Origin of the sequence: Pseudotamlana haliotis (assembly GCF_008806375.1) — a bacterium.
Taxonomy (GTDB): domain Bacteria; phylum Bacteroidota; class Bacteroidia; order Flavobacteriales; family Flavobacteriaceae; genus Pseudotamlana; species Pseudotamlana haliotis.
In genome coordinates this window covers 634-42,907 of record NZ_WAAT01000015.1, presented here as the reverse complement: position 1 = coordinate 42,907, position 42,274 = coordinate 634, and the positions used below count along the sequence as shown (strand labels likewise).

Annotated in this window: 34 protein-coding genes; 16 read left to right on the top strand and 18 right to left on the bottom strand. The window is 34.5% G+C overall.

Going from position 1 to position 42,274, the window contains the following annotated elements; genetic code table 11:
- The 4 genes from F6U93_RS02050 to F6U93_RS02035 form a co-directional block, all read left to right on the top strand.
- Positions 1-515 (top strand): hypothetical protein (locus F6U93_RS02050; RefSeq protein ID WP_225312505.1); only part of this gene is annotated, 515 nt, incomplete at its 5' end.
- Positions 516-680: 165 nt separating this feature from the next.
- Positions 681-1,388, top strand: coding sequence for a hypothetical protein (locus F6U93_RS02045; RefSeq protein WP_150936338.1), 708 nt, complete (start codon positions 681-683; stop codon positions 1,386-1,388).
- A 144-nt stretch (positions 1,389-1,532) separates the two neighbouring features.
- On the top strand, positions 1,533-3,122 hold the full coding sequence (locus tag F6U93_RS02040; protein WP_150936336.1) for a hypothetical protein: 1,590 nt from the start codon (positions 1,533-1,535) through the stop codon (positions 3,120-3,122).
- 21 nt (positions 3,123-3,143) lie between these two features.
- Entirely contained in the window at positions 3,144-3,818 is a 675-nt protein-coding gene (locus tag F6U93_RS02035) for a peroxiredoxin family protein (protein ID WP_150936334.1), read from the top strand.
- Between the two features lie 145 nt (positions 3,819-3,963).
- On the opposite strand, the gene F6U93_RS02030 is transcribed toward F6U93_RS02035, so the two are convergent.
- The 8 genes from F6U93_RS02030 to uvrA form a co-directional block, all read right to left on the bottom strand.
- Complete coding sequence (locus tag F6U93_RS02030; RefSeq protein WP_150936331.1) at positions 3,964-4,926, bottom strand: D-2-hydroxyacid dehydrogenase; 963 nt, start codon at positions 4,924-4,926, stop codon at positions 3,964-3,966.
- Positions 4,927-5,014: 88 nt separating this feature from the next.
- Entirely contained in the window at positions 5,015-5,617 is a 603-nt protein-coding gene (locus tag F6U93_RS02025) for an outer membrane beta-barrel protein (RefSeq protein WP_150936329.1), read from the bottom strand.
- A gap of 218 nt (positions 5,618-5,835) precedes the next feature.
- Positions 5,836-6,510, bottom strand: a complete 675-nt coding sequence (locus tag F6U93_RS02020; protein ID WP_150936327.1) for a hypothetical protein — start codon at positions 6,508-6,510, stop codon at positions 5,836-5,838.
- A 174-nt stretch (positions 6,511-6,684) separates the two neighbouring features.
- Positions 6,685-7,155, bottom strand: coding sequence for a hypothetical protein (locus F6U93_RS02015; protein WP_150936325.1), 471 nt, complete (start codon positions 7,153-7,155; stop codon positions 6,685-6,687).
- A 510-nt stretch (positions 7,156-7,665) separates the two neighbouring features.
- Entirely contained in the window at positions 7,666-10,077 is a 2,412-nt protein-coding gene (locus F6U93_RS02010) for an alpha-ketoacid dehydrogenase subunit alpha/beta (protein WP_150936343.1), read from the bottom strand.
- Between the two features lie 173 nt (positions 10,078-10,250).
- On the bottom strand, positions 10,251-13,010 hold the full coding sequence (locus F6U93_RS02005; RefSeq protein ID WP_225312504.1) for a gluzincin family metallopeptidase: 2,760 nt from the start codon (positions 13,008-13,010) through the stop codon (positions 10,251-10,253).
- A 203-nt stretch (positions 13,011-13,213) separates the two neighbouring features.
- The gene (locus F6U93_RS02000; protein ID WP_150936322.1) at positions 13,214-13,903 is read right to left on the bottom strand and encodes an LOG family protein; all 690 of its coding nucleotides are present in this window, start codon (positions 13,901-13,903) and stop codon (positions 13,214-13,216) included.
- Positions 13,904-13,988: 85 nt separating this feature from the next.
- On the bottom strand, positions 13,989-16,820 hold the full coding sequence (gene uvrA, locus F6U93_RS01995; RefSeq protein WP_150936320.1) for an excinuclease ABC subunit UvrA: 2,832 nt from the start codon (positions 16,818-16,820) through the stop codon (positions 13,989-13,991).
- Between the two features lie 176 nt (positions 16,821-16,996).
- Between uvrA and F6U93_RS01990 the strand changes: the two genes are divergently transcribed.
- Positions 16,997-17,521 carry a hypothetical protein gene (locus F6U93_RS01990; RefSeq protein ID WP_067149040.1) on the top strand — a complete coding sequence of 175 codons (525 nt, stop codon included), beginning with the start codon at positions 16,997-16,999 and terminating at the stop codon, positions 17,519-17,521.
- A 113-nt stretch (positions 17,522-17,634) separates the two neighbouring features.
- Here the strand turns inward: F6U93_RS01990 and F6U93_RS01985 are convergent, their stop codons facing one another.
- From F6U93_RS01985 to F6U93_RS01970, 4 genes are all read right to left on the bottom strand, one after another.
- Positions 17,635-17,994 carry a hypothetical protein gene (locus F6U93_RS01985; protein ID WP_068605165.1) on the bottom strand — a complete coding sequence of 120 codons (360 nt, stop codon included), beginning with the start codon at positions 17,992-17,994 and terminating at the stop codon, positions 17,635-17,637.
- A gap of 387 nt (positions 17,995-18,381) precedes the next feature.
- Positions 18,382-19,101 carry a hypothetical protein gene (locus F6U93_RS01980; RefSeq protein WP_068605170.1) on the bottom strand — a complete coding sequence of 240 codons (720 nt, stop codon included), beginning with the start codon at positions 19,099-19,101 and terminating at the stop codon, positions 18,382-18,384.
- 68 nt (positions 19,102-19,169) lie between these two features.
- Positions 19,170-20,852 carry a gamma-glutamyltransferase gene (ggt, locus tag F6U93_RS01975; RefSeq protein WP_068605172.1) on the bottom strand — a complete coding sequence of 561 codons (1,683 nt, stop codon included), beginning with the start codon at positions 20,850-20,852 and terminating at the stop codon, positions 19,170-19,172.
- Positions 20,853-21,446, bottom strand: coding sequence for an acyl carrier protein phosphodiesterase (locus tag F6U93_RS01970; RefSeq protein ID WP_068605174.1), 594 nt, complete (start codon positions 21,444-21,446; stop codon positions 20,853-20,855). It lies immediately after the preceding gene.
- Between the two features lie 191 nt (positions 21,447-21,637).
- Here F6U93_RS01970 and glmM point away from each other — a divergent pair, with 191 nt between their 5' ends.
- A complete protein-coding gene (gene glmM / locus F6U93_RS01965) occupies positions 21,638-23,029 on the top strand; it encodes a phosphoglucosamine mutase (protein WP_068605176.1) in 1,392 nt (463 codons plus the stop codon).
- Positions 23,030-23,102: 73 nt separating this feature from the next.
- On the opposite strand, the gene F6U93_RS01960 is transcribed toward glmM, so the two are convergent.
- Positions 23,103-23,987, bottom strand: coding sequence for a lysophospholipid acyltransferase family protein (locus tag F6U93_RS01960; RefSeq protein ID WP_068605178.1), 885 nt, complete (start codon positions 23,985-23,987; stop codon positions 23,103-23,105).
- Between the two features lie 63 nt (positions 23,988-24,050).
- Here F6U93_RS01960 and F6U93_RS01955 point away from each other — a divergent pair, with 63 nt between their 5' ends.
- The 4 genes from F6U93_RS01955 to cmk all read left to right on the top strand — a co-directional run bounded on the left by F6U93_RS01955 (position 24,051) and on the right by cmk (position 29,349).
- Positions 24,051-24,701 (top strand): rhomboid family intramembrane serine protease, encoded by a 651-nt coding sequence (locus tag F6U93_RS01955; RefSeq protein WP_068605181.1) that lies wholly within the window; start codon positions 24,051-24,053, stop codon positions 24,699-24,701.
- A 208-nt stretch (positions 24,702-24,909) separates the two neighbouring features.
- A complete protein-coding gene (gene lon / locus F6U93_RS01950) occupies positions 24,910-27,360 on the top strand; it encodes an endopeptidase La (protein WP_068605183.1) in 2,451 nt (816 codons plus the stop codon).
- Positions 27,361-27,482: 122 nt separating this feature from the next.
- Entirely contained in the window at positions 27,483-28,502 is a 1,020-nt protein-coding gene (porQ, locus tag F6U93_RS01945; RefSeq protein WP_068605185.1) for a type IX secretion system protein PorQ, read from the top strand.
- A gap of 163 nt (positions 28,503-28,665) precedes the next feature.
- Positions 28,666-29,349: a (d)CMP kinase gene (cmk, locus tag F6U93_RS01940; protein WP_068605187.1), complete on the top strand. Its 684-nt coding sequence runs from the start codon at positions 28,666-28,668 to the stop codon at positions 29,347-29,349.
- 149 nt (positions 29,350-29,498) lie between these two features.
- Here the strand turns inward: cmk and F6U93_RS01935 are convergent, their stop codons facing one another.
- Complete coding sequence (locus F6U93_RS01935; protein WP_067149070.1) at positions 29,499-29,879, bottom strand: LysM peptidoglycan-binding domain-containing protein; 381 nt, start codon at positions 29,877-29,879, stop codon at positions 29,499-29,501.
- Between the two features lie 464 nt (positions 29,880-30,343).
- On the opposite strand from F6U93_RS01935, the gene rpsA reads away from it, so the two are divergent.
- The 5 genes from rpsA to F6U93_RS01910 all read left to right on the top strand — a co-directional run bounded on the left by rpsA (position 30,344) and on the right by F6U93_RS01910 (position 35,516).
- Complete coding sequence (gene rpsA / locus F6U93_RS01930; protein WP_068605190.1) at positions 30,344-32,176, top strand: 30S ribosomal protein S1; 1,833 nt, start codon at positions 30,344-30,346, stop codon at positions 32,174-32,176.
- 459 nt (positions 32,177-32,635) lie between these two features.
- Positions 32,636-33,181: a bifunctional pyr operon transcriptional regulator/uracil phosphoribosyltransferase PyrR gene (pyrR, locus tag F6U93_RS01925; RefSeq protein ID WP_067149074.1), complete on the top strand. Its 546-nt coding sequence runs from the start codon at positions 32,636-32,638 to the stop codon at positions 33,179-33,181.
- Between the two features lie 80 nt (positions 33,182-33,261).
- Positions 33,262-34,191, top strand: coding sequence for an aspartate carbamoyltransferase catalytic subunit (locus F6U93_RS01920; protein ID WP_068605191.1), 930 nt, complete (start codon positions 33,262-33,264; stop codon positions 34,189-34,191).
- Between the two features lie 3 nt (positions 34,192-34,194).
- Entirely contained in the window at positions 34,195-34,527 is a 333-nt protein-coding gene (locus F6U93_RS01915) for a ribonuclease Z (RefSeq protein ID WP_068605193.1), read from the top strand.
- An 83-nt stretch (positions 34,528-34,610) separates the two neighbouring features.
- On the top strand, positions 34,611-35,516 hold the full coding sequence (locus F6U93_RS01910; protein ID WP_068605195.1) for a ribonuclease Z: 906 nt from the start codon (positions 34,611-34,613) through the stop codon (positions 35,514-35,516).
- Here the strand turns inward: F6U93_RS01910 and F6U93_RS01905 are convergent.
- Positions 35,513-35,926 (bottom strand): hypothetical protein, encoded by a 414-nt coding sequence (locus F6U93_RS01905; protein WP_068605197.1) that lies wholly within the window; start codon positions 35,924-35,926, stop codon positions 35,513-35,515. The two genes, F6U93_RS01910 and F6U93_RS01905, sit on opposite strands and share 4 nt — an antisense overlap.
- A gap of 85 nt (positions 35,927-36,011) precedes the next feature.
- On the opposite strand from F6U93_RS01905, the gene pdxH reads away from it, so the two are divergent.
- Entirely contained in the window at positions 36,012-36,659 is a 648-nt protein-coding gene (pdxH, locus tag F6U93_RS01900) for a pyridoxamine 5'-phosphate oxidase (protein ID WP_150936316.1), read from the top strand.
- Positions 36,660-36,739: 80 nt separating this feature from the next.
- Here pdxH and F6U93_RS01895 read toward each other — a convergent pair whose 3' ends face one another.
- From F6U93_RS01895 to F6U93_RS01885, 3 genes are all read right to left on the bottom strand, one after another.
- Positions 36,740-38,659 carry an OmpA family protein gene (locus F6U93_RS01895; RefSeq protein ID WP_225312503.1) on the bottom strand — a complete coding sequence of 640 codons (1,920 nt, stop codon included), beginning with the start codon at positions 38,657-38,659 and terminating at the stop codon, positions 36,740-36,742.
- 11 nt (positions 38,660-38,670) lie between these two features.
- Positions 38,671-39,597: a PorP/SprF family type IX secretion system membrane protein gene (locus F6U93_RS01890; protein ID WP_150936314.1), complete on the bottom strand. Its 927-nt coding sequence runs from the start codon at positions 39,595-39,597 to the stop codon at positions 38,671-38,673.
- 10 nt (positions 39,598-39,607) lie between these two features.
- The coding region (locus F6U93_RS01885; RefSeq protein WP_191963438.1) for a gliding motility-associated C-terminal domain-containing protein at positions 39,608-42,274 on the bottom strand (2,667 nt) is incomplete at its 5' end.

Genomic DNA, 42,274 nt, shown 5'->3' with positions numbered 1-42,274 from the left:
AAATCGAAACTATGAAAATATATTTAGCTATAATTCTACTTCTAATTTCATTGAAAAGTTTTGCTTGTACTTGTAAGACAAAATCACTTTCAACTTGGCAGAAATATGAATTGGAAAATTCCGAATGTATTTTCATTGGAGAAATTATCGAAGTAAATAAATCTGATTTGACATTTAAAATAAGAGTAACAGAGTCTTTAGATGGCGGAGATGAAATTGGAAATGTTTATGTCGGAAAAAATTGGAAATATTGCTCACCGTATGTTTCAGAAACTGGAAAATGGATTATTTACGGACATATGGAAAGCGGGTTTCTTCGACTGAATATGTGCGGGATAAGCAGGCCTTTTGATAATCCATCTACCTTAACTTCTGACCACACTCCTCCTTCTCCTCCAAAATCAACGAATGAGCAAAATAATTATGAACAAATTAGGAAGGAGTATTTGGTTAAGGTTAAAAAAGATTTAGAATTAGAAATTGTTGGATTACGAAAGGAACGTGATAAAAAATAAAGTGGCCAGCAGGTAACACCAAATATAATTTATTACTAGTTCTAGCTTACTTACGAAAATCCTGCAGATTTTTTAGTTGGTTTTTTATTTACTAAATTGGTTGTTTAAAAACGCCACAAATCAGATACATCACCTTTGTAACACATTATCCCCACAAGAAAAACCTTGAAACTAGTTGAAAAAGATATAGAAGATTGGATTAAACCTTATGCAACTATTGTTGGAGAACAAAAGGAGTATGATTTAAAATTGCGTGAACAAAATTCTTCTAAATTTTTCCTTCAATTAACCTTGCCGAATAATTTTCAAGAATATGCAATTGCTTTGCACTCATTTTGGATAAATAATAAAATTCCAAATGATAAAATTGTAGTTAGAGAGTTGTCGGACGAAGTATTTCCTGAAGATGATCTTTCTCGTGTAACTTGGAAAGATTTTCACGATAAAAAATATCGAAAATTTGATTTGAATAAAGCTATTATGGATAGTATTAAATATACTCATTCTTATGATAAGCAACTTAATAACGAATTGTATCCTGTCGAAGGCTTAATGGATAGAGAACATCTAATAAGTTTAGTAGAAGTAGTATTAGAGTTATATGGAAATCAAGAGATTGAACTGTTCTATACTTTTCTTGCCACGAATAACTGGGAAAAAGATTTGATTTACAGCGGTAAAATAAATGAACTTCCGAAATTATTTGAAATAGATAATTTGAGACTAACACCAAGTCTAATTTACCCAAAAGAAAAAAATTGGGTTGTGAATACAGATTATGATTTAGCATTCACTACAATCGGAGGAGAAACGAAGTTTATTTCAGAACTTGCTGAAAGAAATCGTGACGGAATAGTAAAAGTTGCTCGATAAAAACATGCTACAACAATGTAAGGTATTGTGGGCTTTGTTCTAAAAATAAACTTTACTACTTTTTATCTGGTATAATTTCAAAAGCGGAAAAGTCTGCTGACATTTTCCACAACGAAATCATAACCTTAACCATTAGCAGTCATAATGAAGAACCTAACATTCTTAACAATACTTTTAATTTCACTTGGATGTTCACCAAAAATAAGTGAACATTTTGAGCAAAATAGATACGTTAGAAATTATAGTATTCACATAATAAATGACTCACTACAATTATATTTTAAAAGCCCAGCAGATATAACCTATACAACCAACAAAAAGGAATTAAAGAAGATTATCCACAATGCAAAATTTAAGCTGTTAGATAGTGTTTTGGTTTATGGAAGAACTAATGAACCTCCGTATGAATATTTTGTGACAGTTTCTAAAAATAAAACCCAAAATTACCCGAAAGAACTTGTTGTATACGACACAATTATTAATAATCAGTCGATTAGGTTTATAGGTAATTCTTTGGGTGAAATTTCAAAAAGTACTTTAGAAATCGATTTGAACAATATTTTCAATAGTTTAGAATTAGGTTCTACTTATAGAAAACAAATCAGTACAGTTTTCGATATTGTGAAAAAGCATCAACTGTCCAATAAATTCTATGGTGCATTAAATGAGATAAGTGAATTTCCAACTTATGACAAGCATGAGGAATGGTCTAAACTACAAATGCAGCTTACGTTTTCTTCGTTTCTTGGAAAGAATGAATTTTATGAATCCTATTTGAACAAACTTGAATCAAGATTTGAACCAAATGATACCATTTCTAAAATCATAAGAGAAAATACAGTTTTTAATTCACAGGCTATTGATACAATTATTAAAGAAGCTGAAAAACATAAAATTTTAATGATAAATGAAAATCACTTTTATCCTAATCAGAGATTGCTTGTTTTTGATTTGTTACAATCTTTAAAAGAGGTAGGCTACAAATATTTGGCTTTGGAAGCTCTTTACGCCAAACAAGACAGTATTTTGAATTTAGCCAATTCTTATCCTACGCTTGAAACGGGGTTTTATACGAGTGAACAGAATTACTCGAACCTTATTAGAAAAGCTAAAGAATTAGGATATGTATTCATAGCCTATGAAAATACAGACAGAAACAAAAATAGAGAGCTTGGACAAGCAGAAAACATATACAGCAAAACGTTTAAAGTTAACCCTAACCATAAGGTTGTGGTTCTTGCAGGAGTTGACCATATACTTGAAAAACCAACAAGCAGAGGAAAAGAATGGATGGCTACAATATTTAAAAATAAATACAATATAGACCCACTTACAATAAGTCAAACTCACTTGAATTCTTACAGAAACCAAATTAAATCAGACTATGGAATCATTAACAGCAACAAATTTAATGAGGAGAGGCTAAACTCCTTAGACTATTTTGTTTTTAATAACAAACAAAACAGTTCACTTAAAGAGCTATCAACATTCTCATTTAAAAATAAGGCAAAATATGATGTTCAAGTATCCTTATTTTACGGGAATGAAATAAAAAATGATTACGATTATATAAAGAAGGTTCCCTATTTTACAACTATATTAAAATCTGATGAAGCATATAAATTGCCCATAGATAGAAAGCAAAAAACGTATTTATACACATTTGACAAATACGGAAAACGAATTGATAAACTAATAATTACGCCTGAAAACACGCTGTCCTCCAAATATTAAGGGTAATTAACAATATAATTCATGGAAAAAGAGAGTTCCTATAACTATAAGCATTTTAACCCTAAAGATTATAATTTCAAAAACTTTAAAGGACCCAAAGGAGGGGAAGAGTATATTGATTTTGAAGCCACAACGTTAGACGGGAAAACAGTTAAATTATCTGATTTTTTAGATAAAACCATAGTTTTAGATACAGGTAGTATTACTTGTCCGATGTATGCTAATACAACAGGGCCCATGAATCTGCTTCAAAAAGAATTTCCAGATTTCCATTTTATATTATTATATGTTAGAGAAGCTCATCCAGGAGGCAGAACAAAAGAAATAACAACTTTTTCAGAAAAGATTGATAATGCAAAAGCTACAAGTAAGCTATACAATGAAAAAAGAAAAGTGTTAGTAGATTCAGTCGATGGATTTGCGCATAAACTATATGGAAGCATGCCAAATATGACTTATGTAATTGGTAAAGATGGGATCATCAAGTTTAGGGCAAATTGGACCAATATAAATGCTTTAAAAAAGGTGTTACTCAGCCCTGACAAGATTGAGTCTAAGGATTATTATAGCGTGGTTAAACCGCCCTTCAATATCGCCTTGAGAACACTGCTTATTGGTGGGGTACGAGCATTATACGAATTTCTAAAAGGCTTACCTCAATTAATGAAACAACATAAAGAAGTTGATTCAAAATAGTACTGTTACGAAAGCACTACTGGATTGGAGGGTATTTCAATGGAGAAATCATAGTTCTAAACTCTGATACTAATTTTCCTAAAAATGGAAACACCGGGTTTACCCATAAATGCTCTTTGCGAGTCTCTATGTTACTTAACAAAAACTAATTCACAACGTTCAGCGGTTCACCTGAAATAAAAGCTTTCAAATTTTCAACAGCAATTTGCATTAAACGTCTTCTGGCTTCTATTGGTGCCCAAGCAATATGAGGTGTTATAATACAGTTTTTAGCGGTTAACAACGGATTATTTGGATCTATAGGTTCCACTGAAACCACATCAATCGCCGCACCATATACTTTGCCACTATCTAGCGCGTTTTTAAGGTCTTCTTCATTAATTAATGGTCCACGAGAGGTATTTATAAGCATCACGCCATCTTTCATTTTGGCAATACTATCTTTGTTGATGATGTGTTTGGTTTCTTCAAACAGCGGACAATGTAAACTGATGATATCTGATTGTTCTAGAAGTTCATCTAATGAAACAAACTTACAGGTTTCAGACTCTAATTCTGGATACATCGTACGGTTGTAAGTTATAACGTTTAAACCAAATGCCTGAGCTAATTTTGCTGTAGCCTGACCAATGCTTCCAAAGCCAATGATACCTAGCGTTTTTCCTCTTAATTCTATTAAAGGATGATTCCAAAAAGAGAAATCTGGACTTTTACTCCAGTCACCAGCTTGAACGGCATGATTATGGTTACCTACATGATGGCACATTTCTAGCAACAAAGCCATTGTAAATTGTGCAACAGAAGCCGTACTGTATGATGGTACATTGCTAACTGTAATATTATGTTTTTTAGCAACTTCAATATCAATAATATTATAACCGGTGGCCAGTACACCAATAAATTTTAAATTTGGAGCTTGCTCAATAACTTCTTTAGAGATGGGTGTTTTGTTGGTGTAAACAATTTCGGCGTCACCAATATGTTTTAAAACTGTTTCAGTTTCAAAAGCAGTACGGTCGTATACTTTTAAGTTTCCTAATGCTTTTAAGCCTTCCCAGCTTAAATCACCTGGATTGAGCGTATATCCATCTAAAACTACAATTTCCATAAGTTATCATTTTGAAATAAAAAACCTTTAAACAAACATATCTAAATATGCTCGTTTAAAGGTAAGTAAAATTTAAGATTTACTTTAATTATGCGCCTAATTTGAACACAATTCCAGCGCTAATTCCGGCTAATGCAATAGTGCTTTGTGTACTCACGCCGCTTCCTCCAGTACCAATATAAAATCCTTCGTATTGAATTGGTAAAAATAAATTTCCTTGAACATTTAATCCAAATCTATCGGTTAACATGAAGTTCGCTCCGCCTTTAAAAAAGAATGTAAAACGTGTTGAATTCTCATCATATTCAGGAGAAACAAAAACAACTCCCAAACCACCTCCTAAAAAGGGTTTAATGATCTGACTTTTTCCAAAGTAATGATTAGCGCCTAGTAGTAACCAGTCCATGTTAAGGTCTGATGATGTGTTTAAGTTAGGCCTATTGTAATAAACGTCTCTTAATTCTGATTCATGACGGAAATAACTAATCTCTCCTACAACATTAGGTCTAATTTCCATACCAAGAGAAACTCCAAGTTGGCCACTATTTTCTACTTTTAAATACCCATCAGGAAAGTTCAATTTCGCACCAAATTGTGCTCCATAAGATGCCGTAATTTCAAAGTTTTGTGCTAATGCCTTTTGCATTGGTATCAAGGCTAAAAAAAGAATAAGTAAAGTAATTTTTTTCATAATGTTAAAAATAATAAGGGTTGAATAAATTAATTAAAGTTTGTATGTGTTTGCAATATAATTAAAGTTGATAAAATTAGAGATTTAAACAGCATGATATCTTGATTAAAACAAGGGTTTCATTAAAAGTAAACTGTTTGTTTTACTATAAAAGCTGAATAAAAACAGATTAATGTGTTTCTATTCAGCTTCTATATTTATATCTAAATATGTTATGCTTACTTCTTTTTTACACCGTTTACAATGGTTTTAGCGTAGTTCTTGGCTAAATTATGACCAGTTTCAACATTGTCTATTTTAGAGGTTACAGAGGCTACCATTTGCTTTTTAGGCTCTAGATCTAAGTTATAAACCGATGTTTCTAAAACATAGATATTAGCCGTTTGTGTTTGTACTTCTAAAGGTTCGTAAACGCCTTCAAAACTAGGTTCTGGAAGTGTATTTGAATAAAATCCGTAAAAGCCCATATCGTACAGTAACGGGTAATCCCCTAAAGTTGCACCAGCTTCATAACCACCAGAGGTTGTAGTATTTGTTAGTTTTTCAACACCAATGACACGGCTATAAACCACGCCGTTAAATTTATTTGATTTAAGGATCTTTTTTACGTTTTGAAGCTCTGCCTTAGATAAAGAGTCATTCGGGTTCAACTCTGGGAATTGCACATAACTAGATGTGGCGTTTAAACCTTCGGCTTTAAGCTGCTTTGTAATTTGTTTTTCGAAAGATTCTCGTGTACTTGGCTTTTTAGCTTTTACAATAACTAATATGTTTTTAGACTTGATGGATGCAACATCGTCAGAAGTCCAGTGGCTTAATTCTTTTACACTTGAACAGCTTGAGATCAATACAAATAAACCTAGAGTTAGAAATTTAGAGATAGATAGCTTCATTTTTTAATAATGATATTTTATAATGGATTAACTAATTGTGATTCGTTTTTTAATCAAAAAAAGATTAAAAAAAAGCAAATATAAACTTTGCAAAGCATTTTGGTATAAACCTCTTTGATTAATTCTTTAAAATTTATAACAACCAAGTTTGTTCCAGACAGTCGTTTTTTTTTGTTACAAATCTTCAATCATTAAGTTGTAATCGTATTGTAGGTCTTCGTGCAGGTTGCCAATAATTTTTTTGGCTAAATCTAACTGACGGTTGTATAAATTTTGTAGTTGCGTACTTCTGGAAATGGACGGTCTAAAGGCCTTGAGTTGCTCGCAAAAATAGAGGAGGAGCTCTACTTCAGTTTCTTTCTTTTGAGAATAGCGAATAAATTTCTTGACGTTTCTTAAAATCTTCCTGACGCTTTTCCTGATGTAAAAAATGCTATTACGGTTTATAGCTTCAAATTCTTCGTCCATATAACTTTTTACACTAGCGATATAATCGTCTTCATGGTGCGATTCAAAAAGTAGATAGGTGAGTAGCTCCTTGTTTTCTTTTTTAAAACGCGATAGTCGTAAGCAGAGTTCTTCTAATTCTTCCGAAGACAAACTTTTTAACTCTTTTCTTATTTCTCTTACCGAAACGGCTTTCATAAAGGTCTTTTTTAAAATCTAATTGTAAAAGTACGTTGTTAGAAATGAAAAGTGAATAATTAAAAATGAAATTTTAGTCACAGTAACTCAGTACACGATTCAAGAAATAAACGCATAAACAGCATTCAAAGTAAATGCAATAATCAATAGTAAATAAACAATATTCAATACACTAGCCAATGACACGTTTAAATAATTAAAAGTGAAAAATTAATAATTAAAAACAGTCAACTCTAAATGGTGATACCTTCTCAACTCTGCTCGAAGACCGTCTATGAAGTTGTTTGATCATGGTGTTCGATCAGAGTCGAGAACCTGTAATCTTTATAATAAAATCTGAACATTTATTTCAAAATCATTTGGTTACTTCATAGAAATCGAAGATCGTTAAGTAGCATTTTTTTTAGTTGGTGTTCGAGCGGAGTCGAGAACAATTTTTAAATGACATGGTTAAACGATTCAACAAATAGACGCATAAACAATCCTTACAACTAATAATCAATTTCTAGCCTAGCGTAACTTCGGATATTTTGTTGGATTGCTTTCATGCATTAGTGCATAAATAGCTTCGTAAATATCTTCTGCTGATGGTTTAGAAAAATAATCACCATCGTTACCATAAGCAGGGCGGTGCGCTTTAGCTGTTAGGGTTTTTGGCGCGCTGTCTAAATATTGAAAAGCATTCTGACGGTTTAAAATTTCATCTAAAATATATGCTGAAGCGCCTCCAGGAACATCTTCATCGATAATCATAACACGATTGGTCTTTGCGATACTTTTTACAATATCATGATTGATATCAAACGGAATTAAGGATTGCACATCAATAATTTCAGCGTCAATACCAGCTGCAAGCAATTCTTTAGCTACTTCTTGAACAATTCTTAAAGTAGAACCGTAAGACACTAATGTAATATCGGAGCCTTCTTTTAGAGTTTCTACCACACCAATTGGCGTCTTTATTGAACTTAAATTGTTTGGCATTTTTTCTTTTAGACGGTATCCATTTAAACATTCTACTACAATAGCTGGATCGTCACCAAGTAATAAGGTGTTGTAGAACCCTGCTGCTTTAGTCATATTTCGTGGTACTAATAAATTGACCCCTTTAACTAAATTTAAAATACCGCCCATTTGTGAGCCTGAATGCCAAATACCTTCTAAACGATGACCACGGGTTCTAATAATTAGTGGCGCTTTTTGCTTGCCTTTTGTTCTGTAATGTGTTGTTGCTAAATCGTCACTTATAATTTGTATAGCGTATAAAATATAGTCTAAATACTGGATTTCAGCGATTGGTCTTATGCCGCGTAAGGCCATACCAATACCTTGCCCTAAAATAGTAGCTTCACGTATACCAACATCAGCCACACGTAATTCACCATATTTAGCTTGTAAACCTTCTAAACCTTGATTTACATCACCAATATTTCCGGTGTCTTCACCAAAAATTAGAGATTCAGGGTAGTTTTCAAAAATGGCATCAAAATTATCACGTAAAATGATACGGGCATCAACCATTTCAGCGTTTTCTTCAAAGCTTGGTTTCACCTCTTCAATTCTAGTGTTTGAACCCTGGGTTTCTGAATATAGATGAGAGCTAAATCGTGGTTGCGTCTGTTCAAAAATAGTATCAATCCAAACCTGAAGTTTTCTTTTTTCTTCAAAAGTTTCAGAGACTAAATATCGTAATACACGTCGTGCATTAGAAAGTAAATCTTTTCGAGTAGGTTCGTCAATATGCGTTAAGGTTTCAATAATTTTAGAAATAAAAACACCGTTAACACTTTGTTTTGCAATCGGTTTTAATAAAGCGATTAACTCTTGTTGTTCCTTTGAAATTGGTCGTAAAAAGGTATTCCAAGCATTTTTCTTGGCCTCACGCACATCGCGCTTTGCAGCACGTTCAATTTCAATTAAGGTTTCGTTTGTGGCAATGCTGCTCTCAATAATCCAATTACGGAATTTTAAGTTACAATCATTATCGGCTTCCCACTCTAAACGGTTAGCGTCTTTGTAACGCTCATGAGACCCTGAAGTGGAGTGGCCTTGTGGTTGTGTTAGTTCTGAAACATGAATCAATACAGGCACGTGTTCTTCACGAGCAATTTTACTAGCTTCTTGATACGTTTCTACCAAATTGGCATAATCCCAACCTTTAACACGTAAAACTTCAAGGCCTTTAGTATCGTTATCGCGTTGAAATCCTTTTAGAACTTCAGAGATGTTTTCTTTGGTGGTTTGATGTCTAGCATGTACTGAAATACCGTACTCATCATCCCAAACACTTATCACCATAGGGACTTGAAGTACCCCTGCGGCGTTTATCGTTTCAAAAAATAAACCTTCACTAGTACTAGCATTTCCAATGGTTCCCCATGCCACTTCATTTCCGTTTTCTGAAAAATTGGTGGTATTAATACCTTTTACGTTTCTAAATATTTTTGAAGCTTGTGCTAAACCTAATAAACGTGGCATTTGCCCAGCTGTAGGTGAAATATCTGCACTGGAGTTGTATTGTGCTTTTAAGTTTTTCCAACTACCATTTTCGTTTAAACTATGCGTTACAAAGTGACCGCCCATTTGGCGCCCTGCAGACATAGGTTCTAATTCTAAATTGGTGTTGGCATAGAGTCCTGAAAAAAATTGTTCTGGCGTTAGTGCGCCTATAGCCATCATAAAGGTTTGGTCACGGTAATAGCCCGAACGCCAATCGCCTTTTTGAAATGCTTTGGCCATGGCTAATTGTGGCACCTCTTTTCCGTCTCCAAAAATTCCGAATTTAGCCTTTCCGGTTAAAACTTCACGTCGACCTAAAAGGCTACATTCACGACTTATTACAGCCGTTCGATAATCATTTAGTACTTCAGTTTTAAAATCTTCGAATGATAAATTAGTATTCAAATCGGATAAGGTTTGCATAGAAGCCATGAATTTTTCAGTTAGCGCAAAAGTAGTTAATTTTTGGCTTTTTTGCAATTTTAAAAGCGCCTAAGTTGTTGTGGATAATTTAATGAAGTGATCTATTGTGGTGGTTTTGTTGAAATTAATTAATCAAAAAAAGGCTTTCACTGATAATATTTAAATTTCAAAGGCTAAAACCAACGCCTTCTAAACAATCCGAGTAGGGATTGCGGGTCTATGGTAAATATGAATCTAATGTGCTCACTGTAATTAGGTTGCGAGACTTCCCAACCTAAATTTGAATAAATTGGGAAATACAATTCGAAATAGTCTGTCACCAAATTAACTCGAATACCAGTGCCGTAAACAAACTCTGGATCTTGATATTTATTTTTTACCAACCCCACATCACCGTAGAGTAAAATATAGCGCCACAAAGTAGTACTGGCGTTTAAAGTGGTAATCCATTGATTGGCAAAAGCAGGTTGAAGCTTCGATTTAAAACCACCTTCCGCTGGAATGTACTGCTGACTAAAAATACCGGTGTCTTCTGATCGTCCTAAGTAATTGTAATCGAATAGGTAATCGGTTGGGCGGTCTAAAGCAAAACTAAAATAATCAGAATTGGGGTCATTATCATTTCTTAAAAAGGCTCCAGCAAAGGCTCTTAAGTTGATTTGATGGTTGTTTTCAAATAAATGACGGTATTCATAATTTAGTGAGACTTTACTAAATTCCTTACTAAATTGTAAATCTACAGACCATTTGTAAAAATCAATTAAGTTGTCGTTGGAATATATAAACCTTGTATTGAATAAGGAGTAATTAGGTTCGTCATTAGGTGATTGAATATTGTGAGGGTCTTCATCTCTATGAATATCAACAAATCTAAAATAGAGTGCACCTCTTTTGTTTGAGCGAAAATCTTCATTATCTCTATAAAGTAAAGAAAAGGATGGTGTTATGCGTCTAACAAATAAATCTTCAGCATAAGATTTGTATGATCCAGAGATACCATAATTCAGAAAAAACAAATTACGATCGTGAATATTGTGTGTTTTAGAAATGGTTGCTGAGCCCGTTACAGTTTGTGAACCAAATGAATATTGCGGTGAAATCTTGTAGTAAAACATACGACGCAATAAGGTTTTGTTGTAAGCTTTTAAACCTAAGTTGATACCATCATAAATGTTGTTAAACTCTAAAATAGGCATGATAAACACTTGGCTATAATTGGGGTCTTCTAAGTCTTTAAATAATCTTATTTGTAGGGGTTTGTTATTAGAAAACGGCCCTTTTATAGATTTCCAGTTATCTCTCAAGTTGAATTCTGGAATGGTATTATTGTAATTTAAAACCAGTTTATCACCGTCGTTTCGTGGTATGGTAATGGTTTTGTATTCAGGAATGTCTTCAACCCATTGCTTAGCAACAACGCTGTCGTTTTTAAGAGTGTACAATGACACAGGCATTTGGTTTTTGCCTTTATTCTTAATGGTTAGGGTTATGGAGTCTTCGGTTTTGCTAACCTTTTGAATTTTATAATCAATGAATTTTCTAGTATCGAGGTAATCACTAAAAAACCAATCAATATTTTTATCGGTTTGGGACTTTAAATGGGCTTCAAATTCAGTTACCGAGGTGTTTTTTAGTTTAGATTCTTTTACAAAGGACTCAATACTATTTTCAACCATAGTATGGTCTGTAAAGTCATCTAAATACTTAAAGCCAACTCCAGCCTTGTATTTGTTTGCAATGTTGACGTTGTACTTTAAAAGCGAGTCTTTGGCCATAGTCAGTGGCTGGTCTCTATTGGTTCTAGCCATAACCATGTAAGCCAAAATGTATTTGTCGTTATACATCATGTCTGAAGCATGAAATGGTCTAGCGGCCCAGAAATCGGCAATGGACCCTAAAAATTTCATATCAGGATAGTATTTGTCTACATATTCCATCATGTAGAAAATTTGTATTCCATCAATAAGCCATTGTTCATCTCTTGGGTTAATGAGTAAAGTGTTTTCTAAATAATTGTACAAGGCGATTTTTAGAATCTTAAGCTCATAATCAAAACTTGCAGGGTGTGTTTTAATGAAATTCGGTAAGATGTTTAAACCATAAATAGGATCTTTGTCGTAATCAATCTGACTTAATAAAAGTCTTTTGTGAGGGTATTTCCCAAAGTGTTCTAGGATGAATTCTGTAACACGTTCTGTGATCATCACCTTGTCTAAAATCTCAATGTTTTTGCCTTCAATATTTGAAACTATTGAAAATCCGTCAGTTTCAATGGTTTTAAAACTATTGTATTTATGAAGAAATAATTTATTGGAATTTCTGTGTTTTCCACTAAGTGTAACTGTTTCTTTATTAGTTGATTGCGATTTATTAGTTAAATCTAAATCTGAAATAAGTGTATGTGTGTTTGGATATTCAATTTCTAAGGAAACATCTGCCTTCGGAATAAATAAATCATCTAGATTTTTATTACTGTAGTACTGCCATTCGCCATCATAAACGGTTGGCGTGATGTACCAATACCTCAAGTTGATATCTTTATTATCGGTGATACCGTAACGTGTAAAACTGGCATGCGGAATGTTAACCAAATAATCTAATTGAAGCTCATATGAGCCTTGAGGCTCTAAAGGTTCTTTTAAATAAACTTTTATGATATCTTGTTGGTTTTCTAGTACATCATAATCTAAACGCTGTTCATTTTGTTTAATATGTTCGATGGTTGAAAAGCCACGATCTTCATCTTTTACAAGCTGAAATTCATCTTTGTATTCTTCGGCCAGACGTTTGGCAAGAGGCGTGTGCTTTGATGAATAACTGTTATTCCAATCATTCAAATAGATGTTATCCAGAGTGTCATCGGTATTATTGTAATAAACGATGGTTTGAGAAATCTTTATTTGTTTGTTTTCCACATCAAAAACAGCCTTCAAGTCAATTTTGTTTTGACTAAAACTAAGTAGGCCTATGGTGAAGAAAAGAAAACAATTAAAAAGACGTAATCTCAAAGAGGTGATGATTTAGGTTAATGAATGTTCATGTGCTGGATAAAATATAGCATTAGACTTAATTTTTCAAACGTATCGATCAAATTTATAGTATGCAATTGATTGATAAGATTTGAGTTCTAGAGGGCTTAGAAATTCGGGCTTAAATCTGAGCTTTTATAAAATTCATCTAAAATTTCAATAACTTCATCTTCGTTGTCTACCAAGTGAATGAGATCTAAATCCTTAGCACTAATAGTCGCATCGGTTTCTAAAAGTGTGTTTTTAATCCATTCAAATAAGCCAGCCCAAAAGGCTCTTCCGACAAGGATAATTGGGAATTTTCCAATCTTATGGGTTTGTATTAAGGTAATGGCTTCAAAAAGCTCATCTAAAGTTCCAAAACCACCAGGCATCACTACAAAACCTTGTGAATATTTGACAAACATAACTTTACGCACAAAAAAGTAATCGAAATCTAAGTTTTTATCGGCATCGATATACGGATTGTCATGCTGTTCAAAAGGTAATTCGATATTCAGCCCTACTGAAGTTCCGCCAGCTAAATGTGCGCCTTTGTTTCCGGCTTCCATAATACCGGGACCACCACCAGTGATAACACCGTATCCGCCTTCAACAATTTTTTTAGCAACATTTTCGGTTAACTTATAATATTTATGATCTGGTTTTGTTCTCGCTGAACCGAAAATAGACACACAAGGTCCAATTTTGCTCATTTTTTCAAAACCACTAACAAATTCACCCATTATTTTAAATATGGCCCAAGAATCGTTTGTTTTAATTTCGTTCCAGCCTTTTGGGTGTTTTTCTGTTCTCATAATGTCTTAATTTTTATGTTTTATAGTAGTGAGCCTAGAATGGTTCAGGATAACTACTTTATTTCAATATTCGTTTTAATTCAGTCTAATGTAATTCTTTTTTTAAGAATCTAGCAGTATGACTTTTTTTATGTTTAGCAACTTCTTCAGGAGTGCCTTCAACAATCACTTTTCCACCGCCTTTTCCACCTTCATAACCAATATCAATGATATGATCTACGGTTTTAATCACATCTAAATTATGCTCGATAATTAGAACGGTATTACCTTTGTCGGCCAGCTTGTTTAACACTTGCATGAGCACGCGGATGTCTTCAAAATGTAAACCGGTTGTAGGTTCATCAAGAATATAAAAAGTGTTTCCGGTATCTCTTTTAGAAAGCTCCGTAGCGAGTTTGATACGCTGAGCTTCACCACCAGAAAGCGTTGTGCTTTGCTGTCCTAAAGTGATATAACCCAAACCAACATCTTTTATGGTTTTAAGTTTTTTATGAATTTTCGGGATGTGCTCAAAAAAATCTACCGCCTCATTCATGGTCATGTTCAAAACATCACTAATGCTTTTTCCTTTGTAGCGAATTTCTAAAGTTTCGCGGTTAAATCGTTTGCCTTGACAGGTTTCGCATTCTACATAAACATCTGGAAGGAAATTCATTTCAATTACTCGTAAACCACCACCTTGACAGGTTTCACAGCGTCCGCCTTTAACGTTAAAACTGAATCGACCAGCTTTGTAACCCCTTACCATAGCTTCAGGAACTTTAGCAAATAAAGCTCTAATTTCACTAAAAGTACCTGTATAAGTGGCAGGATTACTTCGTGGCGTTCTACCTATGGGCGACTGGTTAATATCAATAACTTTATCGATGTGCTCTAAGCCTTTAATGCTTTTATAAGGCATAGGCTTTTTAACGCCATTGAAATAATGCGCATTTAAAATAGGGTAGAGCGTCTCGTTAATTAAAGTTGATTTTCCACTACCAGATACCCCTGTAACACCTATCATTTTTCCTAAAGGAAATTTTACGGATACGTTTTTTAAATTATTACCCGTACACCCTTTTAACTCTATAAAATGGCCATTGCCTTCGCGGCGCTTTTTAGGAATTTCAATTTCTTTTTTGCCGTTTAAATAATCGGCAGTTAAAGTATTGTGGGTTTTTAGTTCATCAGGATTACCTATACTGATGATTTCACCACCATATTTTCCGGCTTTAGGGCCGATATCAATAACGTAATCGGCACGTTCAATCATGTCCTTATCGTGCTCTACAACAATAACAGAGTTTCCAATATCACGTAAGGAGACTAAAGAATTGATGAGTTTTTCATTATCACGTTGATGCAGTCCAATACTAGGTTCATCCAAAATATAGAGGACACCAACCAATTGCGAACCTATCTGTGTGGCTAATCGGATACGTTGTGCTTCACCACCAGAAAGTGATTTTGAGCTTCTGTTTAAACTCAAGTAATCTAAACCAACGTCTAATAAAAACTGTAATCTTGATTTTATTTCTTTGAGAATTTCTTCTGCAATTTTTAGTTGTTTTTCCGAGAGTTTCTCGTTTAGCACATCAAACCATTGGGCTAACTCTACAATATCGGTTTGGGCTAATTCGGCAATGTTTTTACCGTTTAGTTTGAAGTAAAGTGACTCTTTTCTTAAGCGTGAACCTTCGCAAACAGGACAGTCAACCTTATCCATAAAATCTTTTGCCCAGCGTTTTATAGAGGTCGATTCGGCATTATTGTATTGATTTTCAATAAAATTGGCAATGCCTTCAAAATCTATTTTATAATCTCGCGTAACACCTAAGGTCTTACTTTCTATAGAGAATTTTTCATTGCCTCCGTACAAAATCATTTGTTTTGCTTCTGCAGGAATGTCTTTATAAGGATCTGTTAAACTGAAATTAAAGCGTTGAGCAATCGTTTCCAGCTGTTTAAAAATCCAACTGTTTTTTTTCGGTCCCTGCGGTGCTAATGCGCCGTTATTTATGGAAATAGAATCGTCGGGAATTATTTTGGCTTCGTTAACCTGATAAAGATTTCCGATACCATTACAATTTGGACAAGCTCCTTTAGGCGAGTTGAAAGAGAAATTGTTAGGTTCTGGATTCGGATAGGATATTCCTGAACTCGGACACATTAAATTACGACTAAAATAGCGGGTTTCCTGAGTGTCTTGATCTATAATTAATAACACATCATCACCGTGATACATGGCTGTATTTATGGTTTCAGAAAGTCGCTTGTCGTTATCGGCCGAATCGTTAATAACCAATCGATCTATAACTATTTCGATGTCATGATTCTTGTAACGATCTAATTTCATGCCTTTAGTGATGTCTTTAATCTCACCATCGGTGCGCACTTTTACAAAGCCTTGTTTTCCTATTTGCTCGAATAATTCGCGATAATGCCCTTTTCTGGAACGTACCACTGGTGCTAAAATATTGATGCGCTTTCCTTTAAAATCACTGTAGATGAGTTCTTTTATTTGGTCGTCGCTATAGCTTACCATTTTCTCGCCGGTGTTGAAGCTGTAAGCATCTGAAGCACGAGCAAAAAGTAAACGCATGAAATCGTAAATCTCAGTAATGGTACCTACGGTAGATCGTGGCGATTTACTAGTCGTTTTTTGCTCTATGGCAATAACGGGAGATAAGCCATCAATTTTATCAACATCCGGACGTTCCAAGCCACCTAAAAACTGTCTGGCGTAAGCCGAGAACGTTTCTATATATCGGCGCTGACCTTCAGCATATATGGTGTCAAAAGCTAAAGAAGATTTTCCGCTCCCCGATAAACCTGTAATAACTACAAGCTTTTCTCTAGGAATGGAGACATCAATGTTTTTTAGATTGTGAACTCTAGCTCCTTTAACCTCAATAAAATCGTTGAATTGGCTCATAAATTTGCAAAAGCGCAAAGTTACAATTTTAGTTGTTAAATTCTTGTGAAGTTTTGTAGTCTTCCGCGAAAGGGCTATATAAATTTTTGCTTTGGTTTTCAACTTTATTTTTCTTTAAAATTTCTTTTGAAGACCTTATATTTAGCTGAGTAAAACCATTAAGATAATTTAGACTTATGAAAATATTAGGAATAGGATCACGCATAAATCATTCTGAATTTGGTAAGGGTGTGATAACCAACGTAACAGCTCAATATTATTGGGTGACTTTTATAGATAACGGCTTAGAAACCATTGAAATTGATAGTGATTTTGAGGTTATTGAAGCAGCCGATGGCGATGTAGATACCATTAGTTTTGCTGAAGTTGAAAGTAGTTTGGTGCGTATATTGAAAAAATATAGTGATGTGAGCGAGGTGGTGCCAATTGCTGATAAATACAAGGGCGGAAAAATAATTCTTGAACCTGGCGACACCAATTTGAAAGCTTACGAATTGCCTATAGATAAGTTTTTTAATAAGATTATTATGGTTAGAGATCGCCTTCGTGTTATGGAGCAACGTATTAATTCGAGCGATTTAGATGAACAAAGTAAAGTGGACTTGCAACAGTACATTACCAGGATTTACGGTAGCTTAACGAGTTTTAATGTGCTTTTTAAGTCCGATAGCCATAAGTTTGTAGGGCAGCGCAGTAAGTAAAATTATTTCAGTAGACTTCAAAAAAAAAGGATTACCTTATTTGGAAATAAAGTAATCCTTTTTCAAGTTTATGTAGTATATGAGGACTAATTCTTATAATCTAAAACTTTTAATTATTTTTTAGATATTTCGCCAGAATTTAAGGCTTTCGTTAAATCGGCATCTACAGCGTTTAAATAACCGAAGAATTTCTTTCCATTTTTACGTTCTAAAGTGACTTGTGTGTTACCTTGATTGTTAGTTGTTACATTTTTTACCACAACAACTTCTCCATCTACACTGCTATAGTTTCCAATACCCCCACGTTTTACAATAAAATTAAGTCTAGGGAAATCAACATGATTGAACTTGTCTGCTTTTTGAACGTTAATCACAAGCTCATCACCAACTTGAACATCTTGACTAATTGGATTTGTAGTGTTCGCAAAAGAAAAACCAAAGGCTAAAAACAATAAAAAAGTTAATTTTTTCATAGGACTATAATATTAAAATTTATGGGTCTGTTTAAGTGCTTTACTTAAATCTTGTACTAAAGTACACAAGAAAAACAGGCTGTTAAAATCCGTTTTGAAGTCCTTAACAATTGTTAATTATTGGCTAATTTTATGCGAGGGATATAAATTTTAGGGTATAGGTATCCATAAAAAATCTTTTATAAATTTTAGGGGTGTCTTTTGGATGGGTAAGTGGAATTATTACCATAAAAGTAATGTGATGGTATCCTAATTTGTAGGGTTGTTGATTTTTAAAAATTTGTAAAAAATTAACAAACTTTAACAGTTTTATGTCGCTACTCATACTTCATTACTGAGTATTTCTTATTATTCAATAAAAAAAGCAAAGAATTTTAATTTAATGATTTAGTTATATCCCTTAATATCAGTGATTTCTAGACCTAAAAACAACATTTTATGAAATTCGGGGAGTTGTGCTCCAGTTTCAGTCGTTTTCCATCGGTTCCATGAAGCTTCTAATCCATCGATAGGTAAAATAGAAGTCCACATTTTAAATGCGACCGGTTTATAATCATCATCCATTAACCATAAATACGAATCGCCAGGGGTAGAGCCTCCAGAAGTGTAAGTAACTAATAAGGCATCATTGTTTGTAGTTTTAACCAATCGGCGCTCCACGCCTTTGTCAAAAACCTTATATGGAGCGACGAGCCAAAAGGAATCGTTGTTAAAATAGTTGGTAGCTGTTTCAATAAGTTCTGGTGCTAATTCACTCTGATTTATAAAACCTTGAATATAAACTTTAGTGTTTTCTTTATTATTTAAATCTAAAACCACCCGATAGGATTTCCAATATACTTCGCAGATGTTATTTTTTTTATCCCACTTATAATGGTGACGTTTTTTAAAGGTCCATTCAATGTGATCTGTGTTTTTGTAGGCTTCGTAATTTAAAGCCTCTAGCATATTATGGGCTAATTGGTCGGCAGTTTCTCCCTGAACCCCGGTAGGTAGATCTTCATTATATTTAAAATAAAGGAAACCGAAAAAAAGTAAACTAGGAAGAGTGAAAAAAATAATGACACCGGCTATAATTTTAAATACTTTAGTTGATTTTTTTGGCATAAAATGTTTTTTTAGGGCTTGGTTAGGTCTAATTTACTAATTACATCCTTTTAAAGATAGTAAATTAATTAAAATCCTACGGCGGTATCATCACCTCGATGATCGGCACCTCCCTCGTAAGAATGATCTTCCGTAACTAGAATACCGTCTACTTTACCTATAATAATAGATTCTCCTTCTTTTATTTTATAACCTAAAATTTCAAGTTGGTTTATAACGCTTTTATCAAATGAATTCGGCTCCATAGTGATAACGTCTGGTAACCATTGATGATGAAACCGTGGGGCATTTACGGCTTCCTGCATGCCCATACCAAACTCATGAACATTGAGTATGGTTTGTAGCACCGATGTAATTATCGTAGAACCTCCTGGGGTACCAACAGCCATGAATAACTCACCATTTTTTTCAACTATGGTAGGGGTCATAGAACTAAGCATGCGTTTTTCGGGAGCAATACTGTTGGCTTCAGCTCCTATGAGTCCAAATAGATTAGGAATACCAGGTTTACTGCTAAAATCGTCCATTTCATTATTTAAAAAGAACCCTAGTTCACTGCAATAGAGTTTGGAACCATAATATGAGTTTAAAGTGGTTGTAGTGGAAACTGCGTTGCCGAATTGATCTATAATGGAATAATGTGTGGTTTCATTGCTTTCAATAACTTGTACATTACCATGTGAAATAGTTTCGGAAGGCGTTGACTTGTTAAATGAAAAATCGGACATTCTATGATTAAGATACGAGGTGTCAAGCAGTTTTTTAGTGGGGATATTAACAAAATCGGGGTCTCCTAAGTAATAACTTCTATCGGCGTAAGCACGTTTTTCAGCCTCGGTAATTATTTGAATGCTTTTTAGAGTATTGTGCCCCATGTCATGAAGATCGTAAGGTTCTATCATTTTCATAATTTGTCCCAAGCAAATACCGCCACTTGAAGGTGGTGCCATGGAAATAATCCTCAAATCATCGTAATTAAAAGTGATAGGGCGGCGCCATTGCACTTCATAATTAGCCATGTCTTCTTCAGAAACAATACCACCGTTATTTTGAATAAACCTAACCAAAGTTTTAGCCATTTCACCTTTGTAGAATTCCGCCTTACCGTGATTCATAATCGCTTTTAAAGTTTTAGCTAAGGCAGGTTGTTTTAAAGTATCTCCGGGCTTAAAGTTGTTAATGAATAATATGGAGTCTTTATTAACGTCTTTAAAATCAGTTTGTTTGTCTCTAAATCGTTTTTCCTGACTTTTAGAAATGATATAACCTTTTTCGGCGAGCTCTATAACTGGTTTTATAATGGTTTCAAGAGGTAGAGAACCAAGTTTTTCATGTACGGCCATAATACCGGCTACGGTGCCTGGAACGCCAACAGCCATAGCGCCTTTAATACTTTTATCTGGAATAATATGACCTAAGGAATCTAAATACATATCTTTTGTTGCTGCTTTTGGTGCTTTTTCCCTGAAATCTAAACTTCCAATGTCACCATTAGCCTTTCTGTAGACCATAAAACCACCACCTCCAATATTACCAGCACAAGGGTACACTACAGCTAGTGCTAGTTGTGTGGCCACCATGGCATCAAAAGCATTACCGCCTTTTTCTAATATATCACTACCTATTTTAGAAGCTTCTACACGGGCTGAAACTACCATAGCGTTTTTAGTGACTAAGCCTCTTTTAATGTTTTTTTTACATGAATATATTAGGGTAAGAAGTGCTACTAAAACAATATGTATATTTTTCATTTATATGCTATTTAGTGCGTCAAGCTTTTGTTTTGAAGAGCGAATTAATTCATCAAAAAACGAAGAAAACTCAGCTTCAAACTCATTATAATACTCTTGTAGTTCAAAGACAGCTTCATTCATACCAGATCGGTTTTTAGTGCGTCTGTTCATACCATCTAAAACTCTAGAAATGCCTTCAATAGAGGCGTAGCTTAATAGCCAGTTATCGGTGAGCATGTAGGGTAGAAGCTTTTGAATATTAAGTGGTAAAATATCGTAATGCGCTTCCAAGGCATTGTAAAAATTCTCGGTATACTCAATTAGCGGCGTGTCGGAATATTGCTGCCAGTTTTTGGCTAAAAAATGATCATATAATATATCTACAATCACACCTGAATAGTGCCCGTATTTTTTATGAAGCCTTTTTGTGCTTAACCTTACCGTTGGATGTGCATCGGTAAAAGTGTCTATATGTCGATGTAGCAAGATTCCGGTTTGAATTTCTTTAGGGAACTGCATGTACTTTTTTCCCTTAACGCCATCGGCAATAAAGTTTCCTATAGTAACCAATTCATTTTCCCCCGAAAGATAGATGTGCGCTAAATAATTCATTTGGGAAATTTACGAATTCCCTTTTAAGAATTCCGATTTTGAAATACTATATTTGTTTCGGAAATACATAGTTTATGTACTCTAATCTTTAAGTTTTTGTTGTAGTAGGGTACTGAGGCTTTTTTATTTGAATACAACATAAAAATCAACAATAAACACTATTAATTAATCAATAGTCAATATAAAAACATATGACACTTATAAAATCAATTTCAGGCATTAGAGGAACTATAGGTGGTGCGGTTGGTGAAAATTTAACACCAATTGACGCTGTAAAATTTGCTTCGGCTTACGGGGTTTGGTTAAAACAACAACGTAATAAAGAACACTACAAAGTGGTTGTAGGTCGTGATGCACGAATTTCGGGTAAGATGATTCAGAATTTAGTCATGAACACCCTAATCGGGTTGGGGATTGACGTAGTTGACGTCGGACTCTCAACGACACCTACTGTGGAAGTAGCTGTACCCATGGAAGTTGCCGATGGAGGGATTATTCTAACGGCAAGTCACAACCCAAAACAATGGAATGCTTTAAAACTTTTAAATGATAAAGGTGAGTTTTTAAATGCTGTTGAAGGCGCTAAAATTCTTGAAATTGCCGAAGGTGATGCCATAAATTTTGCTGATGTAGATAGTCTTGGTAAAATCACGAAGAATAAAGCATACATCGATTTACATATTATAGAAGTATTAGACTTAGATTTAGTAAACGTTGGCGCTATTGAATCGGAGCGTTTTAAAGTGGTTGTTGACGGTGTGAATTCAACAGGAGGGATTGCTATTCCGTTATTATTAGAGCGTTTAGGTGTTGAAGTGATCAAATTATACTGCGAGCCTAATGGCGAGTTTCCACATAATCCAGAGCCTTTAAAGGAACATTTAACCGATTTATCGGAAGCTGTTAAAAAGCATAATGCCGATTTAGGTATTGTTGTCGATCCTGATGTTGATCGTTTAGCTTTTATGGATGAAAATGGTGAGATGTTTGGCGAAGAATACACTTTAGTAGCTTGCGCCGACTACGTTTTGAGTAGAACACCTGGTAATACGGTGAGTAATATGAGTTCGACTCGAGCCCTTCGTGATGTTACCGAAAAGCATGGCGGTATGTATGAAGCGAGTGCTGTAGGTGAAGTGAATGTGGTAAACCTCATGAAAAAGAACAAAGTTGTTATTGGTGGTGAAGGAAATGGTGGTATTATTTATCCAGATTCACATTATGGTCGTGATGCCTTAGTTGGGGTGGCTTTATTTTTAAGTTTGTTAGCTGACAAAAAAATGAAAGTGAGTGAACTTAGAAAAACATATCCAAGTTACTTTATGGGTAAAAAGAAGATTGAATTAACGCCTGGTTTAGATGTTGATGGCATTTTAAAAGAAATTGCTATCCGCTATAAAAATGAAGAACTAACCACTATTGATGGTGTTAAAATCGATTTCGCAGAAAGCTGGGTACACTTAAGAAAAAGTAATACAGAACCTATTATTAGAATATATACGGAAGCTAAATCGCAAGATGAAGCCGATACTTTAGGTGATAAGTTTATTGCTGAATTAGGTGAGATAGCAAAGACTCTGTAAATTATAAAACCTTAAAAAAAGCTGTTTAAAAAGTGAAGTATAATTTTCTTTTTAAACAGCTTTTTTATTTTAGTTATTTTGTAGGTTTCTTGTTCCTATGTTTGAAACGTTTGTGTGTCCAGAAATAATACTCTGGCGCCTCGTAAATTTGTTTTTCTACCTCACGTAAAAACATGTCTGTTAGCTCATAGTCTGGAAACTCTTTAGGGTTTTCCGATAATAGAATGAATTCCGATTCGTAATAACCACGTTTTACTTTGTTGACTTTTAAAAAGGCAATGGTTAGGTCCAATTTTTTGGCAATACGCTCGGCACCAGTAAAACAAGGTACTTCTATTCCCATAAATTCTCCCCAATATACATCTTTAGAAAGTCTAGGCGATTGATCACTTAAAAAGGCAATAACGCTTTTAAGACCTTTAGCTTCATTATGGTTTATAGTACTTACGGTTTCTTTAGTAGTAATTAATGTGGTGTTGTATTTGGCTCTAATATTTCGCACTAAGCGATCAAAATACTTATTATTAAGTTTTTTGTAAACCCCAAAACCAGGAAGCGATGTTTGATTTTGAAGTTCTAAAACCCATTCCCAGCTAGCATAATGTCCAAACATAAGTAGGATGCTTTTATCGCCCTTTTCAATTTCTTTAAAAGCTTCAGGGTTTTTAAGGATAAAACGTTTTTGTAAGGCCTTTCTAGAAATAGTCATGGTTTTAGCCATTTCAAGAAACATATCACACATATGTTTGTAGAATTTTTTTCGAATGGCCAGAATATCCTTTTCAGATTTTTCAGGAAATACCAACTTCAAGTTCTCTGTAACCACTTTTTTGCGGTACCCAATAATATGGTAAACTAAAACAAATACCATATCCGATATAAAATACAGTATCCTAAATGGTTGAATAGAAATTATCCACAATAAAGGATAAACAATAATATAAGCTAGTAAATGCATTAATTAATTTTAGATTTGCAGTAGCAAATATATGTTAAATCCTATTTAAACTTTAAATCCTTTATGGACAATTTAAGCTTAGTCACTATTATCATCATTGTAGCCAATGCAATCATATCCTATAAAGGTTTTGGTGATTATAATTTTTTTGAAAAATATAAATTCCATATTGGAGCTATTCAAAAAGGGGAGAAAATTAGAATGTTTAGTGCTGGATTTTTACATGCCGACACACAGCATTTGATTTTCAATATGCTGTCTTTGTATTTTTTTGCTGATGTGGTTATTAATAATTTAGGAGCGTTTCCATTTATTGTCATTTATATAGGAAGCTTGCTTCTAGGGAATTTATTGTCTTATTACTTTCATAAAAATGAATTTCAATATAGCGCCGTAGGGGCAAGTGGTGCGGTTTCAGGAATTATATATTCAGCGATTTTGTTGCAACCAGGTATGAAACTCATGTTTTTCTTTATTCCAATTGCTATTCCGGCGTATCTTTTCGGAATAGGCTATTTACTATATTCTATTTATGGTATGAAAAACAGCATTGGAAATATCGGCCATGATGCGCACTTTGGAGGTGCTGTTGGTGGCTATTTAATCACATTACTTTTAGCTCCTTGGCTTTTTCAAACCAATCTATTAATGATAGCTTTGTTGGCTTTACCTATTGTTTTGTTATACATTTTGAAAAGAACAGGGAAGTTGTAAGACTTTTTACTTTTAAATGATTTTGGGCACATGAATCATTTGAGATCTTTTTAGCCTTACTATTATGGCATAAGTATTGAATTTATACTACTACAGAATATCATTAGCGTTTAGTAAATTGCTGATATTCAATAAAATAAATATTTTATTTAAGAATCAAAAAAATGGTTGATTTGGTCTTTAATGACAGATTGACCTAAAATAATATATGAAGAAATCTAATTTTATAACTCTTGACAGTTTGTCATTACAGGAGTTTGATGAAAATGCAGAATTAATCCCGTTAATGACCCCTGAAGATGAGGAAGCGATTAATAATGAAGAGTTACCAGAAACACTACCAATTTTGTCTTTACGAAATACCGTGTTGTTTCCTGGGGTGGTTATTCCTATCACAGCCGGACGTGACAAGTCTATTAAACTGATAAATGATGCCAATAAAGGCGGAAAAGTTATTGGAGTAGTAGCTCAGAAAGACGAATCGGTTGAAGATCCTTCAGCTCAAGAAATTCATGAAACAGGGACGGTTGCCAAGATTTTACGTGTTTTAAAAATGCCTGATGGTAATGTTACCGTAATTATTCAAGGTAAAAAGCGTTTTAAAGTAGCCGAAGTGCTTACTGAAGAACCTTACATGACGGCAACGATTAGAGATATTCCTGAAGCCAAACCAGCTTTAAAAAACAAGGAGTTTACTGCTATTATTGATTCTATTAAAGAATTAGCCTTAGATATCATTAAGGAAAACCCAAATATTCCTAGTGAAGCGTCTTTTGCAATCAAAAACATCGAAAGCAATTCGTTTTTAGTGAATTTTGTGTCTTCTAACATGAATCTTTCGGTAGCTGAAAAACAAGAGCTTTTAGAGATTAACGAGTTGAAAAAGCGTGCGCTTGCGACTTTAAAGTATATGAACGTTGAATTCCAGAAACTTGAACTTAAGAATGATATTCAGTCTAAGGTTCAGATGGATATGAGTCAGCAACAACGTGAATATTTCTTGCATCAACAAATGAAAACCATCCAAGAAGAATTGGGCGGTGTGAGTCACGATCAGGAAATAGAAGAAATGAAAGCCAAAGCTAAAGATAAGCTGTGGGATGAAAAAGTAGCGAAGCATTTCGAGAAGGAGATTGCAAAAATGCAACGTATGAATCCGCAAGTTGCCGAGTATTCTATTCAACGTAACTACTTGGAGCTGTTTTTAGAATTGCCTTGGAATGAGTTTTCAGAAGATAAATTTGACTTAAAACGTGCCATGAAAGTTCTAGATCGTGATCACTTCGGATTAGAAGATGTGAAACGACGTATCATCGAATATCTTGCAGTTTTGAAGTTGCGTAATGATATGAAATCACCAATCCTTTGTCTTTATGGGCCTCCAGGGGTTGGGAAAACCTCATTAGGAAAATCGGTAGCAGAAGCTTTAGGGCGTGAGTATGTTCGTATTTCATTAGGTGGTTTACGTGATGAAGCAGAAATTCGCGGACATAGGAAAACCTACATTGGTGCTATGCCAGGCCGTATTATTCAGAGTTTGAAAAAGGCAGGAACCTCAAACCCTGTGTTTGTTTTAGATGAAATTGATAAACTATCAAATTCTCACCAAGGTGATCCATCTTCTGCATTATTAGAAGTTTTAGATCCAGAACAAAACAGTGAGTTTCACGATAATTTCTTAGAAATGGGTTACGACCTTTCTAAAGTGATGTTTATAGCCACTTCTAATAGTTTGTCTACTATTCAGCCGGCTTTATTAGACCGTATGGAAATTATCAATGTAACAGGTTATACCATTGAAGAAAAGGTAGAAATTGCCAAACGTCATTTACTTCCAAAACAATTAAAAGAACATGGTTTAAGTGATAAGGATTTAAAAATCGGAAAACCGCAATTAGAGAAAATTGTTGAAGGTTATACACGTGAATCTGGTGTTCGTGGTTTAGAAAAACAAGTGGCAAAAATGGTGCGTTATGCAGCCAAAAACATTGCCATGGAAGAAGATTATAATATTAAAGTGACTAACGAAGATATTATTGAAGTTCTTGGCGGACCTAAATTAGAACGCGATAAATACGAAAACAATAACGTTGCTGGTGTTGTTACAGGTTTAGCTTGGACACGTGTTGGTGGTGATATACTATTTATTGAGTCTATTTTATCTAAAGGAAAAGGTAGTTTGACCATTACCGGGAATTTAGGTAAGGTCATGAAAGAGTCGGCTACCATTGCCATGGAATACATCAAATCGAATGCCGATGCTTTCGGAATAGACGCTTCTGTTTTCGATAAATATAATGTACACATTCACGTGCCGGAAGGGGCTACGCCAAAAGACGGACCTAGTGCTGGTGTTACTATGTTAACGTCTTTAGTATCTTTATTTACACAAAAGAAAGTGAAGAACAATTTAGCCATGACTGGCGAGATCACTCTTCGTGGTAAAGTGCTGCCAGTTGGAGGTATTAAGGAGAAGATTTTAGCAGCCAAACGCGCAAGAATAAAAGAAATTTTATTGTGTGAAGATAATAGACGTGATATTGAGGAGATAAAACCAGAATATTTAAAAGGTTTAACTTTTCACTATGTAACCGATATGAGTGATGTTGTTAAAATAGCGGTGACTAACCAAAAGGTGAAAAACGCGAAAAAACTATAGTGCTACTGCACTTTAATTAATAATTTAAAAAGCCTCGATAAATTTCGAGGTTTTTTTTTGATTTAAAATAAAAGATACATGCTATCGTTTTAAGATAGATTTACTTACTTTGTGTCGTAAATATGGTGAAAAAAACTATTCTCTCTTTTTGCTTACTCATGGGTACTTTCGCTTCAGCACAAGTTGGAGGAGAGCATACATATCAATTTTTAAATTTAATTTCTTCACCTCGCCAAGCTGCATTAGGAGGGAAGGTCTTTACAAATGTAGACTACGATGTTACCCAACCATTATTTAATCCAGCAACTATAAATGTGGATATGAATAATCAGTTGGCCGTGAATTACACCAGTTATTTAGGAGGCATAAGTTACGGGTCTGCTGCATACGCTTATACGTACGACAGACGTGTTCAAACGTTTCATGCTGGGGTAAACTATATAAATTATGGGTCGTTTGATGGTTATGATGAAGACGGAAATTCTACCGGAACTTTTTCGGGAAATGAAGCTTCTTTATCTTTAGGCTATGCGTTTCAGTTGGGGTATTCCGATTTCTATTTTGGAACGAATCTAAAATTTATTTCTTCAAAACTAGAACAGTATAATTCTTTTGGGGTTGCTGTCGACTTAGGACTAATTTACATAGATGAAGATTTAGGATTGAATGCAGCTTTGGTGGTTCGAAATTTTGGAACACAAATTACAACTTATGCCGATGTTCATGAAAAACTACCTTTTGAAATCGGTTTTGGTATTTCTCAAAAATTAGAAAACGTGCCTATTCGTTGGCATGTCACTTTAGAGAATTTACAGCAATGGCCGATTGCTCGACCAAATCCTGCGCGAACAAGTAGTGATTTAGCGGGTAACGAAACAGAAGAAAGTATTAGTTTTTTAGGTCAGGTTGTGAGGCATACGATTATAGGTGCAGAACTTTTTCCAGATAAAGGTTTTAATGTGCGCTTGGGATATAATTTTAGAAGAGGCGAGGATTTGAGAATTATCGATCAGCGAAATTTTTCAGGACTCTCAGCAGGGCTTTCTATAAAAATGAATAAAATGCGTTTTAGTTACACCTATGCCAGTTATACAAGTGCGGCTAACGCTAACTTCTTCGGACTTCAAATTGATTTACAATAGGTTTTTAAGTTATAAGTATTTAAAGTTACGAGTACTTAAAGTTATAAGTTGTTGATAAATTATATGTTAAATACTTTGAATGTATGTCGGTTTTTTGATTTTCACTTAATAACCAATAAAACAATATAACTTTATACCTTTGCAGCCTCTATAAACAATTTTAATGAATAAGATTACCATTGCCATTGATGGATTTTCATCTACCGGAAAAAGTACAGTCGCTAAACAATTAGCAAAACATTTAGGTTATGTATACGTCGATACAGGTGCTATGTATCGTAGTGTGGCTTATTATGCCATGCAAAACGGACTAATAACTAAAGAGGCTTTCAACGTTGAGGCTTTAGTGGGTCAACTTTCAAAGATCAATATTACCTTTAAATTTAATGAGGCTTTAGGTTTTGCTGAAGTTTACTTAAACGATGTGAACATTGAAAAGGACATACGCACCTTAGAAGTGTCTAAATTTGTGAGTACGGTGGCCTCGGTTTCTGCAGTTCGAAAAAAACTAGTAGAACAGCAGCAAAAAATGGGAGCAAATAAAGGTGTTGTAATGGATGGTCGCGATATTGGTACCGTAGTATTTCCAGATGCTGAACTTAAATTATTTATGGTAGCTTCCGCGGAAACTAGAGCCAAACGACGTTATCAAGAACTTACCGAAAAAGGGGATAAGGTAACTTATGAAGCGGTACTAAAAAATGTAGAAGAACGTGATTTTTTAGATACAACACGTGCAGATTCGCCACTTGTTAAGGCTGAAGATGCTATTGAATTTGATAATTCGATATTGACCAAGGAAGAGCAGTTCCAAAAGTTACTTGCCTTAGTGGAGACTAAATTGTAATCAATTTTCACAAAGAAGATACCCTGTTAGAAATAAACCAATACTTGTGTAATGCTGTGTGCTCTCTGCAAACCTTCAAAGTATGACAAAAAAAAACGAATCTTTAAACATTTAAAGATTCGTTTTATATAGTTTGTAATTTTCTGATGTTACAGATTAGGGATAATTAACTCTTGACCTGGGTGAATTAAATCAGGGTTCTTTAAAATATCAGAGTTTGCTTTAAATATATCTTGATACTTTGATGCTTTTCCGTAATACTGAACAGCAATTTTACCAAGGGTTTCACCACTTTTAACCACATGTCTGTGGAACACACTAGTATCGGCAACAGTAATATTAGCTTTTATATCAGCAGGGTTTTCGCCACCAATTTCTTTAATTTTATCCCAAAGGATATTTTTTTCATATTGAGTTTTAGCTTCTCCCTTAACTTTTAAAACGCCTTCATCTTCTCTTACTTCGCCGTTTTTAATGTTTAATGATTCTCCTAAGTCTAGTACTGGTTGATATTTTTCTTTTGCAGTCATAATGGATTAAATAAATTGTTATTGATTATTTCAACCTTAACAAGGTATGAAAATTATTAGTTAAAAGTAATACCAAAACTTAAGAAATTAAAGGATAATTTGAATTTAAAAGGACCAGACATTCTATATTATACTAAACTTTATGCTGTAAAATATCTCATTTTGTTTTTACTAAGCTGATTGTCACTTTTATTCTTATGAAAACTAAAATGAAATTTCACACATTTACACTCTAAATAGCTTCAATGTCAGGGTTTTAATTTTATGTATTCATTTTTAGGTAATTACATCATTATTATGTATTTTTGCACTCCTTTTAGCGGATTATTGGAAAGATAAAAGGAATGAACTCAATTTTATATAACACTTCTGTGTGTTAATCGCTTAAATCTTCCAAAGCATACAGAATACAAAACATAATGTATTAAGGTTAAAAAAACTAAGATACATTATCAATTAACAAAATGGCGGAAAACGCAAAACAAGCTGAAGTTGAGGCAACTGAAGCAAAAACTGTAGAAGCTCCAGTAGTATCTGAAGCTAAAGCAAACCCTGAAAAATTCTTAAAAGAGTTTAACTGGCACAACTACCAAGAAGGTATTGATGAAGTTGACGATCAACAATTAAAAGAATTTGAAAAGTTAGTAGCAGAAAATTTCGTTGACACTTTAGATGACGAAGTTGTAGAAGGAACTGTAGTACATATTACAGATCGTGATGCTATTATCGATATTAACGCTAAATCTGAAGGCGTTATCTCTTTAAACGAGTTTCGTTACAACCCTAACTTAGCGGTTGGAGATAAAGTAGAAGTATTAATTGATGTACGTGAAGACGCTACAGGTCAATTAGTATTATCACACAGAAAAGCACGTGTAATCAAAGCATGGGATCGTGTAAACGCTGCTCATGAGTCTGGTGAAATCGTAAATGGTTTCGTTAAGTGTAGAACTAAAGGTGGTATGATTGTAGATGTTTTCGGAATTGAAGCATTCTTACCAGGTTCTCAAATTGACGTTAAGCCAATTAGAGATTACGATCAGTACGTAAATAAAACAATGGAATTCAAAGTTGTTAAAATCAACCACGAATTTAAAAACGTTGTTGTTTCTCATAAAGCGCTTATCGAAGCTGATATTGAAGAACAAAAGAAAGAAATTATTGGTCAATTAGAAAAAGGTCAAGTATTAGAAGGTGTTGTTAAAAACATTACTTCTTACGGTGTATTCATCGATCTTGGTGGTGTAGATGGTTTAATCCACATTACTGATTTATCTTGGTCTAGAATTAACCACCCTAACGAGATTGTTGAGTTAGATCAAAAATTAAACGTTGTTATCCTTGATTTTGATGAAAACAAATCAAGAATCCAATTAGGTCTTAAACAATTATCTAAACACCCTTGGGAAGCTTTAGCTGAAGAGGTAAAAGTTGGTGACAAAGTAAAAGGTAAAGTTGTTGTAATCGCTGATTACGGTGCATTTATCGAAGTTGCTGATGGTGTTGAAGGATTAATCCACGTTTCTGAAATGTCTTGGTCTACTCACTTACGTTCTGCTCAAGATTTCGTATCTGTAGGAGATGAAGTTGAAGCGGTTATCTTAACTTTAGATAGAGAAGATCGTAAAATGTCTCTTGGTATCAAGCAATTAACTGCTGATCCATGGACTGATATTACTGGAAAATACCCTGTAGGTTCTAAACACACTGGTGTTGTACGTAACTTTACAAACTTTGGTGTTTTTGTTGAATTAGAAGAAGGTATCGACGGATTAATTTATATCTCTGATTTATCTTGGACTAAGAAAATTAAGCACCCATCTGAATTCTGCGCTGTAGGAGATAAATTAGATGTTGTTGTATTAGAATTAGATGTTGAAGGACGTAAATTATCTTTAGGTCACAAACAAACTACTGCTAACCCTTGGGATAAGTATGAAACTGAGTTCGCTTTAGGAACTACTCATACTGCTGAAATCTCTGAAATCGTTGATAAAGGAGCTACTATCGAATTTAACGAAGATATCGTTGCATTTGTACCTTCTCGTCACTTAGAGAAAGAAGATGGAAGCAAACTTAAAAAAGGTGAGTCTGCAGAATTTAAAATCATTGAATTTAACAAAGAGTTTAAACGTGTTGTAGCTTCTCATACTGCTATTTTTAAAGCTGAAGAAGTTGCTAACGTAAAAGCTGCTGTTAAGAAAGCTGCTAGTGCTGCTGCTGAAGCAAAACCAACTTTAGGTGATGCTAACGACGCTTTACAAGCGCTTAAAGATAAAATGGACGGGAAAAACTAATTAGTTCCTGTGAAAACAGGATTCTTATTCATTTAAAACTTAAAGCCTCTCGTGTATTCGAGAGGCTTTTTTTTATTAGGGTTATAAGTATAGGTGTTCGAGCGAAGTCGAGAACATTATAGCATAAATCAAAGACATAAACTTCCACACACTATCAATATCTGCAAGACCTCTGTAACTTCACAGCTACCCAACTCCGCAACTTTATAAAAAATAGATGCTTCAGTCGTGCCACCTTCTAAAAGACAACGTGGGTTTATCGTGTAAGGGATAGAAGCGGTATCCTTTTTTGAGGTTCGAGAAAATGATATAGCCTTTCGGCTCCGCTTAAGATAAACTCTAGCAAGACCTTTCCACGGAAATAGGGAAGGATACACCCAAATAAAGTTTAGTGTTATTGGTTTCAACTTCTAATATTTTGCATTACCTTTGTTCTCCAACTTACGTTTTGGATAATATATGAGTCAGAAAGTTTTACTTAACGAGAAAGAGGTAAACATCATTCTTCACCGATTGGCTTGTCAACTTATTGAAAAACACAACGATTTTTCGAATACGGTGCTTATAGGTTTACAACCTCGCGGCGTGTTTTTAGCAGATCGACTTGCCAAAATTTTATCAGAAGATTATAAGGTTAAAAATATTCAACTCGGGCATTTGGATATCACGTTTTTTAGAGATGATTTTAGAAGAGGTGAGAAACCTTTAGAGGCCAATAGCACGAAAATTAATTTCTTGGTTGAAGATAAAAATATCGTTTTTATTGATGATGTACTTTATACTGGAAGAAGTATTAGAGCGGCTCTAACAGCCATCCAATCTTTTGGTAGACCTAACGAAATTGAACTGTTAACGCTTATAGATAGGCGATTTAGCAGACATTTACCTATTCAGCCCGATTACCGTGGCAGACAAGTAGATGTGATAAATAATGAAAAAGTAAAAGTGAACTGGAAAGAGCATGATGATGCCGACGCCGATACGGTTTACTTGATTGAAAAATAAAATAAATAACTAAAGTTCGAGTTTTAAAAAGTATATCTAATTAATTTTTAAGCTCTAATTTTTAACTTTTACCTTGTATAATGAGCGAATTAAGTGTAAACCACTTATTGGGAATTAAATATCTTAATCAACAAGATATTCAACTAATTTTTGAAACAGCCGATCATTTTAAAGAAGTGATTAATAGACCTATTAAAAAGGTCCCTTCGCTTAGAGATATTACTATTGCCAATCTGTTTTTTGAAAATTCAACGCGTACAAAATTATCTTTTGAGCTTGCTGAAAAACGGTTATCTGCCGATGTTATTAATTTTTCTTCTGGACAATCGTCTGTAAAAAAGGGTGAAACCTTAATTGATACGGTAAATAATATTTTATCCATGAAAGTGGATATGGTGGTGATGCGCCACCCAAATCCGGGTGCTGGTGTGTTTCTTTCTAAACACGTTAATGCAAGTATTGTTAATGCTGGCGATGGTGCTCATGAGCATCCTACACAAGCCCTACTTGATTCATATTCCATAAGAGAAAAGCTAGGAGAGGTTAAGGGCAAAAAGGTGGTTATTGTTGGTGATATTCTACACAGTAGAGTAGCGCTCTCTAATATATTTGCCCTGCAATTACAAGGCGCTGAAGTGATGGTTTGCGGACCAAAAACACTCATTCCAAAGTACATAGACAAGCTTGGAGTAAAGGTTGAAACTAATTTACGTAAAGCATTGAATTGGTGTGATGTAGCAAACATGCTTCGTGTGCAAAATGAGCGCATGGATATTAGTTATTTTCCATCAACAAGAGAGTATACACAACAGTTTGGTGTTTCTAAAGATTTATTAGATTCATTAGATAAAGAAATTACAGTTATGCATCCAGGTCCTATAAATAGAGGTGTGGAAATAACTAGTGATGTTGCCGATTCGCAGCAGTCCATTATTTTAGATCAAGTTGAAAATGGCGTGGCTGTTAGAATGGCCGTGATATATTTATTAGCATCAAAAATAAAACAGTAAATTATGATTTTAGACCAAAACGGAAATACTTCTATAATTACACAAGAAAAAGTTACTGTTATAGAACTCGTTAAAAAAATACAGGCTTTATATCCTAAATTTAAAAACAATAATATTATTGTAGCTTTAAACACTTTAGGAAGTTTTACCAAAGCAGATATCGTTGAATTCTTGGAACTTTCAAAAACGCATAAGGCCGCAAAACAATCGTTTGTGATTGTTACCAATAAAATTGATTTAGACTTGGTTCCAGAAGAAATTGCAGTGGTTCCTACCATTGAAGAGGCCTACGATTTTATTGAAATGGAAGATATGGAACGCGATTTAGGTTTTTAATCAAGGTCCATAGATCGTAAAGTTGTTTGTTGTGTAAACTTTACTTAAACAACTCAACATGCAACGCTACCAGAAATACCATTATGAAATTATCAATATTAGGCTGTTATAGTGCAACGCCAAGAACTTTAAATAACACCACGTCGCAAGTATTAGAAATAAACAATCACATGTTTCTTATCGATTGTGGCGAAGGCACACAAGTTCAGTTGCGAAAACATAAGGTGAAATTTAATCGCATCAAGCATATATTTATTTCTCATTTACATGGCGATCACTTTTTTGGTTTAGTGGGTTTGATTTCTACGTTCAGATTGTTAACCCGGGAAACCGATTTACATATTTATGGACCTAAAGGCATTAAAGAAATTGTAACCCTTCAATTAAAACTAGCCGATTCATGGACCAATTACAACTTGTATTTTCATGAATTAACTTCAAATGAATCTGAATTAATTTTTGAAGATGATAAAGTTGAAGTACATACCATTCCTTTAAATCATAGAATTTATACTAATGGCTATCTCTTTAAGGAAAAAGAAGGCGATAGAAAATTGAATATTTATGCTGCCGAAGAAGCCAACATCAATGTGGCTTACTACAGAAAACTGGTTCAGGGTTTTGATGTAGAAAATGAAGATGGTGTTTTAATAGACTATAAAAAAGTGACTACACCAGGCCCAAAACCTTTAAGCTATGCTTTTTGTAGTGATACCATGTATAAGGAAGATATTGTTCCCATTATAAAAGATGCCGATGTGTTGTATCATGAATCTACATTTTTAGATCAACATGAAAACTTAGCTACAAAAACAAAGCATTCCACAGCCAAACAAGCAGCTCAAATAGCAAAGCAAGCGCATGTAGGAACCTTAATTTTAGGTCATTATTCGACGCGCTACGACAATATTCAAGTCTTTAAAAAAGAAGCCAAGGAAGTCTTTAATAATGTGCAGTTAGCTAGGGACGGAAAAACTTTTGAGTTTTAATCTACAACCTTAGAATTGATAACCCAAGTAATAGCTTCCTCCAAAGAGTTACAGGTTTCCATATCCAATTTAGCGAAGTGCTTTTCTAAATTAGCATTCATTTCTGACATTGAGCTATAAGAAACTATGGCGGTAGCCGTAATCTGAGTTGCATTTTCGGTTACATTCGCCCAGTCTTGAGGGTCTATAGAATAAGAATTTACACGATTAGAAATATAAGCTACTTTAGCCTCTTCACCGTAGTATCCTAAAATATCCTTTGCAGCAAGCATGATTTTATTCCAGTCAAAATGAACACCTTCATGTATTTCTGAAATAATAAATTTTTCACACAGATAAAAATTACCAAAGGGTAATTCAAGTTTATAAAAACTATGTATTTTACTTAGAGGGGAATTTTCAAATTTCATTATAGTTTCTTAGAAGCTACAAATTTAAATTGTTTACTAAGATATTTGTGTTAAAAAAGTATAATTTTTTGTTATTTTGTAACTTATGGAAAAGGATTTGAGCAAATATCGTAAGTCATACGAAAAAGGCGCACTACTATTGACAGAAGTGCCTGAGAACCCATTGGAATTGTTTCAAAAATGGTTTCATGAGGTCGATGCTTTTTTTATTGAAGATGAAACCAATGCTATGACCGTGTCAACTATCGGCTTGGATGGCTACCCAAAAAATAGGGTGGTGCTATTAAAAAAATACACCTATGAAGGGTTCATTTTTTACACTAATTATAATAGTGAAAAAGGGAAAGCCATAGCTATGAATCCTAATGTATGCTTGTCTTTTTTCTGGCATGGAGCAGAACGCCAGGTGATTATTAAAGGTAAGGCTGAGAAAATTGCTGAAAATTTAAGCGATGGCTATTTTGAGTCTCGCCCTCGGGGCAGTCAAATAGGTGCCTTGGTATCTAACCAAAGTGAGGTTGTTGAAAATAGAGAAGTTCTAGAAAATAAACTCAAAGCTTTAGAAGATGAATTGGAAGGCAAGGAAGTTATAAGACCAAAACATTGGGGTGGCTATTTGGTGAGACCTGTGGAAATAGAATTCTGGCAAGGACGTCCAAACCGATTACACGATCGGATCCGTTATAAACTTCAAGAGGATTATGATTGGAAAATTGAGCGCCTATCGCCTTGATTTTAAGTATAACAATAAAATAGTAACGCCATCAAAAGATATTCTTTTGATGGCGTTTTTTATGAAACACTATAAGTTGTTTATTCCATTTGAACCACAATAAAGTGGGTACGTCTGTTCAATTGGTGGTCTGCTTCCTCACAGTCGGTATCTGCTTCACATCCATTGGTTAACTTTCGTTCTCCAAAACCTTCGTGAGCTGTAATTCTAGAAGGATCTATACCATTATTAATCAAATACTCATAAGTTGAATTAGCACGGTCTATAGATAGTTTGTCGTTATATGATAATGTACCTCTTGAATCGGTGTGTGATTCTATTTTTATGATCATTTCCGGGTAATCATTTAACATTAAATCAACGATTTTATCCAGTTCTAAGGCAGCATCTTCTCTAATGTCATGACTATCATAATCGAAATAGATATCATTAAGTTCAGCCAATTTCACGACGTCACTAATTGGATTTAGTAATAAATTAGCGGTGATAGTCGTAAGCTCAGTTTGAATATTTTTTGAGGTAAAATCTCTGTAATCCTCAATGTATTTTTCTTGACTAGCAACTATTTTATAGTTCTGATTTCTATCAATATTTATTTGATAAAAACCATTTTCATCAGTTAACATAAAGGCTATTTCTTTGTCGTTGTTGTCGTATAGTGTAACTTTTGCATCAGTTATTGGTGTCATATTGATGGCGTCTGTAACTAGGCCTTCAACATGTAATATGGGTTTTCTGTGAAATGCATAAATATCATCACTACCTCGTCCGCCACGACGGTTTGAAGCAAAATATCCGGTAATTCCATTTGGATTCATTGTGAACGCAAAATCATCTGTACTAGAATTGATAGGGATACCGAGGTTTATAATGTCTACTATAGAATTATTATCGTCTCCTTTTATGGTAGCAAAAATATCCATTAAACCTAGTCCAACATGACCATCGGAAGAGAAAAACAATACGCCTTCATTATTTATAAAAGGAAAACCTTCAGCATTTTTTGTGTTTATAATCGCCCCCATATTTTCAACATCACTAATACTACCATCAGGATTAATATTGGCTACCCAGATATCTGACCCTCCATGGGTTCCAGGTCTATCTGATGAGAAATATAATTTAGTGTCGTCACTATTAAGTGCGGCGTGTTGGGTAGAAAAGTCATCACCATTTATAGACAAGTCTTCAATATTTGTCCATACATTATCAACCAAATGGGCGCGATAAATTTTCATATTAGTCATGCCTTTATTATCTTTAACCTCAACACCATCTGTAAAGTTGTTTCTAGAAAAATACATGGTTTTCCCATCTTTAGTTATAGTTACAGGGCCATCATGATAAACTGAATTGATATCTCCAGGGACTTTGGCTGAGTGATCTACATTTTTCCTTGTTCCGGCTTTAGCCACATATACGTCTAGAAAGGGTTGCTCATTCCAACCGTAGAGTTTTTTAGTAGCAACACCTTGATCTCTTGAAGACGCAAAATACACTTGACCGTCGTGCTCAAAAGCACCAAAATCACTGTATTTTGAATTAAATCTAACCTTATCTAAAAAATACTGCTGTTTGGCACCAAATACACTACTTATAAAATTAACGTTTTTTGTAAAGTCATTATCGCCAGGAGCACCTCCAGAATCAATATAACGTTGTAACCAAACTTCAGATTCTTCGTATTTTTTTACCCCACGAAGTGATTGGGCGAACTTATAATAATATTCTATAGGAACATTCTTTTGTTTAACAACACTTTTATAATATCTGTTGGCGTTTTTCGGATCTCTCAATAAAGCATAGCAATCGGCAATTTTTCGAGTTGCATAGTCTTTATTATAATTATTCTGGATGAGTTCCTGATAAACTTTAGATGCTTTTACAAATGAAAATTTATTAAATAAGGTATCGGCTTTATTTTGTTTTCCTTGTTGTGCAAACACTGAAAAACTTACGATTAAAGCGATGTAAACGAATATGTAATTTATGTTTTTCATAGAAAATGGTGTTAGAAATAGCGCGGAGATTTTAGTTTAGAACTCATGAATTTGAACTCATACATCAATATTATTTCATGTGTTCCAGTGGTGTATCGAGCAATGTCTGAAATAGGCTTTTCGTAAGCATATCCAATACGTAGTTGTCTTGATATTTGAAAATCAGCAAGGCCACCAATAGCTGCTGTGTGTTCATTTATTCTGTAAGATGCTCCTAACCAGAATTTTTCGTTATATAAAAAATTAGCCGTTAAATCATATGATAAAGGTGCTCCTGTAGTGGCTTTAATTAAAAAAGCTGGTTTAAATTTAAAATGTTTGCTAATATCCAAAACGGTACCACCTGTAAAATAGTAACTTATATGTTCTAGGGCCTCAAAACCATTTTTTTCATGAACATCGGTATTTAAAATTCTTGGTGCTGATAACCCGAAATAAACACGGTCGGTTCTCCAGTATATTCCAGCACCTATATTTGGAGACCAGCGATCTTCCGTACCATAAATGAGTGGGTCATTTTGATTGTCAGGGTCTACACGAAAACTTGAGTCAAAACTGAAAAGGGTGGCGCCACCTTTAACCCCAAAAGCTAATTTTCCATTTTTTCCTGTTGGAATAGAATATGAAAAATCACCATAGACATAGGTGAAGTTTTGTGGTCCTAAATCATCTTCCATAAAAGATAGGCCCAAACCAATACGGTCATTTCTTAAAGGAGTATTTATAGAAAGCGTTTGTGTTATTGGTCCGCCTTTAAATCCAACCCATTGGCTTCTGTGCAATCCAACAATACTCATAACTTCTCTGCTTCCTGCATAGGCAGGGTTGATGGAAATGGTGTTATACATATACTGTGTAAATTGCGGCAACTGTTGTGCTATTCCAAACGTACAGCTTAACATAGCAAGCACTAATATGTTATGTTTTAATAGTTTCATAGGTTAGGTTTTATTTGGTTCCGATGTAAACAGGTCCGGTTAAAGGACTTATTCCGCTATTTTGTAAATTAATGATGTAATAATATGTGCCTTCTGGTAAGCGACCATTAGATCCCAAAGAGCCGTTGGGAGATGAGCCGTCCCAATCGCCTTGTACTCCAGAAGTGTCTATACTCCCTAAAGTGTAGTTGTTAGACTCATAAACTAATGCCCCCCATCTATTATAAATTTTGACCTCAGCAACAAAGCCACATAAATCAATGCCTTTAATATCAAAGGTGTCGTTGTGGCCATCGCCATTAGGAGTGACAGCTGTAGAGATTTTAATTTGATCTTCACCGCAAGGAAGAACAACACAGTTAGCGTGTAAATTCATGACTATTTCGTTGACACTTATACACCCGCTATCGGTAGTTGTATATCTAAATCTGTATAAAATATCACCAATACCTGGGCGGAATTCTTCATTCATTTTAATGATTGTAGGGTTAAAAATGTTTTCTGTTAAGGTTGCTGAAGATTCGCCTTCAATAATTTCCCAGGCCCCTTTTGTATTTACATCATGTGGAAGAAAATCAAATAGATCCACAATCCCATCATTAAAACAAGTGTCTGGAGCGACAAATTCAGTGAAAATTTCATCTAGCCTGACATTAAGAGTTTGAGTATAGGTAGCTTGATTGTTACAAGCATCGGTTACTATCCATGTTCTTATAATTTGATAATCAACGTATACATTTTCATCAAACGAGTTGGTTTCAGTGAAATTAATATTAATGTTTGATGAGCAATTATCGGTGAATGTTAAGTTAGGAACCTCAGGAACGTTTGTACAGCTTACGTCTAAAACAGGAGCAAATGAGGTTGCAGGTTCAGGCGCTTTCGTATCTTCAACGGTGATGTTTTGTGTGTGGGTTGTTGTTAATCCGCATTCATCTTCAGCCGTATACGTTCTTGCAATCACATAATCATTTTCACAAATTCCTAAGGTAGTCACGTCGTTATAAGTCACTGTAGCAGTTCCGCAGTTATCAGTAGCCGACAAGGAAACTGCGCTAGGTATGGCATCACATTCTACCGTAATGTCTCCAGGCATGGCTTCTACAAACACTGGAGCTGTGGTATCTTGAACTGTTATAATTTGTCGGTGTGTGGTTATTAAACCACATTCATCTTGAGCCGTCCATGTTCGTGTTAATTTATAGTTATTCACACAGTTACCATTGGTACGAACTTCATTAAAGGTGACAGAGGCAGTTCCGCAAATGTCTGTGGCTGTTAATGTTTCAGGAACAGGAACAGCATCACATTCTACGATTAAGGACGGTGTAGGTAAAGTTTCAACAAATTGAGGTGCTTTGGTGTCCTGAACAGTAATATTTTGGATGTGTGTTCTCGTTAGGCCACAATCATCGGTTGCTGTATAAGTTCGCGCGATAATGTAGTTTGATGGACAACTGCCATCAATTCTAAGATCATTCACTGTTACTGTAGCATTTCCGCAGTTATCAGTTGCTGTTATAACTTCACTCGTTGGAATGTTATCACATTCAACTATTAAATCTGCTGGGAGTGTAGCTTGATCGAATTCAGGTGCTGTTGTATCTGAAGTTGAAATGACTTGATCGGCAGATACGCTATTTCCGCTAAAGTCTGTCGCAGTCCAAGTACGTGTTATTTTGAAAGTTCCAGAACACGGACCATCAGTTTTAACATCACTATATGTGATTATTGGATTAGGGTCACAGTTGTCGGTAGCAGTTGCCGATCCAAAAGCAATAGGGGAAAGGTTATCACTACATTCAGCAGTAACGTTAGGTGGTAAATTAAGTACAGGAGCTGTAGTATCTTTTACCGTAATGGTTTGTGAGGAACTTGACGTATTTAAGCAAGCGTCAGTGAAAGTCCATGTTCTTGTGATGATAATATTTAAAGGATCTGTATTATCTATAGCATCTGTACCCATTACTGTGATGGCTCCACTACAATCATCAGTAGTTGTTAAGTTACCTAGATCCGGTACATCACCAATACATTCATAAGTGATGTCTGAAGGTGTGTTTGGTAAATTAGGTGCTTGTGTATCTTCAATGGTAAATGTTGCTGTGGTTGTTGAAGGATTTCCGCAAGAATCTTTTACTGTAAATATAACTGTAGCAGATCCTGTTTCTCCACAATCATCTGAAAGCATAGTAAAATTATTGCTCCAAGTCATGATAGAGCACTCTTCAGTAGCAATGGCTCCACCATTTGAACTCAGCCAGTTGTTTAATTCTGTTAAGTTTCCAGTACCATCACATTCAACGGTTAAATCTTGAGCTTGTGTTGCAATAATAGGAGCTGTGAGATCTTTAATATGATAGATGGCAGATACCGTTGTCGAGTTACCGCATTCATCTTCTGCAGTGAAATTAACTTCAATGCCTTTTCCTAATTTACATTTTATACTGTTATCTCCTGAATAATCGTTAGTCCATTTTACAGTTCCACAATTCTCCGTTGCAGTCGCTCCTGCATTGGAATCTAGCCAATCTAAGAGTTGTTGTTGGGTGTCTCCTTGACCACAAATGATATCTATATCAGTCATATTTTGAGTATCAATCACCGGACCTGCTTGATCACTACCAGAGTGTGTGATTGTGATGTCAAAATCATTCGCGGAACAGCCATCAGAAAC

Bases quoted from the DNA above. Each gene is read 5' to 3' on its own strand.
- F6U93_RS02040 (WP_150936336.1), top strand. From the start codon at position 1,533: ATGAAGAACCTAACATTCTTAACAATACTTTTAATTTCACTTGGATGT.
- F6U93_RS02035 (WP_150936334.1), top strand. From the start codon at position 3,144: ATGGAAAAAGAGAGTTCCTATAACTATAAGCATTTTAACCCTAAAGAT.
- F6U93_RS02030 (WP_150936331.1), bottom strand. From the start codon at position 4,926: ATGGAAATTGTAGTTTTAGATGGATATACGCTCAATCCAGGTGATTTA.
- F6U93_RS02025 (WP_150936329.1), bottom strand. From the start codon at position 5,617: ATGAAAAAAATTACTTTACTTATTCTTTTTTTAGCCTTGATACCAATG.
- F6U93_RS02020 (WP_150936327.1), bottom strand. From the start codon at position 6,510: ATGAAGCTATCTATCTCTAAATTTCTAACTCTAGGTTTATTTGTATTG.
- F6U93_RS02015 (WP_150936325.1), bottom strand. From the start codon at position 7,155: ATGAAAGCCGTTTCGGTAAGAGAAATAAGAAAAGAGTTAAAAAGTTTG.
- F6U93_RS02010 (WP_150936343.1), bottom strand. From the start codon at position 10,077: ATGCAAACCTTATCCGATTTGAATACTAATTTATCATTCGAAGATTTT.
- F6U93_RS02000 (WP_150936322.1), bottom strand. From the start codon at position 13,903: ATGAGAACAGAAAAACACCCAAAAGGCTGGAACGAAATTAAAACAAAC.
- uvrA (WP_150936320.1), bottom strand. From the start codon at position 16,820: ATGAGCCAATTCAACGATTTTATTGAGGTTAAAGGAGCTAGAGTTCAC.
- F6U93_RS01990 (WP_067149040.1), top strand. From the start codon at position 16,997: ATGAAAATATTAGGAATAGGATCACGCATAAATCATTCTGAATTTGGT.
- F6U93_RS01985 (WP_068605165.1), bottom strand. From the start codon at position 17,994: ATGAAAAAATTAACTTTTTTATTGTTTTTAGCCTTTGGTTTTTCTTTT.
- F6U93_RS01980 (WP_068605170.1), bottom strand. From the start codon at position 19,101: ATGCCAAAAAAATCAACTAAAGTATTTAAAATTATAGCCGGTGTCATT.
- ggt (WP_068605172.1), bottom strand. From the start codon at position 20,852: ATGAAAAATATACATATTGTTTTAGTAGCACTTCTTACCCTAATATAT.
- F6U93_RS01970 (WP_068605174.1), bottom strand. From the start codon at position 21,446: ATGAATTATTTAGCGCACATCTATCTTTCGGGGGAAAATGAATTGGTT.
- glmM (WP_068605176.1), top strand. From the start codon at position 21,638: ATGACACTTATAAAATCAATTTCAGGCATTAGAGGAACTATAGGTGGT.
- F6U93_RS01960 (WP_068605178.1), bottom strand. From the start codon at position 23,987: ATGCATTTACTAGCTTATATTATTGTTTATCCTTTATTGTGGATAATT.
- F6U93_RS01955 (WP_068605181.1), top strand. From the start codon at position 24,051: ATGGACAATTTAAGCTTAGTCACTATTATCATCATTGTAGCCAATGCA.
- lon (WP_068605183.1), top strand. From the start codon at position 24,910: ATGAAGAAATCTAATTTTATAACTCTTGACAGTTTGTCATTACAGGAG.
- porQ (WP_068605185.1), top strand. From the start codon at position 27,483: ATGGTGAAAAAAACTATTCTCTCTTTTTGCTTACTCATGGGTACTTTC.
- cmk (WP_068605187.1), top strand. From the start codon at position 28,666: ATGAATAAGATTACCATTGCCATTGATGGATTTTCATCTACCGGAAAA.
- F6U93_RS01935 (WP_067149070.1), bottom strand. From the start codon at position 29,879: ATGACTGCAAAAGAAAAATATCAACCAGTACTAGACTTAGGAGAATCA.
- rpsA (WP_068605190.1), top strand. From the start codon at position 30,344: ATGGCGGAAAACGCAAAACAAGCTGAAGTTGAGGCAACTGAAGCAAAA.
- pyrR (WP_067149074.1), top strand. From the start codon at position 32,636: ATGAGTCAGAAAGTTTTACTTAACGAGAAAGAGGTAAACATCATTCTT.
- F6U93_RS01920 (WP_068605191.1), top strand. From the start codon at position 33,262: ATGAGCGAATTAAGTGTAAACCACTTATTGGGAATTAAATATCTTAAT.
- F6U93_RS01915 (WP_068605193.1), top strand. From the start codon at position 34,195: ATGATTTTAGACCAAAACGGAAATACTTCTATAATTACACAAGAAAAA.
- F6U93_RS01910 (WP_068605195.1), top strand. From the start codon at position 34,611: ATGAAATTATCAATATTAGGCTGTTATAGTGCAACGCCAAGAACTTTA.
- F6U93_RS01905 (WP_068605197.1), bottom strand. From the start codon at position 35,926: ATGAAATTTGAAAATTCCCCTCTAAGTAAAATACATAGTTTTTATAAA.
- pdxH (WP_150936316.1), top strand. From the start codon at position 36,012: ATGGAAAAGGATTTGAGCAAATATCGTAAGTCATACGAAAAAGGCGCA.
- F6U93_RS01895 (WP_225312503.1), bottom strand. From the start codon at position 38,659: ATGAAAAACATAAATTACATATTCGTTTACATCGCTTTAATCGTAAGT.
- F6U93_RS01890 (WP_150936314.1), bottom strand. From the start codon at position 39,597: ATGAAACTATTAAAACATAACATATTAGTGCTTGCTATGTTAAGCTGT.